Genomic DNA, 52,968 nt, shown 5'->3' with positions numbered 1-52,968 from the left:
GGCACCCTGTCGCGCGCAATTGCACGCATGGACGGAAACATTTGTGTTACCATTGGTCCAATGAGCTACCAAGTCAAAGAGCTTTTGCTATCTGATGGCAGCAGTCCGTACGCGCAGTGGTTTGCTACGCTCGACCCGATCGCTGCAGCCAAGGTAAGGGTAGCTGTTGCCCGGATCGAACTGGGCAATCTATCAAACGTCGAGTGGTTCCGGGGCATTGGCGAGTACAAGATCGATTGGGGACCAGGTTACCGCATCTATTTGGCCAAAGACGGTCTGCAGATCATTGTCCTGCTCGGCGGCGGCACCAAGAAAGGCCAACAGAGGGACATCGATAAGGCACTTGCCTTATGGGAAGAATACAAACGCCGCAAAGCCCAAACCAAGAAAGAAGGAGAGTGAGCCATGGCACTGACCCGTGATTTCAAAGAGAGTGTCGCAGCCCGCATTCAGAGCGACCCGGCGTTTGCACAAGCACTACTGGATGAGGCAATCACTCTCTTCATTAACGGTGAACCTAACACGGCTAAACTGATCCTGCGTGACCTCGTAAATGCCACAGTCGGGTTCGAGTCCCTGGCTGAAGAGATCCACAAGCCGGCCAAGAGCGTGCACCGTATGCTCTCGACCACGGGCAATCCAACGATGAGCAACCTTTCGGCGATCTTCGCCGCGATCAAGCGCGCGGTGAACGCGGAGGTCCCCGCCAGCATGATTACGACCGAGTAGCCGCCCGAGTGACCCACTCACCTGCACAACCGGTGATCTGGGTCATCTCTCTCGCACATTTTTGAGCGCACCAGCTTTGAACCGGATCGTGATCATCGGCAGCGGCGCCGCAGGGTTGACCTGCGGGTGGCGGCTCGCCCGCTGGGGGTACGCGGTGCACCTCGTCGAGCGCACGACCCGTCTGGGAGGGGTGGTTGCAACGCTTGCCGAGAAGGAGCTCCGCTTGCTTGCCGCTAGCCCGGTGCTGCAGCGGCTCCTCTCCGCGGGTGCCCTGTCGCGCGCGGCGCTGAGCGCAACCCCCATCGCGTGGGGCGATGACGCCGAGGGACTCCGGCGGCAGCGCGCCGCCCGCTTCTGGCCGCCGTGGCGTGGGCCGACGCTGCTCCGCTCGCCGTGGTGGTTCGTGCGCCTCGCGTGGTGGGGACGACAATCGCCGGGGGCGCCGATCGCGTCGTGGGTCGAGCGCGCTGAGCCCCCTTCGCGGTGGGTGAGCGATTTAGCGACCCTCGCCGAAGCGTGGGCGGGGGAGTCGCTCACTACCCTCACCTGGTCGCGCTTTGCGCCACTTCTGCGCGCGATCCTCTTTGCCGCACGAGACGAGCGCGCCGCGTGGCGGGTCGATGAGCTGCCGAGCGAGTGGTTCGCCGTGGCACTCGCCCGCAGCATCGGGCGGTTGGGGCAAACGGTTGCGGTCGCGACCCCCGTCACCGCCGTGCTTCCTGAGACGAAGGGGTGGCGGGTCGTCACGCCAGGGGAGGCGCTCTGGGCGCGCGCGGTCGTGATCGCCACCCCCCCCGCTGCCGCTGCGACGCTGCTACCCGATGCGCTTGCGGCGCTGCGCGAGCGCCTCGCGCGCTGGCCCGAGATCCCCCGCTGGGGGACGCCTGCTCCCCTTCCGCAGCCGGTCGCGAAACCGGTCGAGGTCGCCCCCAACCTTTGGCTTTCCGGCGAATGGTTGCCGCCCGAGGAGGCGCTCCCGGGCTTAGAGGGGGCGGCGGCGAGCGGTTGGAGCACCGCGCGGGCGGTACGCGAAACTCTTCTCAAAGAATAGCGGCGTCATGGAGACGCAACTGCCTGCTGCAGCGGGTGGCAAGCGCCGGGTCGTGGGTGACGAGAATCAACGTCGCCCCCGACGCGTCACCGAGGGCAAAGAGGAGTTCGATCACCCGCTCGCCGGTCGCTGCGTCGAGGTTGCCGGTCGGCTCATCGGCAAAGAGGTAGCGGGGCGCCGTGGCAAAGGCGCGCGCCAGCGCTACCCGCTGCTGCTCACCCCCCGAGAGCGACTCGGGGCGATGGTCGAGGCGGCGGCCCAAACCGACGCGTTCGAGCCAGCGCGTCGCTCGCTCCTCGGCATCCCGCTCCCCTTTGAGCCAGAGCGGCAGCGCGACATTCTCCCACGCGGTGAGGTGGGGAAGCAGCTGGAAATCCTGAAAGACAAACCCGACGTTCTGTTGCCGCCACCGCGCCCGCCCCTCTTCGTCGAGCGCGGTGAGGTCACACCCGTCGACCACCACCTGTCCGCTCGTCGGACGATCGAGCCCCGCAAGGAGCGCCAGGAGCGTCGTCTTTCCCGACCCCGACGGGCCGACGATCGCGACCGACTCGCCGTCGCCGATGGTAAAGTGGACGTCGTTGAGAAGCGTCAAAGGCTCACCCGTGGGCAAAGTAACCGTTTTGTTGAGGTGGATCGCTGCGATCATGGTTTTTTCTCCTCTTTCGCGCCGCCGTCTTCTGACCCTTGGTCTGGCGGTGGCCCTTTTCGTTCCCGCCGCAAGGCTCCAGGCCGCAGAGACCCCTCAAGCGGCGACGCTGCTCGTTTTGGGGGATAGCCTCTCCGCGGGCTACGGGTTGCGCCCAGGGGAGGGTTGGGTCGATCTCGCGGCCGAGCGGCTGCGCGCCTGCCCGTCCCCCTGGCAGGTGGTCAATGCCAGTATCTCGGGCGAGACGACGAGCGGCGGACGGATGCGGCTGCCGCAGCTCCTCGAGCGGCACCACCCGCAGGTGGTTGTGCTCGCGCTCGGCGCCAACGACGGACTGCGGGGGTTGTCGCTCCGCGCGATGCGGGCAAACCTCGAAGCGATGATCGACGCCGCCCACCGGGCGGGTGCCGCGGTGGTGCTCGTCGGGATGGCGATTCCCCCCAACCTCGGGCCAGACTATAGTAGCGCGTTTGCCACAACCTTCGCTGAGGTGGCGAAGGAGAAGCGTGTCGCGGGCTTCGTCCCCTTCCTCCTTGCGCCGATTGCGCTCTCGCGCGACGCCTTCCAGGCCGACGGGCTCCACCCCACCGCCGCCGCCCAACCGCTGCTGCTCGACACCGTCTGGCCGGCGATCGCGCCGCTCGTGGGGTGCAACTGAACTGAGCTTCAAGCGTCAATCGGCCATCAGAGCAACCCCTCGCGGCGCAACGCGCTCTTCAACTGCGCGTAGAGCACCGGCGCGCTCACTACCCCGGCAACGCCAAAGGCCGCTTCGAGCACGATCATCATTGTCAAAATCTCCCACGCGTGGGAGTGAATCCGGTTGCCGATGATGTGGGCGTTGAGAAAGTACTCGAGCTTGTGGATGAAGACGAGCCACCCCAACGCGAGCGCCGCGTCGATCACCGAGACGCTGAGCGCAACGAGGGTCGTGACCGTATTGGAGATGAGGTTCCCCACAACCGGCAAGAGTCCGGCGACGAAGGTGACGACGATAAGGACCGGCGTAAGCGGCAAGGTGCGCCCGAGAAGCGGCAGAATGCCCAGAAGAAAGATCGAGGTCAGTGCCGTATTGACAAGCGAAATCTTCACCTGGGCGAAGACCACCTGGGTGAAACTGGCCACCAGCTCGCGCATGAAACTGGTGATTCTCTGCACCAGTGGCGAAACCTTCTGCGCCTCGGTTGCCTCCTCCTCGTGCCACGCGACCTGGACAGCGGCCAACCCCCCGACGATCATCCCGAGGATCACGTAACCGATCCCGCGCGCGGTGTGGAGCCCCCAGCTCTGGACCGCTGCGCCGTTGGCTCTGAGCCAATGGATCGCCTCTTGCCGCAGCGCGTCGATCGAATCGGGAATAAAACCCGCCAACGCCGGGAGTAGTGTGCGCACCTGCTCGAGTGTCGTCGCAAGCTGGCGAAAGAGTTTCGGCAACGCCTGCGGCGTCCAGAGGGCGAATTCGACGAGCCCGGCAATGAACAGGAGCGTCACCACCGCGACGACCGCAGCCGAGTAGAGGCGGGCGTGGCGGGCAAAGGTGGCGTGGCGGGCAAAGCGCTGGGTCATCGCGTGCGACGCGCCAAAGGTGAGCACCCCGGCAAAAAAGGCGGGGGTGAGCTTCAGCACCAACACCAACCCCCAGAGTGCGAGAATCGGGACGATGACAAGCAGCGCCCGCCGCCCCCACCCCGCATCCAAGCGATCGGCGCGCATCACGGAACCACCGCGACGTGGGGGGAGCCCGCGACCACCTCGCCCACCACCGCCCCTTCCGTTCCCTGGCTCGAACGGATCAGGGCAAGGACCCGGTCGACCGCCTCAGGCGCACACGCGATGAGAAGCCCCCCGCTCGTCTGCGGGTCGGTCACCACTTGGCGCCACCGCTCGCGCTCCGCATCACTCATCGCCGAGAGGTCGACCGCCTCGCCGTAACTCTGCCAGTTGCGCGTAGCTGCCCCCGTGGAGATCCCCTCCTGGAGATAATGGAGCGCTGCCGGAAGCACCGGGATCTTCGCCGCATGGAGGCGCACGGCAACGCCGCTTGCCCGCGCCATCTCCCACCCGTGTCCGGCCAGGCCGAAACCGGTGACGTCGGTGACCGCATGAACGGCAGGATCCTCGGCAAGGAGCGCCCCAACGCGGTTCAAGAGCGTCGTCCATCGGCGCATTTCGGCGTAGGCGTCGCTGCTCAGTACCCCTTTTTTCAGCGCAGCGGAGAGGATGCCGATCCCGAGCGGTTTCGTGAGGATCAAACGGTCGCCCGGCTGTGCGCCGGCGTTGGTGGTGATCCGTTGCGGGTGGGCAAGCCCCAGCGCCACGAGCCCATAGAAGGGCTCGACGCAGTCGATCGAGTGGCCGCCGGCAAGCGCCACCTCGGCGTTGCGGCAGACCGTCGCCCCCCCTTCGAGGATCTTCGCGATCACCGCCTCGGGCAGTTTCCCAACCGGCATCCCCACCACCGCGAGCGCCAAAATCGGCCGCGCCCCCATCGCGTAGACGTCGGAGAGGGCATTCGTTGCGGCGATTGCACCAAAATCGAACGGATCATCGACCACTGGCAGAAAGAAATCGGTCGTCGCAACCAGCGCCTGGTCGTCATTGAGCCGCCACACCGCGGCGTCGTCGGTGGTGTCATACCCGACGAGCAACTCCGGGGGGGCAAAGGTCGGCGGAATCGTGCGCAACAGGCGCTCAAGGACCGCCGGCGCAATTTTGCACCCGCAACCCCCACCATGTGCCCACTCGGTGAGACGAATCGTTTCTGTTTCAGACATCTGAGCCCTCACAAAACTCATCTTACACCCTCATCGACTGGCTCCAGTCGCGATCCTACTGCTTCGCGATCGCGGGGAGAACCCATCGCTGAGGGTACGCCAACGCTGCAATAGCGGGAAGCATCGCAACCAGCGCCGCAACCATCACCAATAGGGAAGGAAGCGCCCGCGCGGGCAGGTCATTGATCCCCCATTGTCCCCCGATCGTTGCGGTGACGCGCTCCAGCGTCATCCCGTAAGCCCCAAGCCACCCCTGCACCAGGGAATCGATCACCGCCAGTGAAACCCCCACCGTCACCGCAGCGACCACCGCTGCGATCACAGCCGCGACCGCCACCTGACGCCACAAGGGAGCGAGGACAAAGGCGCGCCCGCCGCCGTGGAGAAAACGGAGCGCACACTCGTCGGCCACCTGCGCCCGGCAGCAGCCGATCAGCGCCCCCGAAGCGCCCGCGAAGAGGAGCCCCAGGAGCAGAAGCGCCCCGACGCCGATCCCCCTCCCCCACCGCGCCCATGCCTCCCACCGTTCGAGCCACTGCACGTCGAAGATCACCCGGCGAACCCCCGGTTGCCCCTGCAGCAGGCGCACCGCTTCGACGATCCTCTCGCGCTCCCACCCTTGGGGAACCAACCGCACCACCGGGGGGAGCTGCGGGGACGACCCCTCTTCCCCGGAGCTGCTGAGGAGAAGACGGAGCGACTCGGGCGCAACACGGGTGACCTCCCGCCATTGGGCGCGATCGGCGTTGGCAACCAGCGCCTCGGCTTCGCGGTCGGCGTTCAGCCCCAAGATCACCACCACCGCAAAATCGTCGCGTTGCCCGATCAACCACGCAGCAATGATCGCCAAAACGCTACTGGTGAGCACGAAGAGCGCCGCAGCAACCCCCATGGCCCACGCGGGCCCAATTGGGGGGAGGCTTGCGAGAAACCGCCGCACGCTCATCGTGAGGGATCCTCGACCACTTGGCCACGCAACAAGGTCACCCGGCGGACCGGCTGCTCATGGAGAAGGGGAAGATCGGAACCGGTGGCGACGATCACCGTCGTCCCCGCTCGATGGGCCGCGGCAATCCACCGCCACAGGCGGATCGCCGTCTCGGTACACGCCCCACCGGTCGGCTCATCGAGGAGGAGCAGCATCGGAGCATGGATCACCGCCCGCGCCCACAGCGCCACTTGCCGTTCCGAACCCGAGAGCTGCGCCGGAAGAAGCTCCGCCTCCTCCCGTAACCCCAGTTCTTCCAGCAGGCGACGCGCCCGCGCCAACGCCTCTTTCCGGGAGTAACCGACCGCGAGGAGCGGGAGTGCGACCGAGTCGACGACCGGTCGCTGGGGAAGGAGCGGCCACTCGGCAAAGAGGGTGCCGACCCGCCGCCGCCAGAAGGAGAGCGCACGGGCGGGGAGTTGCAAGAGCGGCACCTCATCCCACCACACCTCGCCGGAAGTCGGCCGGGTGAGTGCCGCGAGAATCCGCAAGAGCGTGCTCTTTCCGGCGTGCCGCGCGCCGCGAAGCCAGACCCATTCGCCGCGCGCGATCGTAAGCGACACCCCGTTGAGAATCGCCACCCCTGGCGCAGGTTCATAGGTGAGCGCAACCAGACGGATCATCGCGCCCGCTTACGCTTCGCGCTCAAGGCCAACGAGCGCGGCGACAAAGTCGCGGGCGACGAAGGGGCGCAGGTCATCAACCCCTTCGCCGACGCCGACGAACCGGACAGGTTTGGGAAGCCGTTGCGCGAGCGCCGCGATCACCCCCCCTTTGGCGGTGCCGTCGAGCTTCGTCAGAATGTAACCGGTCACCCCGATCGCCTTGTCAAACGCCTCGGCCTGGGTGATCGCATTCTGGCCGATGTTGGCGTCGAGCACCAAGAGGACCTCGTGCGGCGCCGACGGCTCCGCTTTCTGGATCACCCGCCGAACTTTGGCGATCTCCTCCATGAGGTGGAGCTGGGTGGGAAGCCGCCCGGCGGTATCGACGATCAGCACGTCGATCCCGCGCGCTTTCGCCGCCTGAACCGCGTCGAACGCCACGGCTGCCGGGTCCCCCTTCTCTTGCGCGATCACCGGCACCCCGTTGCGCTCGCCCCAAATCTCCAGCTGCTCACGCGCTGCAGCACGAAAGGTGTCGCCCGCAGCCAGCATCACCCGCTTGCCTTGACGTTGAAACCAGCGGGCGAGTTTCCCGATCGACGTCGTCTTCCCCGCGCCATTCACCCCCGCGACCATGATCACGAAGGGCTTCGCGGCGTCAACCGCAAGCGGCGCTTCGAGCGGTTTGAGAAGCGTTTCGAGCTCCTCGGCGAGCACCTCGCGCAACGCTTCACCATCGTCCAAGCGGTCGCGTTTGATGCGGTGGCGAATCTGCGCCATCAGCGTCTCGGTCACCGCGACACCGCAGTCGGCAGTGAGCAGCGTCGTCTCCAGCTCCTCGAGAAGCGCTTCGTCGATTTTCCGCTTGGTAAAGAGCGACGCCAACTGCGACCGGGTGCGGGAGAGCCCCTCCTTCAACCGTTGGAACCACGAGCGCCGCTCCGAGGATGTGTTGCCCATTGCGAACCTTTTGTCCTTTTCCCCGTCGAACGGTAAGATTCTAAACGATCGCGCCAGGAATCGGCACGGAAAACCACCATTGAGAAGGAATGAGGCATGAAAAGCGGGTTGGCACTTCTTGCGTTGGTTGGCGCATTCACGGGAAGCAGTTGGGCAGAGCGTGCAGCACCCCCGAGCGCTCCTGCGACAACGGACCCGCCGGTGGTCACAGCGCATCTCGAGAATGGCATGGAGGTTCTGGTGCTCCCCGACCACCGTGCCCCGTCGGTCGTCCACATGGTCTGGTACGATGTCGGCGCCGTCGACGAACCGGCTGGCAAAAGCGGCGTCGCCCACCTCTTTGAACACATGATGTTCAAAGGGACCCCCACGGTGCCCGGGGGCGAATTCAACCGGCGCATTGCGGCGCTCGGCGGGCGCGACAACGCCTTCACCAGCCGCGACTACACCGCCTACTTTCAGCAGATTCCGCCGCAGGGGCTTACGACGGTGATGGCGCTCGAGGCCGACCGGATGGCGAACCTCGCCTTCGACCCCGAGGAGTTCCGCAAAGAGCGCGACGTGGTGATTGAGGAGCGGAAACTGCGCACCGACGACGTCCCTGAGGCGCTTGGCCAAGAGACGTTGATGGCGACCCTCTTTTTCGCCCACCCCTACCGTAACCCGGTAATCGGCTGGCCGACCGACCTCGCGCGGCTGACCCTTGATGACGTCAAAGCGTGGTACGCCAACTGGTACGCGCCCAACAACGCCCATCTGGTGGTGGTGGGCGATGTCGCCCCCCAAGCGGTGATCGCCGAGGCAAAGCGGATCTACGGCGCGCTGCCCTCCCGACCGGTTCCGCCGGTCACCAGCCGCACCCGCACCGATGAACCGCCGCAAGCCGGCCCCCGCCACGCGGTGGTGTTCGGTAAAACGGAACTCCCCACAGTGACCCTCGCGTGGAAAATCCCCGCGCTGCAGGACCCCGACCGCGACCGCGACGTCGCGGCGCTCGTGGCCCTTGCCGCAGTGCTCGACGGCTTTGACGGCGCGCGGCTCCCGCGCACGCTCGTCAAACAAGAGAAACTCGCCGTCTCCGTCTCGGCAAGCGCCGACGTGATGGGGCGTGGCCCCGGCGTCTTCGTGCTCGACGCCCAAGCGGCACCGGGTGTCTCCCCCGACCTCCTCGCCGAAAAGCTCACCGCAGCGATCACTCAAATCGCAGAGCAGGGGGTCTCCCCTCAAGAGCTCGCGCGCGTCCTGCGCCAGTATGAGGCGCACCAGATCTACCAGCGCGACTCCCTGATGGGACAGGCGATGCAGCTTGGCATGGCGCGCGCAATCGGGCTACCTTTCGACGCGGAGAGCCGCTTCGTTCGCCTCGTGCAGACCGTCACCCCAGAAGAGGTGCAGCAGGCGGCGCGGCGGTGGTTCGCCCCTGAGCAGCGCACCCGCGTCGACGTCCTTCCCCGGAGAGAAGCGGCTGAGGCGAGCGCCGACCGCGATTCGCCCGCCGTACAATCCCCCCAGCACCGCGAGGAGAAGAGAGGATGAGAATGTTCGCTCGATTCGCCCGGAACCTCATGAAGCTCATCAACCCAACCGCCCGCGTCGCAGGGTGGCTGCAGAGCGCACTCCTTGCGCTCTTCGTCGCGCTCAGCGCCAGCAGTGTCGGCCACGCCGCGCCGGTGAGTGACCGCCTAACCATTGCCGGTGTCCCGGTCGATTTCATCGCGAGCCCCGGGGTCCCGATCGTCGACGTCGTCGTCTCGTTCGACGCTGGAAGCCGCCGCGACCCGGCAGGGAAAGCGGGGTTGGCGGGACTCACGCGCTCGCTCCTCACCGCGGGGACGTCGCGCCGCGACGAGCAGGCGATCGCCGAAGCCTTTGCCGATCTCGCCGCGGACCTCGGCGGCGGGGTCGAGGAGGATCGCGCGACCCTCTCGTGGCGGACGCTCGCGCAACCCGAGATCCGCACCGCCGCTGCGCGCCTTGTTGCGGAACTCCTCAGCGACGCCGCTTTCCCTGATGCGGTCTTCGCCCGCGAACAGGCGCGGGCGATCGCCGGGCTCAAAGAGGCGCTCACCCGTCCCGAGGTGCTCGCCGAACGGGCTCTCGCCGCAGCGATCTACCCCAACCACCCCTACGGGCAACTCGCCACCGTCGAATCGCTCGCGTCGCTCTCCCGTCACGATGTCATCGACTTTTTTCGCCGCCACTACACCCGCGCCTCGGCCACCGTCACCATCGTCGGGGCACTGACCCGCGAAGAAGCCAAAGCGCTCGCCGAAACGGTCGTCGCCGCGCTTCCGGCTGGTGAGCCGCTCCCCCCCCTTCCTGCGGTGACCGCGCGCTTGGATCAGGCGGGACGCACGATCGCGATCGACCACCCGTCGGAGCAGACCCACTGGGCGATCGGGATGCCGCTGATCACGCGCGACGATCCCGACTACTTTCCGCTGCTCGTAGGCAACTGGATCTTGGGAGGCGGGAGCTTCAGCTCACGCCTGATGCATGAGGTGCGGGAGTCGCGCGGCTACGCCTACAGCGTCTATAGTGCGCTTGAACCGCAGGCGCAACCGGGACCGTTCGTGATCCGCTTGCAGACCCGCGGCCGTCACGCCGATGCGGCGCGTGAGGTGGTCGCGGCGACGCTCGAGCGCTTTCTCAGCGAGGGGCCGAAGCCTGAGGAGGTGACGCTCGCGATCCAGGCGCTCGCCGACGGTTTTGGCCTGCGGCTCGACTCGAACCGCAAGCTCGCCTCGTTCCTCTCCGTCGTCAATTTCTACCGCCTTCCCCCCGATTGGCTCGCGCGCTACCCGGAGGCCATTCGCGCAGTGACCGCTGACGCGGTGCGCGCCGCCTTTCGCCGCCGGGTGAACCTGGGAGCGCTCGTCTGGGTGCGCGTGGGGGGAAGCGGCGACGCGGCGAACCAATCCCCCGCGCCTGCTGCGGCGTCGCAACCCGCGGCGCATCGCGCCGCCCCCCAACGGTAACCGCGATGGGGCAGATCCGGATCATCGGCGGCGAGTGGCGCAGCCGCCGCATCACCTTCCCCGAGCGGCTGGGGCTACGCCCGACGCCGGACCGCGTTCGCGAGATCCTCTTCAACTGGCTTGGGCAGCGGTTAGAGGGGCTCTCCTGCCTCGACCTCTTCGCGGGAAGCGGCGCGCTCGGGTTCGAAGCCGCTTCGCGCGGCGCAAGCCGCGTCACCCTGGTGGAAAAGAATCGCCACGTCGCTGCCGCGCTTGCGGAGTGGGCGAAAAAGCTTGCTCCCGAAAGGGTGGTCGTTCTCCCCCGCGATGCGTTACAATGCGCAACTTCATGGTCGGAACCGGTCGATCTCCTCTTCCTTGACCCTCCCTACCACGCGGGCTGGCTCGAGCGGCTCACGCCCCATCTCGACCGTCTGGTGAAAGCCGACGGCGCGATCTATGCCGAGGCCGAACGGCCGATCGTGCAGCTCGGGGCGTGGCAGGTGGTCAAAGCGGGGAGCGCCGGGCAGGTGCATTACCATCTCCTCAAGCGTTCATCGCAAGGAACGGACAACGACGATGGGCTGTGACGTCAAAGTGGTCTATCCGGGTACCTTTGACCCGCTCACCAAAGGGCACGAAGACTTGGTCCGGCGCGCCGCCCGACTCTTTCCTGAGCTCATCGTCGCGGTTGCGCGCAGCCACGGAAAGAACCCGCTCTTCACACTCGAGGAGCGGGTTGCGATCGCCCGCGAGTCGCTTGCCGACCTCGCCAACGTCACGGTCGTGGGATTCGACGGGCTTCTGGTCGATTTCCTGCGCGCGAACGGCGCGCGGATCCTCCTCCGTGGCCTTCGCGCCGTTTCCGACTTCGAATATGAGTTTCAGATGGCCGGGATGAACCGCAAACTCTACCCAGAGATTGAAACGGTCTTCTTGACGCCCGCCGACGAATTTATGTTCATCTCCGGCACGATGGTGCGCGAAATCGCCCGACTGGGTGGCGATGTCTCGCGTTTTGTCACCCCGGCGGCGCTCAAATACCTGCAACAAAGAGTGGCTTCTTTCTCCCCCAATCCCTAGGAGTAATCACATGGCTTTGAAAATCACCGAAGAGTGCATCAACTGCGACGTCTGCGAGCCCGAGTGCCCTAACAACGCGATCTACCAAGGGGATGAGATCTACGAGATCGACCCGAACAAATGCACCGAATGTGTCGGCCACTATGACGAGCCGCAATGTCAGCAGGTCTGCCCCGTCGACTGCATCATCGTCGACCCCGAACACCGTGAGACCAAAGAGCAGCTGATGGAGAAGTTCTTGAAGCTCACGGGTGGCAAAAAACCGGCTTGAGTCACTCCTTGAGGGGGATCGGCTGATCCCCCACAGGAACCGCAGTGACGCTGTTCTTCGGACTCCCCTCGATCAGGCGGTCGGAGTAGGTCAAATAGACAAGGACGTTGCGGGCGCGGTCGACCATCCGCACCACCTGCACCTTCTTGAAGATCAGCGACGCGCGCTCGGAAAAGATCGAATCCTGCTTCGGCAACGGGCGTTTGAAGCGGATCGGCCCCACCTGCCGGCAGGCGATCGACGCATCCGACGGATCCTCGGCAATCCCGACCGCCCCTTTGATCCCGCCGCTTTTCGCGCGCGAAACGTAACAGACCACCCCGTCGACGTCGGGGTCCGCAAAGGCCTCGACGACGATCTTGTGGTTCGGACCGATCAGTTTCCAGACCGTCGACACCTCGCCGATCTCCTCGCCATAGGCCCCTTGCGCGACACTCCAAAACAGAGCAAAACCCCACAGCGCCGGCACCACCCTTTTCATGGCACAATCCCCTTTGCATGACCTCAGCCCAAAGGCTGATCGTACCATGATCCCGTGGCTTGACCCCAACGCCCCGCCCCATTTTCCGCCGACCGCGTCGGCGCTCACCGAACCGAACGGCCTCATCGCCGCAGGGGGGGCACTCACCCCCGCGTGGCTCATCACCGCTTACCGGCGCGGGATCTTCCCCTGGTACCAAGAGGGCGAGCCGATTCTCTGGTGGAGCCCTTCGCCGCGGATGGTCCTTTTGCCTGAAGCGTTTCGCCTCCACCGTTCGCTCAAAAAGCGCCTCAAACACGGGGGATTCCTCACACGGGTCGATACCGCTTTTACCGCTGTGGTGCGCCATTGCGCGACCGTCCGCAGCGAAGGGACCTGGATCACCCCCGAGATGATCCGAGCGTATGAGGCGCTCCACCACCGCGGTTTTGCCCACAGCGTCGAGGTGTGGATTGATGAGCGGCTCGTCGGCGGGCTCTACGGCGTCTGTCTCGACCGGATCTTTTTCGGTGAGTCGATGTTCCACTTGACGCGCGACGCGTCGAAAGTGGCGCTCGCGCGGCTCGTGCTCGAGAGCTTCGAGCGGGGGATCGTGCTGATCGATTGCCAGATGAGCACCCCGCACCTTGAGTTTATGGGTGGCAAGACGATCGCCCGCGAAGGGTTCGAAACGGTGCTCGCGGCCGCGATCGGCAGCCACCCGCAACCGCAGGATTGGTCACGCCGGGCACTCCCGGATGGGGGGCAGCGCGACGCCACTCTCTCGGGCGAGGCGCTCGTCACCGAACTCGAAAAGTGGCTCCACCCCTCAACCGCCGTTCCCCGCCGCGACGAGGTGAGCGCATGAAGCACGGTCGCTTGGTCACCCCCCAAGAGCGGTGGGGGTGGTACGCCTCCGCCCCCTACCCCTGCCCCTACCTCCCGGACCGGACCGCCCGCTCGCGCGTCATCCTCCCCTTTACCGAGCTCACCCTCTTCGACTACCAGGAGCTGATTCAGCGCGGCTTTCGGCGCAGCGGCGACCACCTCTACGCCCCCCAGTGCGACAACTGCCGCGCCTGCCTCTCGCTGCGCATTCCCGTTACCCGTTTTCAGCCCAACCGCGCGCAACGCCGGACAATGAGCCGGTTGGGGAGAACGCTCATTGCAGAGGAGCGGCCGCTCGCTTTCTCCCCTGAGCACTACGACCTCTATCGCCGCTATGTGACGATCCGCCACGAGCTCGCCGAAGCGGAGGCGAGCGAACAGGGCTACCGCGAGTTCCTTCTCTCAAGCCCCTTCGATACGCGTCTTGTCGAGTTTCGCACCCGCGACGGCACCCTCAAGATGGTCTCGCTCATCGATGTGCTCCCCGACGCCCTCTCTGCGGTCTACACCTGGTACGAACCCGAAGAGCCCCACGCCTCCTACGGTACCTATGCGATTCTCTGGCAGATCGCCCAAGCCAAGCGCGCCGGGATGCGCTACCTCTACCTCGGTTATTGGATTGCCGCGAGCGCCAAGATGGCCTACAAGTCCCGTTTTCGCCCCGCCGAACTCTTCTGCCCGGGGCACGACAGCGAGTGGCTGGCGATCGACCACCACCCATTGGGGATCGCGACCGCTTCGCGATAAAATGGCCGCAACGCTTCTGCTGACCCACCCCCATGTCGTTACCGATCCCTTACGCATTCCTTCGCCCCCTGCTTTTCTCCCTCGACCCGGAACGCGCGCACGAACTCTCCCTCCACCTCCTGAGTCGGCTCGGGCAGCTCATCCCTCCTCCTCCTCCGCCTGAAGCGGCGCCGGTCACGGTGATGGGGCTGCGCTTTCCCAACCGCGTGGGACTTGCGGCTGGACTCGACAAAAACGGCATCGCGGTCGATGGGCTTGCCCACTTCGGCTTTGGCGCGATCGAGGTGGGGACGGTCACGCCGCGGCCCCAGCCAGGCAACCCCAAACCACGCCTCTTTCGCCTGCCCAAAGCCCACGCCCTCATCAACCGCATGGGATTCAACAACGACGGGGTCGCTGCGCTCGTCGCGCGCGTCAAAGACCGCCGCTTCCGGGGAATCCTGGGCATCAATCTCGGCAAGAACGCGACGACGCCACTCGAGGAGGCGCTCAACGATTACCGTCTGGGGATGCAAGCAGTCTGGGAGGTTGCCGACTACATCACGATCAACATCTCTTCGCCCAACACCCAGCAGTTGCGGTCGCTCCAAGAGGGGGAGGCGCTCACCGCGCTTTTGGGGGGGTTGCGCGAAGAGAGCGTGCGGCTGGAGGCGGTGAACGGTAAACGGACCCCGTTGGTCGTCAAAATCGCCCCCGATCTCGACGACGACGCGATCGCGGCGATCGCCGAGACGCTGCGGGCGTTTGAGATCGACGGGGTCATTGCGACCAACACCACCACCTCGCGCGCGGGGGTCGAGCAGCTGCCCCATGGGAACGAGAGTGGGGGGCTCTCGGGCGCACCGCTCTTTGCCCGCAGCACCGAGGTGGTACGGATCCTCGCCCGTGCTTTGGCCGGCAAGATCCCGATCATCGCCGCCGGCGGGATCCTCTCGGGGGACGACGCGCGCGCGAAGTTGGCCGCAGGCGCGACCCTCGTGCAGCTCTACACCGGGCTTATCTATCGTGGCCCGAAGCTCATTCCCGAGGCAATCCGAGCGACGGCGGCAGAATGCTCGAACCGGTAAGCGGCACAGAGGCGCTCGCCGGTGCTGTTGCCGGCGGGGTGGCCCGCTCTTCTAACCCCGCCATCGTCTCGAGGCGAATCGTCACGCGGCGATTACGGGCGCGCCCCTGCGGCGTCAGGTTATCGGCAATCGGCCGCTGATCGGCGTACCCCACCGCGGCCAGGCGATGGGCTGCCACCCCCTCTTGGACGAAGAGACGAACGACTGCGGCCGCGCGGGCTGCCGAAAGCTCCCAGTTCGAAGGGAACGCCCCCCCTGGGCGAAGCGGTACGTTATCGGTGTGCCCCTCGACGGTGATGGGAAAGTCACCGCTATCGGCCAACACTCGGGCAATGGGCCGCAACGCCGAAAGGGCCACGGGCGAGAGGGTGGCCGAGCCGCTCGGGAAGAGAATCTCGGCACCGACGTCGATCGTCACCCCAAACGCCCCTTCGCTCACCTGGACGTCACCGCTCGCGATCATCGGGGCGAGCGCCTCCCGCACGCTCTTTGCCGTCGTCGCGGTGGTTTCGAGCGCCGACCTCATCCGCGCCTCTTCGGCCGTTTCACTCCTCCCCTCATCGCCACCTCGCCGTTTCACCGCGAGCGGCAACCCGCTCACCACCGCCGGAACCGTCGAACTGTCCCGTGACCCCTCGTGTTTGGGCAAAAGAACCCCCGGGCGAAACGCCTCGTAGATCGATTCGGAGAGCACCCGGTACTTTCCTTCATTGACCGAGGAGATCGAATACATCACGACGAAAAAGGCAAAGAGGAGCGTGATGAAGTCGGCGTAGCTCACCAACCACCGTTCGAGATTTTCGTGCTCTTCCGCTTTACGCCGCAATCGCGCCATCGCCACCCCCCTAAGTGGCCTCTTCGCTGCTCTCGCTCCCCGGGAGGAAGCTGCGCATCATCCCCTCGACAAGTCTGGGGTTTTCACCTGCGCAAATACCAACAAACCCTTCGACCAACATCTGGCGGGTGAGGATCAGTTCAGAGGCGTAGGTGAGGAGCTTCTTGGAGATCGGAATGTAGAGCAGATTCGCCGAATAGACCCCGTAGATCGTCGCGACGAAGGCCACCGCAATCCCGCTTCCCAACTGAGCGGGATCGGCCAAATTCTCCATCACGTGGATGAGCCCGAGCACCGCGCCGATGATCCCGATCGTCGGCGCGTAACCGCCCGCCGACTCCCACACTTTCGCCCGTACCTTGTACTGCTCGTCCAGCACCTCGATCTCGGTCGTCAGCACCTCGCGGATCCGTTCCGGTTCGATGCCATCCACGAGGAGCTGCAGCCCCTTGCGGACAAAGGGATCGGTCTCGCTCGCGATCTTGATCTCGAGCGCCAAAAGTCCCTCGCGCCGGGCGGTGCGCCCCCATTCGACCGCTTTGCCGATCCACTCTTCGGGGTTGTCGACCGGTGGGGCGAAGAGCCAGCGCAACATCTTCATCGCATCGACCAGGATCGGCCAGGGGGTCTGGACAAAGAGCGCGGCAAAGGTGCCGCCAAAGACGATGAGAAACGCCCCCACCTGAATGAGCGACAGCGGGTGCCCCCCTTCGGTGACGAAGCCGCCGACAATCGCGACCACCCCAAGGATGAGTCCGACGACGGTGGTGAAATCGCCCCTCATGCCCACTCCTTAGTCGCTCTGGGTCGGCACGGAGGATGGCCGCGGTCGCCCCCGCGGCTGCTTCTGCCGCAACGTGCCGAGAAGCTCGGCACGGATGCGCGCAATTGCCGATGAGAGGAGTTGAGAGGCGCGCGATTCGCTCACCCCCAATACCGCCCCGATCTCTTTGAGGTTGAGGTCGTGTTCGTAGTAGAGGGCCAAAACGGTCTGTTCCCGCTCGGGAAGGCGGGTAATTGCCGCGCTGATCCGCTGCTGCAGCTCGTGCCGTTCGGTAAGCTGCTCCGGGTTTGCCGACTCGTCGCCAAGATGGCGTTCCAAAAAACTCCCCGCGCCACTTTGGGGGCCCTCGTCATCGACCAGGTCGTCGAAATAGAGCACCGCGTGCCCTTGCGCCGCCGAAAGCGTCGCGAAGTAGGCGTCGAGCGACCAGCCGAGCGCTTCGGCCACCTCATTGTCGTGCGGTGGGCGCCCCAACTGGTGCGAGAGCTTCTCGATCGCCTCTTCGATCTCGCGCATCGCCTGACGAACCGAGCGCGGCAGCCAGTCGTTGCTGCGCAGCGCGTCGAGCATCGCCCCCCGCACCCGCGCCACCGCATAGGTTTCGAACTGTGCCTCCTCGTGCACCTCGTACCGCTCGATCGCTTCGATGAGCCCCATCATGCCGCACTGGATGAGGTCGTCGAGCATAATGTTCGCGGGCAGCCGGGCCGCCATCTGCAGCGCCAGGCGCTTGACCATCGGAGCGTAGTGTTCGACCAGCCGGGCAACGTCGCGCGTTTCGTTTCCCTCCATACCCCACCATCCCGGATTGGGCGGCCCATACCGTCCGCCGAACAGGGCGCGCCCGCCACCGCTGAGGTTCGACAAACCTCTACGGGCGCTTTTTGCCTTTTTACCACAAGGAGGGGGGGAGACGGCAACGGTCACGCCGCCACTCCTTCGCCAAGCCACAACGTGGGCAACTGCGCAAGGGGCACGGCCCGCCAGACGGGGAGCGACGTTTTGCGAACGATCTGCTCCTTGAGGGAACGGAGGAAGCGCAGGGTCTCCTCGGGAGCGTCGCCATCGGCGATGAGCGCGATGCGGTCGACCCCAAGGTGGACGAGCTCCTGCGCGCGAGCGAGGGCGTCGCGCCAACCGTTGCCGTTCACCTCGGCGACGAGCCAATGGCGAGGCGCCGAGGTGAGCCACCAGGAGGCGTCGGCGACACTCCCGCCACCGCCGAAAAAGACCACCGCATCGTAGTCGCGCACATGGCGCTCGAAGGCGGCAACGAGCCGGGTGCGCTGCGTCTCGTCGAGGAGCGGCAACGCCACCGCCGCCGCTTTGATGTTGAGGTACCCCCACCCCTGCGGCAACCGCAGGTCGAAGCGGCGCCGTGCGGCGGTCGGTTGCAGACTCAAGAGGAGGTCAGCCGGACGGTGCGCGCCGCGTGCCTCGGGGAGCGTCACGGAGGCGGTCGCCTCGTCGCACAGGAGCACCCGCCCGTAATAGGCGGCAAAGCGCGCGATCACCCGCTCCACAAGGCGCGGCCAACGGTTGCCCGCAGCGTAGAGGCTGTGGAAAAGCGGCGGTTCGCGGCGAAAAAGGCGGCGCAGTGTTGCCGCTTGGTCATCGTGGCGCCACATCACGGTTCTCCTTTCACGCACTCGCTGCCTGCGCAAGCCAAAGTGCCGCTTCATCCTCCCCCACCTGCCACGGAGAGGCGTCGCTGCGGGAGAGGCGAAACGCCCGATCGAGGAGGTAGGCGCGGTTCGGCAGATGGAGATCCTCGGGCACCCGCTGGCCGTTGGCGAGATAATGGACGAGCAGCCGGTGGCGGACGACGACGTCGACGACGGGCGCGAGCGACACCGCCTCATCCGCTTTGGTGATGATCGCTCCGGCCAGACCATCGCCGCCAAAGGCGCGCACCACCTCGTCGAGGGTGTCGCCACGGCTTGCGGCGTTGAGGCAAAGGAGCCGCTTGACGATCCCGCCGCCTGAGAGCATCGCGATCTGTTCGGCAACCGCTTTGTCCCTTTGGCTGAGCCCGACGGTGTCGATCAGCACGATGTGTTTGGTCGCCAGTTCCTGCAACGTCAGCCGTAGGTCGTTCGCGTCGCGCACCGCAAAGACCGGCACCCCGAGAATTCGGCCGTAGATCCGCAGCTGCTCCTGCGCACCGATCCGAAAGCCGTCGGTGGTGATCATCGCGACCCGCGACGGCCCGAGCTGCACAACGCACCGTGCGGCGATCTTCGCCGTCGTCGTCGTCTTACCAACACCGGTCGGCCCGACGATCGCATAGACCCCCCCTTGCGCAATCAGCTCATCGTCGTCGCCCACGAGCGCAAGCCGCGCCCCCAAGCGCGCTTTCGCTGCTTCGCGCGCCGCGGCGACGTCGGCGTGCGCCTCGATCCGGTCGCAAATCGCCCGGGCAAGCGCCGGGGAAAATCCGGCGTCGAGCATCTCGCCCAACACCCGCGCCCGGCCCGGTGCTTTGCGAATCGCCTCATTCCACGCAAATCCCGCGAGCTGCTGTTCGATGAGCGCACGCATCTCCTTGAGTTCGCGCGCCAGGATTGCATTCTGTTCGTGGAGCGTTTCGATCTGGTGCGCCACAGTCGCAGAGATCCCCCCTCCGTCGCCTTTCGCCGTGCGGGGTTCGTCCGCTTTGGGGGGAGCACTCCCCACCCGCTTCTGGAGCGCTGCGAGCCCCGCCTTGATCCGCGCCTCCTCTTCCCCGGCCGCCTCTTGCCGGGCAGCGTAATCGGCGGTGATGATCCGCGGCGGAACAAAGGGGCGGATCGTCTTTTGGGGGAGCTCCTTTTTCGGGATCGTATAGGGAATAAAGGACTCCTCTTCGCTTTGGGGGGGCGGCGGGGACGGCGCCTTTTCTCCCCGCGCTTCACCGTGGCCGAATTTACCCACCCACTCGGCAGGCATCGCGACGATCTCTACCCCGCCAGGAACGGCGCGGTTGGCGAGCACGATCGCGTCGTCCCCCAGTTCTGCTTTGAGCATTTTGAGCGCTTCGCGTGCCGTTGCCGCCCGATACTTTTTCACGTTCATCTCTTCGCACTCCTTGCGTTGCGTGCGGTCTTGGCGCCATTATCTTTGAGACGCGGGCTTTTTGCCCCGGAGGAAAGAGGGGGAAAAACCCGCTATTTTCCCGCTACGCGGTGCCGATCATCTCGACGATCTCGATCCCGCGGCTGTCGGGCATCTCGGCGTGCGACAAGACCCGCAGCATCGGCACCGCGCGCTTCAAGAACCGGGCCAGCAACCAGCGAATCTGGGGCGCGACGAGGAGAATCGGGGCTTTCCCGGAACGTTCCATCCGCTCGGCTGCCTCAGCCACCCGGCGCAGCAGCGCGTCCGCTAAGCCCGGCTCGATCACCCCTTGCGCCGCCCCGCTCACCGCCTGCGACAGCACCCGCTCCAACCCCGGGTCGAGCACCAACACCGGAACCTTCCCTTGACCGGGGACGAGCGACTGGACGATCGCCCGCCCCAGCGCCTCCCGCACCCGTGCGGTGAGCTCGAACGGATCTTGGGTCTTCCCGGCGTGCTCGGCAAGGGTCTCGAGGATCGTGCGCAGGTCACGGATCACCACCCCCTCCTCGAGGAGGAGTTGCAGGACTTTATGGAGCAGCGTCACCGTCACCAGCGTCGGCACCACATCCTCGACCAGTTTTGGCGCCTCCTGCTTGAAGCGGTCGAGCAACGCCTGGACCTCCTCGCGGCCCAAGAGTTCGGCGGCGTGGTCGATCAGCACCTGGTTGAGGTGGGTCGCAATCACGGTGGCGGCGTCGACCACGGTGTAACCGAGCGCGTGCGCCCGCTCCCGCTGGTTGGCGTCGATCCAGACGGCCGGCAGGCCAAACGCCGGATCGGTCGTCGCCCGCCCCGTCAGTGGCCCCGTCACCTGGCCGGGATTGATCGCGAGGTATTGCCCGGGGAAGACCTCGGCGGTGGCGATCTCCACCCCTTTGACGATGATGCGGTAGAGGTTGGGTTTCAGTTCAAGGTTGTCGCGAATATGGACGGTCGGCGGCAAGAACCCGACCTCTTGAGCAAAGCGCTTACGCAACCCCCGGATCCGCTTGATCAGCTCGCCCCCCTGCTGCGGGTCGACGAGCGGAATCAGACGGTAGCCTACCTCCAGCCCCAGCACATCGACCGGCTGGACGTCGTTCCAGGTCGCCTCGACCGCCTCCTCGGTCGGCGGTGGCGGTGGCGCTTTCGCCGCCTCTGCGGCCCCCGCCGCGGCACGCTGCCAGCTTCGCCACGCCAGATAGGCGAGTCCCCCGGCAATCGCCAGAAAGACGAAATTGGGCATTCCGGGAATCGCGCCCAGCAACCCGACGATCGCGGCGGCGATCATCAACACCGGCGGTTTGCTGAAAAGCTGGGCGAGCACCTGCCCGCCGACATCTTCACCTTTCTCCTCTTCCGCGACCCGAGAGACGACCATGCCCGCCGCGATTGAGATCATCAACGACGGAATCTGCGCGACCAGCCCGTCGCCAATCGTCAACAACACGTAGGTATCGATCGCGCGCGCAAAATCCATGTTGTGACCGATGACACCGACCGCGAGTCCCCCCAGCACGTTGATGAGCGTAATCAGAATCCCCGCGACGGCGTCGCCGCGCACGAACTTCGACGCCCCATCCATCGCCCCGTAGAATTCCGCCTCGCGCTGGATCTCCCGCCGCCGGCGCCGCGCCTCGGCTTCGTCGATGAGTCCAGCGTTGAGGTCGGCGTCGATCGCCATCTGTTTCCCGGGCATCGCATCCAGCGTAAACCGGGCGCTCACCTCGGCAATCCGCCCCGCCCCCTTGGTGACCACGGCAAAGTTGATGATCACGAGAATCACAAAGACGACGACACCGATCGCTGTATTCCCCCCGACCAAAAACTGACCGAACGACTCGATCACCTTCCCCGCCGCGTCGGGGCCGGTGTGCCCCTCGAGGAGCACGACGCGGGTGGAGGCGACGTTGAGCGAGAGCCTGAGGAGCGTCGTCACCAAAAGGACTGCCGGAAACGCGGCAAATTCGAGCGGCCGTTGCACGTACATCCCGACGAGGAGCACGACGATGCTCATCGCGATGTTGAAGGTAAACATCACGTCGAGGAAAAAGGCGGGCAGCGGCAGCACCATCATGGTGAGCACGAGGAGAATAAAGAGCGGTGCGGCCAACAGCTTGAGCTTGGCGGGCGAAGTGAAACGGCGCCAATCGAGCGCGGCAAGATTCATCGGACTCGCCACTTAGCCTCTCCTCAACGGTTCGTGATTGACTTCAGACGGTTCGTCCACCTCAGGCGGTGGGACGTAGAGCGATTCGGGAATCGCCAGTTCTGGCGTCAACTGCGGTTTCGCCCCACCGAGCGCCATCCAGCGGTCGAGCTGATAGACGTAGGCGAGCACCTCAGCGACCGCCAGGTAGAGCCCGGCAGGAATCGCCTCGCCCACCTCGGTATGGACATAGAGCGAACGGGCAAGCGCCGGCGCCTCGACCCGCGGCACCCGGGACTCTTCGGCCAGCTCACGGATTCTCAATGCCAACGCCCCGCGACCCTTGGCCACCACCACGGGGGCGGCCATCCGCTCCGGCTCATACCGCAGGGCCACAGCAAAGTGGGTCGGGTTGGTGACGACGACGGTTGCTTTCGGCACTTCGGCCATCATCCGCCGCCGCGCCATCTCCCGCTGCATGCTCCGAATCCGCCCCTTGAGCTGCGGATCACCCTCGGTCTCCTTGTACTCCTGCTTCACCTCCTCTTTGGTCATGCGCAGGTTTTTGGTGTAGTTCCAGAGTTGATAGGGAACATCGACCGCGGCGATGAGCGCAAGCGCAGCGACGAGCCAGAGCGTACTCCACCCGAGGTCATCGACAAAGCGCTTTGCTGCAACCTCAAGCGGCATGCTGAGCAGTGCCATCACCGTATCGACTTCTGAAGTGAGCACCCACCAGGCGACCCCACCGACAAGTAGCGTCTTCGCCACCGCTTTGGCGAGCTCGACCAAGCCATTTACTGAGAAGACCCGTTTGATCCCCGAAACCGGATCGAGCCGGCTCCACTTCGGGAGGAGCAACGTGGGGACGAAAAGCAACCCGCCGATGGCGATGTGGCCGGCAATCGCCGCAACGATGAGCAAAAGAAAGAGGGGCGAGAGGGCAATGAGCGTCTCTTTAACGACGAGCGGAAGGAGCGCGAGGAGCGTCGTCACCTCAAACGCCTGCGCCTCCTCAAACGACAAGAGGGTACGGATGAGGCGCGCGATCCGCTCCCCCATCCATCCCCCCATCGTCATCAGCACCGCGACCCCCACCAAGAGGACGAGAAAGGAGGCAAGCTCCCGCGACTGCGGAATCTGCCCCTCTTCCCGCGCCTGCTCGATCCTTCGCGCAGACGGCTGTTCAGTCTTCTCCAGATCGCTCTCTTCGGCCATCGCGCCGCTCGCTCATCGGCTTCCTCTCCCCATTATCGCGGAACGACGCCGTGCGTGGCGGGCAAAAGAGCAAGGTAAAAGCGCCCCTTTTTCCCTTTCACCGCCCCAATGGGCGCGGCGGCGGTAACCCCTCGAGACGCATCCCGACACCGACACCATGGTCGCGAAACCACCCCCCCGTCATCTCGAGCGCCCACCGGACCGGTTTTGCGGCACAATGGCTGGTAAGGGTCAAGGGTTCCATCTCTTCGATATTGACGATCCGGCCATCCTCGTCGACAAACGCCACGGCAAGGGGGATTGGGGTGTTTTTCATCCACATGCAGTGGCGCTCCGCGACGGGGAAGTAGAAGAGCATTCCGCGGTGCGGCGGCAGATGGGCGCGGTACATCAGCCCCCGCTCCCGCGTCTTTTCGGTCGCGGCAACCTCGGCCGTGATCTGGTAGATCCCAACCCGCAGCGTCACCTCGGCAAGCGCCTCACCCGCAACCGGCTCAGAGGCCGCCGCGGAGCGGGCAAGGAGCGTCACCGCAAAGAGCGCGGCAAAGAGTTTATTGACGGCGATCAAAATAGGCCCAACTTTTCTGGCAAACGAGTGTCCAACGCAGTAGAATAACAGAAAACGGCGATGGATCGGCACGATGACCTCTCCCCCCACCTCTCCCTGGTTGCGCCGCCTCCCCGGTAGTCAAAAGGCCCCTGCAGGATGGGAGTGGAAAATTTTCAAAAAACTCCCCCGTTGGTTGGCGGGCGGGCTCTTGGCCTGCGCGATCCCGCCGCTCGTTGCCCGTTGGTGGTACGCCGATCTCGGCGCTCAAGCCGAGAAGTATCTCAATACCGTCGATATCCTCACCCTCGCAGCGCTGGGGCTTCACCTCACCGTCATCTTCACCCTCGCGTTTGGCTGCATCGTCGTGATCGTGATGAAGGGGCACGCCTACGTCGCCGACGGCTTCAATGTCCCCTCGAGCAAAGAGGACGATCTCGCCGACCTGCGGGCGCGCGAAGCACTCAAACACCCCGATGACCCGAAGTCTTAGGGCGGCCTCTTCGCCAATCTGTACGTCACGCCGATGATCCCCGCGCCGTTCGTCACCACCCTCTTTTCCGCGGCCGCGATCGAGCGGTGGAACGACCACCCCCGCCCGATGAGCCTCACCGAGCTCGACAAACAGGCGCACAAAGCGATCATCGCCTGGACGCTTGCGCAAGCGGAGCGCGACGCGGGGCGTGCGATCGACTGGGAGACGCTCATCATCGGCACCGTCGCCGAGCTCCTCCACCGCATTGTCCTCACCGACCTCAAAGCGCCGATCTTCCATCGCCTGATGGCGCAAAAGGGGCGCGAATTGACCGCCTGGGCGTTGGAGCGCCTCACCCCCGTCGTCGCGCCGATCGCTGAGGGCAAGCTCCTTGCCGCGATCACCCACTACCTCACTGCCGATCCGCAGCCGACGCTCGAGCGCCGCATCCTCAAAGCGGCCCACTACCTCGCCACGCAATGGGAGTTTCGCCTCATCTACCACACCGCCCCGTTCCTCTACGGGATCGAAGCGACCCGCGCGGCGATCGAAGGGGAAATCGAGGCCCACTACGACCTCATCGGGGTGCAGAAGATTGCGCTTGGGAAGCGCCTCTTCGGCTTCGTCGATCTGGTGGGGCAGCTCCGCTTCCAGCAGCGCTGGGCGCAAACGCCGCGCCTGCCGAAGACCTCGGTATTGGGGCACCTCCTCTTCGTCGCGGTCCTCAGCTACTGCGGCGCGTTGGAGCTCCCGGCGCGAAGCGCCCGCCGGCGCATCAACGCCTTCTACGCCGCGCTCTTTCACGACCTCCCCGAGGTGCTCACCCGCGACGTAATCTCGCCGATCAAACGGGAAGCCCCAGGCGTGGAAGCCCTGTTGCGCACCGAGGAGGCTCGGCTGATGAGCGAAACCCTCCTCCCGCTCGTTCCCGAATCGTGGCACGGGGTGCTTCGCGACTACACCAGCGACGAATTTGCCTGCCGCATCCGCCGCGACGGCGCGCGCACCCTGCTTCCGAGCGAAACGGTGCCTGAGGAGTACGACGACGATGCCTTCGATCCGATCGACGGACCGCTCATCAAGGCGATGGATGAACTCGCGGCGCTCACCGAAGCGGCGCAATCGCTCGCACTCGGCGTCCGCGCCCCCGCGTTGATCGACGCGAACAGTCGCCTTCCCCGTAAGTACTCCGGCAAAAAATTGGGCGCGCTCGACCTCGGCGCGCTTTTTGACGCGCTGAGCGCTAAAGGGGCCGCGGCGACTCCTTGACCTGAAGCGGTATCGCCATCGTGAAGCGGGTGGAATGGTCCGCCGATGTCACGGTGATCTCGCCGCCGTGGGCACGGAGAATCGAGCGGGTAATCGCAAGGCCAAGACCTACCCCCTCCGTTGTCCTGTTGCGGGCACTATCCACCCGATAGAAGCGGTCGAAGAGGCGTTCGAGGTGCTCGGGAGGAATGGCTGGACCGGAATTTTCGATGGTCACACTCACCTGCCGCGGATCGCTGTCGTCGATCTGGATGGCGATACGCCCCTCCTCCGGCGTATGGCGAATCGCATTGGAGAGGAGATTGCTGATCGCCCGCCGCAGCATCAAGCGGTCGCCTGTGACCCTGCCGCGCCCAGAGACAGAGACGTTCAAGCGCTTCTCTTCGGCAAGGATCTCGTAATACTCGAGGAGGCTGCGAACCTCGGCAGCAAGATCGACAAGCTCCAGATGGGGAATGACCTGGTTGTTGTCGGCCTTGGCCAGAAAAAGCATGTCGGCAATCATACGCGACAGGCGTTCGAACTCCTCGGCGTTGGACGCAAGGACCTCGCGGTAGTCGTCAGCCGAACGCGGTTTTGAAAGGGTCACCTGGGTCTCAGTGAGCAGATTGCTGATGGGTGTGCGCAACTCATGGGCGAGATCCGAGGAAAAGTCCGAGAGTCGCTGAAACGACTCTTCCAGCCTGGAGAGCATGCCGTTCAGCGTGTCGGTCAACTCGGCCAGTTCTCTTGGGACGGCCTCCACAGGCAGGCGTGCATGGAGGTTTCCGGCGGTGATGACCGCTGCTCTCTGCTTGATTGACTGCAGGGGGGCCAGTCCCCGGCGGGCGACAAACCACCCGAGCATGCCCATGACGAGGGCAGCAATCACCATAAACGACCACAGGGTGTGCCGGAACGACGCCATGAAGTGGTCGTGATGGCTGATCTCGGTGGCAATCCCAACGGTCAAGCTGGTGCCGGCCTCGGCGGTCGCAGCAAGCGCTACGATGCCGCGCATCGGCACGCCGTTCCCAGCCACCCAGGTGACGAGTTGCCCGCTACCGGTTTCTGACGGCGCCAGCTGATCGGGAGGAAAGGGATTCGCACCATAGCTGAAGAGGGTTTGACCCTCTGGGGCCAGAATCGTGACGGCGAGCCCGTGATGCCCGGTCAAAGCGAGCGCCAACGCCTCGGTGAGCGCCGGATTGGGCCACGGTGGACTCAAACGGGCAACGATGTTGCGGACCAGCTCCATCTTGCCCGTGAGCAGCTCCCTGTCCTGTTCCTCGAAATGCTTCTCCACGGCGTCGCCGATGAGTAACCCGAGAAGAAACAATACCGACGCCGATGCCAGGGCAAAGAGCAACGTCAGCCGCAGCGTGAGGGAGGGACTGTGTCGGAGCGTCACTCCGTCACCTCCAGCACGTAGCCCATACCGCGAACCGTGTGGATCAGTTTGGGCTCATACCCGTCATCGACTTTCGCACGCAGGCGCCGGATGGCCACTTCGATCACGTTGGTGTCGCTATCGAAGTTCATGTCCCAGACCTGAGAAGCGATCAGCGAGCGGGGCAGCACCTCCCCCTGCCGGCGCATCAGCAATTCGAGCAGGGCGAACTCCTTTGCGGTTAAATTGATCCGCCGTCCCCCCCGCGTGACGCGACGGCGCAAGAGGTCGAGTTCCAGATCGGCGACACGCAACACTGTGCTTTCGTTGCCGCTGCGCCCCCGACGCAGGATCGTGCGCACCCGGGCCAGCAGTTCGGCAAAGGAGAATGGTTTGACCAGGTAGTCGTCTGCCCCAAGTTCAAGGCCCTTGACCCGGTCTTCCACCTGATCGCGCGCCGTCAGGAACAACACCGGCATCTCCTTGCCGGCGCGGCGGATCCCCTGCAGCACCGCCCACCCATCGATGCCGGGCAGCATGACATCCAGGATTGCCAAGTCATAGTCATCGCTCTGTGCCAGATGCAATCCATCCCGGCCGTCACGCGCCAGGTCGACAACGAACCCCGCTTCCGTCAGCCCTCGGCAGAGGTAATCCCCGGTTTTGATCTCGTCTTCGACAATCAGGATCTTCATCTCCGGCTCCCCACGTCCGTTTGCGCGATTGTGCATCGGCTCGAGCGGCCACGATGCAAGATGACAAAAATGTAATCTCCCTGTCAGGATGGCGTCAATGGCAGTTGGGTAGAGTTACCCCTGCCATGAATCACCTAATCACCCGAACGATGAGACGAGCAGCACTCTGCGCCGCCGTCGCTCTGCTCGCGAGCATTGCGGGGCAAGCGGCAGAAGCGGCGAAATCGGCACTGGCCACCGCCGTGGAGCAAGCCTGGAGGCTGAACCCTCAAACCGCCGGTTTGGATGCCCTCGAGGCCGAAGCGCGTGCGGCACAGCGTGTTGCGGGGGGGCTGACGCCCGAACCTCCTTCGGTCACGATCGGCAACCTCAATGATCGGTTGAACCGCAACCAAGGCAGGGAGGAATACGAGGTCGAACTGGCGGTGCCGCTGTGGCTTCCCGGTCAGAAAGCGGCGCGTGAAGCCGAAGCCGCGAGCCGCGTCGACGAAACCCTTGCCCGCCGTGCCGCCCTGCGTCTGGAGATCGCCGGCGAGGTGCGGGACGCCTGGTGGGCGTTGGCCGAAGCCCGCGCTGCCCAGGTGCTGGCAGCACGGCGTCTGGAGACCGCCCGCGCATTGGAAAGTGACGTCTTGCGGCGTTTCAGGGCTGGCGAATTGTCGCGCATCGATGCCAATCTGGCGCAAGGCGAGACGCTTGCCGCCCACGCCGCGTGGGTTGAGGCGCAGGCGACGCTGCTCCAGGCCGAGCAGACCTTCCAGAGCCTCACCGGTGCGCCTGCCCCGAAGCATCTCGACGAAGAACCGCCACCTCCCCAGCAGCTCAGCGATGAAACCGACGCGTGGCTCGCTACCCACCCCGTGCTGGCTGCTGCTGTCGCGACGGCACAGAACGCACGCGCCCGACTCCGTGTCGCCGCCGAGTCGCGCCGCGCCCCGCCGGAACTGGCGCTGCGGGTCGTGCGGGATCGGGGGAACTTTGCCGAACCCTACGCCAACAGTGTTGGCATCAAGCTCAAAATCCCCCTCTCGTCGCCACCCCAGGTCCAGCGCGAGGTCTCAGCGGCACAAGCCGAAGCGAATCAGGCCGACGCCGAGCTGCGCCGTCTTCTCACCCGGATTCGACTCGACGTCGAGCGCGCCCAGCACAACCTGCGTGTGGCTGAACGCCAGCTCGTCATGGCACAGGAGCGCCACCAGCTTGCCGCTGACAACCTGCGTCTGGCCGAAAAAGCCTTCGCGTTGGGTGAATTCGATCTGGCAACCTTGCTGCGCATCCGCGCCGCCGCCTTCGAGGCTGAAGCCTTCCTCGACCGCCAGCGCGTCGCCCGGGCAGCGGCCATTTCGCGTTTGAACCAAGCCCTGGGAGTGTTGCCGTGAAACAGGCTATTGCCGCTGCCCTCCTTTGCGTGGCCTCGTTGATCACACCTTCGGCCTTCGGCCACGGCGGGGAAGACCATGGCGCACCGCCTCCCTCCGTCGTGCAGACCGTCGCACCCCGCACCACCGCTGCCACCGAAGCATTCGAGGTGGTTGCGTTGCTCGCGGACCAGAAACTGGTGATCTATGTCGATCGTTTCGCCAGCAACGAACCCGTGGCACAGGCGAAAGTGGAAGTCGAGGGGGCCGGGTTGCAAGGCGTGGCCAGAGAAACCGACCCGGGAACCTACCTCCTCGATCTGGCCAAACCGCTGCCACCGGGCCGGCATCCGCTGACCATCAGCGTCGAGGCCGGCGATAGCGTCGATCTGCTGCCCGCGACGCTCGATACCTCCGTCGCCGTGACCCATGAGGTGCCGGCGCACCCCTCAAGCAAATGGCTGGTCTGGGTTCTGTCAGGAGTGCTGCTGCTCGCGAGCGGAATCGTGTTTGCCGTCCGGCGTCACCAACGCGCCAGGAAGGAGAGTTGATGATGCGCAAGATCGATGGGCATGTATGGCTCGTGGCCCTCGCGCTCGGCGTCGCCTCGGGAGCCGCTCTGGCTCATGGCGATGAAGACCACAGCCAGGATGGCCAGAAGACGCCCGTTGCCGTTCCGGCCATCGGAACGGCGGGCGCGGTCGCTTCACCACAACGACTGGCCGACGGCAGCCTCTTCGTCCCCAAACCGGTGCAACGCCAGCTGGGCCTGCGCACCCAGCCGGTGCGTATCACTGACGTGGCGGCGACGATCGAATTGCATGGCACGGTCATTCCCGATCCGGAAACCAGCGGCCGGGTGCAGGCGATGTTCGCCGGCATCCTCCTTCCCGGGCCCAAAGGGATGCCGACGGCCGGCAGGCGGGTGGTCAAGGGCGAAATTCTCGCCTGGCTGCGCCCGATCAGCGGCGCCATCGAGCGCGGCAACCAGAAGGCTGCGCTTGCCGAAATCGAAGCGCAACTGGCCATCGCCGCACGCAAGGTGAAGCGCCTCGAGCAGCTCGAAGGCGCCGTGCCGCAGAAGGAGATCGACGCGGCACGCATCGAATACACCGCACTGCAACAGCGCCGCGACCATGTGGGGGCGAGCATCGACTCGGCCGAGCCGCTGGTGGCACAGTCCACCGGCATCATCAGTACCTCGCCCCGCCTGCTCCCTGGGCAGGTCGTCGACGCCAAGGAGGTGTTGTTCGAGATCATCGATCCCTCCCGGCTTGCCGTGGAAGCGCTCGCTTACGATCTCGGCATTGCCAGGTCGCTGGTCTCCGCGAGCGCGCTCGCGGAGCAAACCGCGCTCGAACTCGAGTTCGTCGGTGCAGGCCTGCAGCTGCGCGAGCAGGCCTTGCCGCTCATCTTTCGCATCACCAGCCGCGACGCGGCCGTGGCCGTGGGGCAACCGGTCAAGGTGATCGCCCGCACCGACCAGCGCATCAGGGGCGCGATCGTGCCGCGGACAGCGCTGACAAAAGTCGGCGCTGGCGAGACGGCGGTCTGGGTGCATACCGAGGCCGAGCGCTTTGTCGCCCGCAGGATTCGCTACCAATCGCTCGATACCGCCAACGTCGCCGTCCTCGACGGCCTGCACGAGGGGGACCGCGTGGTGACCGTCGGCGCCGGGCTGCTCGCGCAGGTGAGATAAGCCCATGTTCGATTTCATCATCCGCACCGCGCTCAAACAACGCCTGATCGTTCTCGCCATTGCGCTCTTGCTGGTCATCTATGGCGCGCTCACACTGCGCCAGATGCCAGTCGACGTCTTCCCCGACCTCAACAAGCCGACCGTGACGCTGATGACCGAAGCCGGCGGCATGGCCCCGGAAGAGGTCGAGCAGCTGGTGACCTTCCCGATCGAGTCGAGCATGAACGGCATGCCGGGCGTAACCCGTGTGCGCTCGGTGTCGGGCATCGGTCTGTCGATCGTCTATGTCGAGTTCGAATGGGGTTCGGATATCTACCGCAACCGCCAGCAGATCGCCGAACGCCTCAACCTGGTGCGCGAAGCCCTGCCGCCCGGCATCGTGCCGCAGCTCGGGCCGATCTCGTCGATCATGGGCGAGATCCTCCTCATCGCCCTGCCGGCCGATCCGGCCAAGGTCAGCCCGATGCAGGTGCGCGAGTATGCCGACTGGGTGATGCGGCCGAGGCTCTTGACGATTCCCGGCGTCGCCCAGGTCATCCCCATCGGTGGCGAAGTGCGGCAATACCGCGTCGAGATCAAGCCGGCGCAGCTGCAGGTGCTGGGCATCGAACGGGAGAAGGTGGTGGCAGCGCTGAAAGACTTTGGCGCGAACACCAGCGGGGGTTTTCTCGAAGCCCATGGCCGCGAATACCTGATCCGCCAGATCGGTCGCAGTTCGCGCATCGAGGATCTGCAGAATCTCGTGGTTGCCGTCAAGAACGGTCAGCCGATCCTGCTGCGTCAGGTCGCCGACGTCCAACTGGCCCCGGCCATCAAGCGCGGCGACGGCAGCTACAACGGGAAGCCAGCAGTCATCCTGTCGGTGCAGAAGCAGCCGGCCGCCGACAGCGTCAAGCTGACCCGTGAGGTGGAAAAGGCGCTGGCCGAGCTGGGCAAGAACCTGCCTAAGGGGTTCGAAGCGCCCGCCTTCCTCTTCAAGCAGGCTGACTTCATCGAGCATTCGGTGACCAACGTCGAGGAGGCGTTGCGCGATGGTGCCATCTTGGTCGCCGTCATCCTTTTCCTCTTCCTGCTCAACGTCCGCACCACGCTCATTTCGCTGACGGCGATCCCCGTGTCCCTGCTGGTCACGGCGCTGATCTTCCATTACTTCGGCCTGTCGATCAACACCATGACGCTGGGCGGCCTGGCCATCGCCATCGGCGAACTGGTGGACGATGCCGTCGTCGGCGTCGAGAACGTCCTGCGCCGCCTGAAACTGAACCGTGCCGCCGATTCGCCTCGCCCGGTGATCGATGTCATCACCGCCGCCACGCTGGAAGTGCGCTCGGCCATCGTCTATGCGACCGTGATCATCGTCCTGGTCTTCGTGCCGCTGTTCGCCCTCCCCGGCATCGAGGGCCGGTTGTTCACGCCCCTCGGTGTCGCCTACATCGTCTCGATCCTTGCCAGCATGATCGTCTCGGTGACGCTGACGCCGGTGATGGCCTATTACCTGCTGCCGCGGATGAAACAGCTCCACGCCGGAGAGAGCCCACTCGTGACCTGGCTCAAGCGCCAGGATGCCCGGCTCCTCTCCTGGTCGTTCGGGCATGCGCGCAGCCTGCTGGCCGGCGCGCTCGCTCTGGTGGTCATCGTCGCCGCCAGCGTGCCGCTTTTTCCGCGCTCCTTCCTGCCGCCGTTCAACGAAGGGACGCTCACGGTCAACGTTCTCCTCAATCCCGGTACCTCGCTCGCTGAGTCCAACCGCATCGGCACCCTGGCCGAACAACTGCTGCTGCAGGTGCCCGAAGTAACGCAGGTCGGGCGGCGCACCGGCCGCGCCGAACTGGACGAACATGCGGAAGGGGTGCACTCCAGCGAAATCGACGTCGACCTGAAGCCCTCAGCGCGCAGCCGCGATGAAATCATCGCCGACATCCGCAGCCGTCTGGCCAGCCTCCCTGCTGTCGTCAACGTCGGCCAGCCGATCTCGCATCGGCTCGACCACCTCCTCTCTGGCGTGCGCGCCCAGATCGCACTGAAGATCTACGGCGACGATCTCGATACCCTGCGCAGCCTAGCGACCGAGATGCGCGACCGGCTGGCACGGATTCCCGGCGTGGTCGACCTGCAGATCGAGAAGCAGGTCTTGATCCCGCAGGTCAAGATCCGCCTCGATTACGACCAGGCAGCCCGTTATGGCGTCGCGCCAGGCAACCTGTTGCGCGGGCTGGAGCAGATGATCGGCGGTGAAAAAATCACCCAGATCGTCGAAGGCAACCGCCGCTTCGACCTCGTAGTACGGCTGCCCGAGTCTGCGCGTAGTCCGCAGGCGCTCACTGGGCTGTTGATCGAAACGCCGACCGGCACCGTGCCCCTGTCGAAAATCGCCAGCGTCGAGGAGAGCGACGGGCCGAACCAGATCAGCCGCGAAAATGGACGCCGGCGCATCGTGATTTCGGCCAACACGGAGGGACGGGACATGGCGCAGGTGATCGCCGACATTCGCGCCGAGCTCGCCGCCAAGCCCATGCCCGAGGGCTATTTCACCGCGCTAGAGGGGCAGTTCCAGGCGCAGGAGCAGGCCGCCAAACTGATCACCTTGCTTGCCTTGGTGTCGCTGACAATGATCTTCATGGTACTCTACAGCCGCTACCGCTCCGTGACGCTCACGCTCATCATCATGGGCAACATCCCGCTGGCGCTGGTCGGCAGCGTGATCGCGTTGTGGATTTCCGGGCAGCCGCTCTCGGTAGCGGCGCTGGTCGGCTTCATCACGCTGACCGGCATTGCGACGCGCAATGGCATCCTGAAAATCAGCCACTACATCAACCTGTGCGCCTTCGAGGGCGAAACCTTCGGCCAGCAGATGATCGTGCGCGGTTCGCTCGAACGCCTGACGCCGGTGTTGATGACCGCGCTGGTCGCCGCCTTCGCAATGGTGCCGCTGCTGCTCTCCGCCGATGCGCCGGGCAAGGAGGTGCTGCATCCAGTCGCAGTGGTAATCTTCGGAGGGTTAGTGAGTTCCACGCTGCTCGACACGCTGCTCACCCCACTGATGTTCTGGCTGTGGGGACGACCTCCTCTGGAACGCCTGCTTGCCGACCAGCAAAAAGAGAGTTTCTGACCCAATCGATTGCCAACGACCTAAGGAGAAAACCATGATGTTGCGCAAAACCCTGATCGCTGCCGTCGCAGGCCTCTTGGCCCTCTCTGCCGGGAGCACCCTGGCACATACCGACGAATACCTCGATACCCAACAGGCGCCCCACAGCGGCCAACTGCGCATGGCAGGCGCCTATCATTTCGAACTGGTGGTGGCCAAGGAGAGCACGGAGGCGAAGGAGAACCCGGTGGTGGTCTACGTGACCGACCACGCCGGAAACCCGGTGCCCACGGCAGGCGCCAAAGGCACGGCAACCATTCTCTCCGGCAAAACCAAAGTCACCATCGACCTCGCCCCCGATGGCGACAACCGGCTGAAAGGTTCGGGAAGCTACGCCTCGACGCCCGACATGAAAGTGGTGGTGTCGATCACCCTACCCGGCAAACCGGCCGAGCAGGCGCGATTCACGCCGTTGGCGAAATCTGGAACCAATGGGCAAGAAGGACACGCCGAACATATGAAACACTGAGGAGCGCGCACCGGCTGCGTCCCAGCGGGTGCGTTAGCGGCGCGGTCGCGCCAACGCCCACGCCTCGTCGGCCATCATCGCCTCCTCGTTGGTGGCGACCACCGCCACCGCCACCCGGCTCTCGGGCGCGTCGATACGGCAAAAGCCGTTGGGGAGATTCCCCACCGCCCGCTCATTTGCGTCGCGATCGATCACCACCCCCAGCCACGCCGCGTGATCGGCGATTCGCGCCCGCACCGCTGCCGCGTGCTCGCCGATCCCACCGGTGAAGACGAGTGCGTCCAAACCCCCGACGGCGGCCGCGAGCGACCCGAGCTCACGCCCGGCGCGGTAGCAGAAGAGCTCGACCGCCTCGTGCGCTTTGGGGTCGCTGCTCACAAGGAGCGTCCGCATGTCGGAGCTCAGCTCCGAAACCCCCAGCAGGCCCGATTCACGGTAGAGGATCCGTTCGATCTCCCCGGCACCGAGCCCCTCGTGTTGCAGCATGTAGAGGATCGTTCCAACGTCGATCGAGCCGCAACGCGTCCCCATCATGAGGCCGTCGAGCGCGGTAAAGCCCATCGTCGACGCGACGCTTTTACCATCACGCAGCGCGCACATCGACGCGCCGTTCCCGAGGTGCGCCACCACCACCCGCCCTCGCGCCAACTCGGGGCCGAGGATTGCCGGCAAACGCGACGCGACAAAGGCGTAGGAGAGCCCATGAAAGCCGTAGCGGCGCACCCCCGCCGCCCAGTAGCGGCGCGGCAGCGGCATCATCTGCGCCTGCCACGGCTGGGTGCGGTGAAATGCCGTGTCGAAACAGGCCACCTGGAGCCACTCGGGATGGCGCACGCGCAAGAGGCGGATCGGGCGCAGGTTGTGGGGTTGATGGAGCGGCGCAAGAGGCACATAGGCGGCAAGGCGTTCAAGCACCGCCTCATCGACGACGACCGCCGAAGCGTAGTCGTTCCCGCCATGGACAACGCGGTGGGCCACCGCGGCAAGCGCGACCCCGCCCGTATGGGTTTCGATCCCGGCGAGGAGCGCCGCGAGCGCCTCCTCATGCTGCGCGTCGAGCTCCCCCGAGAGGGGCAACCGCTCGGCGCGGTGCGCCTCCCCCTCATGCCAGTGAAACACGCCCTCACCCAGGCCAATCCCTTCGATCTTGCCCCACCAGCGCGGGCGCTGCCCCACCCTCCCCTCGATCACCGGGAAGAGGGCAAATTTGACGCTCGACGAACCCGCGTTGAGGCAAAGAATCGCCGTCTGCCCTGAGTCCTGCCCCATGACCATCATCTCCTCCTCTTCGACGTTGGGCGCATTACGACGGCAGGGGTACGCCGCGCGCTTTCGCTGCAACGAGAATCTGCGCAAGCGCGCAGCTTGCCACCCGCGTCTCCGGTGTGTCGGCGCGGCTGGTGAGGACGATCGGCACCTTCGCCCCGAGAACGATCCCGGCCATCAGGGCGTTCGCAAGGTACTCCAACTGCTTCGCGAGCATGTTGCCCGCCTCGAGGTCAGGGACCAGCAAGATATCGGCATTGCCGGCAACCGCCGAGCGAATCCCCTTCACCTTTGCGGCGACGAGCGACACCGCGTTGTCGAACGCCAATGGCCCATCCAACAGCCCGCCGGTAATCTGCCCGCGGTCGGCCATCTTGCAGAGCGCCGCCGCCTCGATCGTCGAGCGGATCTTCGGGTTCACCGTCTCGACCGCCGAGAGGATCGCCACCTTCGGCTCGGTCACCCCAATCGCGTGCGCAAGGTCGATCGCGTTCTGGACGATGTCGCGCTTCTCCTCAAGCGTCGGCTCGATGTTGATCGCCGCGTCGGTGATCATCAGCGGGTGGGGGTAGGTGGGCACATCGGCGAGAAAGACGTGGGAGATCCGGCGGTCAGTCCGCAACCCCCGCTCTTTGCTCACCACCTCCGCCATCAGCTCGTCGGTATGGAGCGACCCCTTCATCAACGCCGCGCACTGCCCCTCGCGACAGAGACGCACCGCAACTTCCGCAGAGGCGTGCGAATGGGGGGTGTCGATGAGCTCGATGCCGTCGAGCGAACAGGATAACTGAGCGGCGAGCGCTTCGATTTTTGCGCGCGGCCCCACCAACACCGGCTCGATCACCCCCGCCTCTTTCGCTTCGATCGCCCCGGCCAACGCATATTCGCTGCACGGGTGGGCCACCGCCATGCGCACCGGCGGCAGGTCGCGCACGAGCGACATCAGGTGCTGATAGCGGAGTTCCTTGTCGGAGAAGGTCACCTCGGGCAGTTCAACCCGCGGACGGCGAATCTTTTCGGTCGGGGCGATCACCTCGGCCGTGCCGTCGATCACGAGCAACCCGTCCTGGTTGGTCGCGACACAATCGAAGAGAACGTGGTGGTTGTGCGCGTATTTTTCCCGCACCGTGACCTGCGCGGTGAGCGTATCGCCGATCGTGATCGAGCGGTGAAAGCGGAGATCCTGCCGCACATAGACCGTCCCCGGCCCAGGGTACTGGGTGCCGAGAATCGCCGAAAAGAGGGCGCCCCCCCACATCGAGTGGCCGACGATTTCGCGGAACTGCCCCGAGCGGGCATACTCGGGGTCGATGTGGGTCGGGTTGAGGTCGCCCGAAAGCACCGCAAAGAGGTGGATATCCTCCGGGCGGAGCGTGCGCGCCAATTCGGCCCGCTCGCCCACGGTGATCTCGTCGAAGGTCTTGTTTTCGATCCAAACCGGGGATGTCCAGGATGGCATGCGCTGACTCCAATGTTGCGTTGCAGCAAATGTACCTTGCCGCGACGATTTTCGCAACTCCAGAGGCACAATGGCATGATAAACTCGACCACTTCGAGTTGCCCAGAGAGACGATCGAGCCATGAAAGCAAGTCGCTTCTTCATCGCGACACTCAAAGAGGATCCTGCGGATGCCGAAATCGTCAGCCAGCGGTTGATGATCCGCGCCGGCTTCATCAAAAAGGTCGCGGCGGGAATCTACACCTGGACCCCGCTCGGGTTGCGGTCGCTGCGCAAAGTCGAAGCGATCGTCCGCGAGGAGATGAACCGGGCCGGGGCGATCGAACTCCTCATGCCCGCGGTCCAACCGGCAGAACTGTGGCAGGAGTCGGGGCGGTGGGAGTTCTACGGGCCGGAGCTTCTGCGCTTCAAGGATCGCCACGAGCGCGACTTCGTCATCGGCCCCACCCACGAAGAGGTGATCACCGACTTTGCCCGGCGCGAGATCAAAAGCTACAAACAGCTCCCCAAACACTTCTACCAGATCCAGACCAAATTCCGCGACGAGATCCGCCCCCGCTTCGGCGTGATGCGGGCGCGCGAATTCATCATGAAGGACGGCTACTCCTTCCACGCCTCCTTTGCCGATCTCGAGCGGGAGTACCGCAACATGTACGCCACCTACACGCGGATCTTCACCCGCCTGGGGCTTGAGTTTCGCGCCGTTGCCGCTGACACCGGCTCGATCGGCGGAACGGGCTCGCACGAATTCCACGTGATCGCCGCAACGGGCGAAGACACGATCGCCTACTGCCCCACCTCCGACTACGCCGCCAACGTGGAACTTGCCGAAGCGCTGCCCCCCGCGGGCGAGCGCCCAGCCCCTTCGCAACCGCTTACCGAAGTCGCCACCCCTGGGGTGAAGACGATCGCCGAACTGGTTGCGTTTCTCGGTATTCCGGTGGAACAGAGCGTCAAAGCGGTGGTGGTCGAGGGCGAAAACGGGGAACCGGTGCTGCTCCTCTTGCGCGGCGACCACGAACTCAACGAGATCAAGGCGCAGAAGATCCCCGGGATCAAAAATCCCCTCACCTTTGCGTCAGAAGCGCAGATTCGCGCCGCGTTTGGCGCAGGTCCAGGCTCCCTCGGGCCGGTGGGCTTCACCGGCCGGATCATCGCCGACCGGACCGTGGCGAAGATGGCCAACTTCGTCACCGGCGCGAATCGCGACGGCTACCACTACACCGGGGTGAATATCGGCCGCGACTTTCCTGAACCGGAGGTCGCCGACCTCAGGAACGTCGTCGCCGGCGACCCTTCCCCCGACGGCAAAGGGGTTTTGGCGCTCTGCAAAGGGATCGAAGTGGGCCACATCTTTCAGCTCCGCACCAAGTACTCCGAGGCGATGCGCTGCACCTTCCTCGACGAGGGCGGCACCGAACGGGCGATGGAGATGGGGTGCTACGGGATTGGGGTGAGCCGCATCCTGGGCGCCGCGATCGAACAGAACCACGACGAGCGCGGCATCATCTGGCCGGAGGCGATCGCGCCGTTTGAGGCGGTCGTCTGTCCAATCGGCGCCGCGAAGTCCCCTGCGGTGGCGGAGGAAGCGGAACGGATCTATGAGGCACTGCGAGAGGCTCGCGTCGACGTGATCCTCGACGACCGCAACGAACGCCCCGGCGCAATGTTTGCCGATTGGGAACTGATCGGCATTCCGTGGCGCATTGTCGTGAGCGACCGCGGACTCGCTGCCGGGACGCTGGAGATCCGCCACCGCCGCGCCACTGAAAACACCGTTCTTCCTGCTTCCGAAGCGCTTACCCAGGTGGTTGCGGCGATCGGTGCCGCCAAAGGGGGGAACTGAGCGCCCGATGCGCGGTTCAGCGGCTCTGGTGGTCACTTCGCGCGATGAATCGGCCGCATGCGTAGCGGACGGCTTTTTACCGTTGCGCTGGGCTTAGCGGTCGCCTGCCACGCGGCGCCGCTCTGGGCGGGCGCGCAGCAGTATGAGCCGCTTGCCGACGCGGTACGTGAAGCGCTCGCCGCCGCCACCCGCGCCGACGATCCGCCAGCCATCAGCGTTCTCCGCGAGCGCTTCCCCGCAAGCGCCCAATGGGTCGCAAAGCAAGCGCCGCGCGTTGCCCCTTATCTCCCCGACGACGAAGAGCGCTCGGCGCTCCTTTTTACCGTCTGGTATGAAGCGGCACGCGCCGGACTTGACCCGGAGCTCGTGCTCGCGGTGATCCACGTCGAGAGCCACTTTCGCAAATACGCCGTCTCGGAAGCGGGCGCGCGCGGCTTCATGCAGGTGATGCCCTTCTGGGTCGAGCTCATCGGCGCCCCCGGCCACAACCTCTTTCATCTGCGGACGAACCTCCGCTACGGCACGGTGATCCTGCGCCACTACCTCGAGATCGAACGGGGCGACCTCTTTCGCGCCCTGGGCCGCTACAACGGAAGCTTGGGCGACCCCACCTACCCTAACCTCGTCTTCGCGGCGTGGGGGAGGTACCGGTAGCGTCAGTGCGCAACCACCTCGCGCAACACCGCCCGCTTGAACGGCGTGAGCCACTCGGCGGCGACGAGCGCCGCCCGACGCGCGACCTTCGCGGGAAGCGCGTCGCGGGTGTAGAGGGTCGCGACGAGATTGGTCGCCTGATAGAGGGGCCACGTCGCACGGCGGTGGCTCCGCTCGTAGCGGGCGAGGTAATGGGGTGAATGGATCGGTACCCCGTCGGCGCGCGCCGCTTTGAGCGTTTCAGCAAGCCGCACCGCGCCGGCGAGCCCGAAATTGAAGCCGTGCGCCGTCACGGGGTGCATCCCCACCGCAGCGTCGCCGACGAGCGCCGCCCGCCGCGCGACGAAATCGTGGGCATAGACCGCAACAAGCGGATAGGCGTAGCGTCGGCTCACCACCTCCATCCGCCCGAGCCGCCCGTCAAACCGCCGCGTGAGCTCAGCGGCGAGCTCCTTGTCACTCAACCCCATGAGGCGCGCGATCTCCTCGGGCGCCATCGTGACGACGATGCCGCTCACGTTGTGGTTGAGCGGCAGGAGCGCCAGCGTCTGGCCGCGATAACCGAACCACTCCCACGCGACGTGACCGTGCGGGGCGTCGTGGGTCATGCGCACCAACATCATCGTGCGGTGAAAGTCGAGCGAACTTGCCCCAATCCCAAGCTGCGAACGGATGCGGGAGAAACGGGTATCGGCGGCGACGACAAGCTCGGCGGCAACGACGCGGCCATCCGCCAACGTGAGGTAGGCCGCTTCATGGGTCCGGGTTACCCCCACGACGCGGGTCGCGGGAAAGAGGCGCGCCGCCTGCTGGTCCACTACTTCTGCAAAGAGGGCGCGACGGATCCAGTGGTTCGGCACCAGCTGCCCGATTGCGTCACAGCCGGCGTCGCGGGCGCGAAACCGGAGCGCCAAGAGCGACGGTCCGTCAAAGACCTGCGCATCCTTGAGCGGCGAAACTTCGTCCGCGGGGATATGGTGCCACGCCCCGAGCCGCTCGAGCGTCTGGCGCGAAGCGTGGGTGAGAGCGATCTCCCGCCCGTCGGGCTGCGGGTCGGCGAGCTCCTCTTCCCGTTGCTGATCGAACAGGGCGACCGCGAGCCCCGACCCCGCGAGCGCCAACGCCAACGCCAAACCGGCTGGGCCCGCCCCCACCACCGCGACATCGAACCGTTCCATCACACCCCCTTGCAAGCGCCAAGGCGTGACAGAATTGTAGCGCACGCGGAGAGATCTCAATCCATCCGGCGCTTGATCGAGACCGCCCCGCGCACCTCCCCTTCGTGGTAACCGCGGGCGCGGTCGTGAGGATAGCGCGCGGCGAGCGCTTGCGCGGTCTCCGAGCCGACACTCTTCTCGTCACCGTGACAATTGAGGCAGAGGGTGCCGACCGGCAGCGCCTTCACATAGCGGAAGTAGCGCCCCGCCGGTTCGGTCACGATCTCGGCGTGCTCAAGCGCCTCAGCCTTCTCACCGGCAGCGACGCGGCGGTCGAACTCCTGCAGGACCTTCTGCTCCCACGCGTCGGGCGTTCCGATCATCGGGTTGCGGGTTTTGAGCGACACCCGACGCACCTGCCAGCCGTACTGTACTGAAATGTCCGACGCAATCTTGGGCGCGAGATCGCGACAGATTGCGACCGCGTTCGTCGGCCCCCCTGCCTCGAGCGCCTTCTTGAGTTCGCCGCCAAGCTGGGTGACGAGCGCTTTCGTCGCCGCCCGACTCTCATCGAGATAAGGCGTGAGGTCATCCGCCGCGTGAGCGGAGAGCGTCAATACCCCACCGACACAGAGTGCTGCAATCGACCGAATCGACATCATAGACTCCTCTGCACAACCCGATCAGAAGCGGTGCGCCCAGTTCATCCGCAGAGTGAATTGCGAGTGGGTGATCCGCACATCGGGGAGTCCCAACGCGGGTACGCCAGGAATCGTTTGAGTCACCTGCGGCGCGATCGCCACCGCTGCCCCGACGTTGTCCTGCTTGGTCACCTGCACCCCGACCCCGAGCGTGAAGTGCTTTTCGACCGTCGCAGGGAAGAGCGGGTTGAGGTATTGCGCCTTGATCGGGTTCTTACCGTAATTGAACCCGGCCCTGAACGCGAGCCCCGGCGTCGGGCGGTACTCGGCGCCGACCATATAAACGGTCTGGTCACGCCACTTCTGATCCATCTGGACGGTGAGATCCCCCATCGCCGACGCGAACTGGACCGTGAAGACATCCATCGTATCGGACCAGCGCAACCGTTTCACGTCAGCAACCAACTGCCACTGCTCGGTCGGTTGGTAAGCGACCCCCACCGCCCAGGTCGTCGGCCACTCGAAATTGCGGATGGTGTAGCGGCCGGGAATCGTCATCGTCGGCGCAGAAAGGACCGTCCCCATCCCCAGAAGGCCGTTGCCGGTAAAATCGGAAACTCGGGTCTTGCTGTGGAACGTCGCCCCCACCGACCACTGCGGCGAAAACTGGTAGAGGACCCCGAGCTTGTAGGCCCAGCCGTGACCCCGAGTCTGCTGCTTCCAGTCGCTCTTGTCACTCATATCGAAGCGGGCGTAGCCGTTCGCCGGCATCATCCCCAGCATCGGGGTCATTGAGCCGCTGGCGCGCAGCGTCCCCGCGCTCATCCCCGCCCCCATCTGTGCCGCGCTCATATCCATCTGCATATCGAGCCCCGCCCAGACGAAATCGACCTGCGCGGCAATAGAGAGCTGGTCATTGATCCGCTTGGCGAGCGGGAACATCGCGCGCGCAAAGCCCACTTCACTGCGCACTGGGAGCCCACTCAACGAGAGGAACGAAGCGGCGTCGTACTCGGTCCCCATCCCCCCTTGGGCAATCACGGCAAAACCGTAGCTCCAGCCGCGATCGGTGCGGATGAGGGAGAGCGACGGCATCCAGTAGGAATCCCCGCCCGATTGCGCCGTCATCCCCATCGCGTCGATATGGGACGCCACATCCGGCCCCAAGCGGGTAATGCCCATCCCGAAGACGGTGCCATCTTTGCGCAGGCCGAACGCTGCCGGGTTGTTCATCACATTCGAGTTACCCGAATCGTACGCCATCGACGCGCCACCCAAGCCGCCCGCCCGGGCACCGAACGCCTCCATGTTCATCCCGTTGGTCGCTGCCGCTGTAAGCGGCGTCAGCGCTGCGAAGACGACCCCCCACTTCTGCCACGATCGGTTTTTCATCAACTGCTCCTCCACCGGATATTATGAGCCTTTATTCTATTTCCCCACTGCGCGGATCGTCAAGCGCAACGGCTACCGCTTTGGTAAGAGGTCACGATAACCCAAATAGGAGATAACGAGCGCAAGAGCAGCGAGCAGTGCCCCCAGCTCGAAAGGAGCCGCCGGCCCGAAAGCGCTCCACAGCGCCCCGGCGGCGACACTGGCAAGCAGCTGCGCCACCCCCGTGACCAGGTAGAAGAGGCCAAACGCACTGCCGCGGAGCGACGAAGGTGCCCCATCGGCCACCATCGCGGCAAAGAGCCCCTGGGTTGCCGCCATATGCACCCCCCACAACACCACCCCAAAGAGCGCCACCCCCCAACTGGAAGCGAAGGCCAACACCAGATCGGCCGCAATCAGAGCGGCGCACCCGATGAGGAGGAGCGTCTGGCGTCGGCCATTGTCGGACCAGCGACCGAGCGGATAGGCCGCCAGTGCATAGACCGCGTTCATCACCAGCAACACCGCAGGCATCCAAGTCACCGCCAAACCGAGCGATTCAGCACGCAACACCAGAAACGCCTCAGAAAAACGGGCCAATGTGACGAGCGTCGCCACCCCGACCACCCACCAAAAGGGGCGGCCAAGCACCGCCAACGCAGAGACGGAGAGGAGCGGTTGCTGGGCCACAGGAGAATGGCGCTTCGCTTCACCCTCCTTCACACCCACCGCAATCACCACGACGCAGAGGAGCGCCGGCAACGCAGCCACCCAGAAGACCAAGCGGATGTCGTCGCCACTGGCCGCCATCAACCCGATCGCGACGAGCGGTGCCAAGAACGCTCCGACCGTATCGAGCGCCTGGCGCAGGCCGTAAGCGGCACCACGCTGCTCCGATTCGGTGAGATCGGCAATGAGGGCATCGCGCGGCGCGCCTCGAATCCCCTTGCCGATGCGATCGAGGAAACGGGCGAGCAACACCATCGTGGGCGTTGTCGCGAGCGGAAAAAGAGGTTTGGTGAGAGCGGCAAGGCCATAGCCCAACAAGATCAGCGGTTTGCGCCGCTTGATCCGGTCCGAGATCACCCCGGAGAAGAGCTTGGCAAACGACGCCGTCGCCTCCGCCACCCCTTCGATCACTCCCACGGCGAGGGTCGACGCCCCCAAGACCGCAACGAGAAAGACTGGCAAGAGCGCATGGATCATCTCGGAGGAGAGATCCATGAGGAGCGACACCATCCCCAACGCCCAGACGCCGGTCGGGAGGGCGTTGCGGGAAACCCCGGGTAGTGGCGCTCGGCCCATTCTCTGCTCCTCAAGTGTCGTGCCGCCACCGCTGCACGTGCAAAGACAACGCTAACCCTGCCCCCCGACGGTGATTGCGTCGATCCTCAGCGTCGATTGCCCGACCCCGACCGGTACACTCTGCCCCTCTTTGCCGCAGGTGCCGATGCCGGGGTCGAGCGCCCAGTCGTTCGCAACCATCGTCACCTGGCGCATCACCTCAGGGCCGTCGCCGATCAGCGTCGCCCCCTTCACCGGGTACTGGATCTTGCCCTTCTCGACCCAGTAGGCCTCGCTCATCTCAAAGACAAATTTCCCCGAGGTGATGTCGACCTGGCCACCGCCGAACTGCACCGCGTAGATCCCGCGCTCGAGGCTGGCGATCACCTCGTCACGCGTGTACGGCCCGGGGCGCAGGTAGGTGTTGGTCATGCGCGGCAGCGTCAAGTGGGCGTAAGACTCGCGCCGCCCGTTGCCGGTGGGTCTCATCCCCATCAGGCGGGCATTCAGCCGATCGTGGAGGTACCCCACGAGCACCCCGTCTTCGATCAACACCGTCTCGCCGGTCGGCGTCCCCTCGTCGTCGATCGTGAGCGACCCGCGGCACTCGGGGAGCGCTCCGTGGTCGACGACCGTCACCCCCTTCGCCGCCACTTGCTCGCCGAGCCGGCCGCTGTAGGCCGAGACCCCCTTGCGGTTGAAATCGCCCTCCAAGCCGTGCCCCACCGCCTCATGTAAGAGCACGCCGGGCCAGCCGCAGCCGAGCACCACTGGCATCACCCCCGCTGGAGCCGGACGCGCTTCGAGGTTCACCGCGGACTGATGGACCGCCTGCTCGGCCAAGCGATCAAGTACCGCATCATCGAACCGCTCCAGACCATACCGCCCGCCGATCCCCGCGGAACCGACCTCGCGGCGGCCGTTCTCGTGGGCAATCACCGTGAGCGACAGGCGGACGAGCGGGCGGATGTCCCAAGCGAGCGTCCCGTCGAGCCGGGCGATGATCACCGCCTCCCACACCGCAACGAGCTGCGCGATCACCTGGTCGAGCCGCCGATCCCGCGCGCGCGCTTTCGCCTCCAACTGCTGCAGGAGCGCCACCTTCTGCGTCGCGTCGAGCCCCCCGATCGGATCTTCGGACGAATAGAGCGCGCGCGGCGGCGGCTGGCGCGTCAGCGTCACCGGATAGACCCCCGCTTGCCCCGCGGCGGCGATCACCCGGACGCTCTTCGCCGCCTCGAAGACCGCAGCGGGATCGAGCACGTCGGTGTAGGCGAGCGCCTGCTTTTCGCCGTGGATCGCCCGTACCCCCACCCCGGCGTCGATCGAGAAACTCCCCGCTTTGACGATTCCTTCCTCAAGCGACCACGATTCGGCGTGGCGGTATTGAAAATAGAGGTCGGCGTCATCGATCGCGTGGGTCGCCATTTCGGCGAAAATGCGCGCCACCTCCGCTTCCCCCCAGCCGAGCGGCAACCAGAGGTGGCGGTAGGCCTCTTCCCACCGCGTGTCCGTCAGACTTCTGCTTGTTTGCCTATCGTTCGCCTCGCTCATCCCATTCCCCGTCGGCTGTACGACTTGAGTGCTATCATTACCCGATGGTCACCGATTCTAACAACTTCCCGCCAAAGAACTCCTACTTGCCGCTTCCCCTGCCGCCTTGGCTCGAAGAGGAGGCGGGCGACCGGCTGAGTGCCAAAGTGGAGTTTCTCCGCCACACCCCACAGCGGATCGTCTGGTTGGGCGACGCGCCCGAGTGGCTCAGCGCGCTTGCCCAACGCTACCCCGACGCCGCGCGCTGCGCCTATACGTTCGCGGGACCCTCGCAGTCACAGCACGGCCAGCTTGAGGAGCGCCCGCGCGACGGGGTGTTTGCCCGGTGGTGGCGAAGGCTCCGTCGCGCCCCCAAGAGCGCCGCGACGCCCGTTGCCGACCCGGCTCTACTACCCGAGTCCCCCGGAAGTGTCGACCTTCTGCTCGCAAACCTGCTCCTCTTTCGCGCCGCAAGGCCGGAAGCGCTCCTCACCGCGTGGCAGCAGCTCCTCGCTGCGAACGCGCCCCTCTTTTTCGCGACGCTTGGGCCCGACACCCTCAAAGAGCTCCGCGCGGCGCTGCACCGTGAAGGGTTGCGCGCGATTCCCGACACCTGGCCCCCTTTTCCCGACATGCACGACCTGGGCGACCTGCTCCTGCGGTTGCGCTTTGCCGAACCGGTGATGGACATGCAGATGCTCACCGTGCATTACGCGTCGGCCGAAGCGCTTGCTGCCGATTGGGGCGCGTGGCTCGGGGAAGCGCAAGCGGTGCTCACCACCCTCTCCTACCCCTTTACCCTTTCGGTGGAACTGGTCTTTGGCCACGCGTGGCGTCCCGCGCAGCAACCCGCCGCGTCAGCGCGCGCAAGCGCCACTCCGCAACCGATCCACTGGCACCCGCAACGGCGATGACGACCCCGATCTGGATATTCGACCTCGACAACACGCTCCACCACGCGAGCGCGTCGATCTTCCCCCACCTCAACCGGCAGATGACCGAATACCTGATGCGATACCTGGCGCTTTCGGAAGCGGAAGCCAACGCCCTGCGCGTCCGCTACTGGCGCGCCTACGGGGCGACGCTCGTGGGGCTGATCCGCCACCACCGGATCGACCCCCACCACTTCCTGCGCGAAACCCACCGCTTCGACAACCTCGCTGCCCACATCCGCGCGCCGGAGCGGCTCAAAGCGACGCTCGCGAAACTCCCCGGACGCAAGGTGCTCTTCACCAACGGCCCGCGCGCGTACGCCGAGGCGGTCGTCACGCTGCTTGGCATCCGCCCCTATTTCGACCGGCTTTTTGCGATCGAAGATCTCGCCTACCACCCGAAACCGCGGCGGCGCGCCTACGCGACGATCCTCAGAAGCCTGCGCGCCAATCCTTCCCGCTGCCTGCTGGTCGAAGATAGCGCCGAAAACTTGGCGCCCGCAAAGCAACTCGGGATGACCACCGTCTGGGTGAGCCAAAGCCGCGGCAAGCCCCCCTATGTCGACTGGAAGATCGCCACCGTCACTGAGCTGCCGCGCGTCCTCACCCACCGCTTGCGCGAGGAGCGCGCCGAGCTCACGCTCCGCTACTCAACCAACGCGCAACCTCGAGGGCAAAGTAGGTGAGCACTGCGTCGGCCCCGGCGCGTTTGAACGCGACGAGCGACTCGAGCACACAGGCACGGCGATCGAGCCAGCCGTTTTGGGCGGCAGCGGTGAGCATCGCGTATTCGCCGCTCACCTGGTAGGCAAACGTCGGGACGCCAAAGGTCTCCTTGACGCGCCGCACGATGTCGAGGTAGGGCATCCCTGGTTTGACCATCACCATATCGGCCCCCTCGTGGAGGTCGAGCGCCACCTCGCGGAGCGCCTCGTCGGAGTTCGCCGGATCCATCTGGTAGGTGAACTTGTTCCCCTTGCCCAGATTCGCCGCCGAACCGACCGCGTCGCGAAACGGCCCGTAGAAGCTCGACGCATATTTCGCCGCGTAGGAGAGGATCCGCACCTGGGTCTGCCCCGCCGCGTCGAGCGCCTGGCGAATCGCCCCGATCCGGCCATCCATCATGTCGGAAGGAGCAACCACGTCGGCCCCCGCTTGCGCGTGGCACACCGCCTGCTTGACGAGCGCCGCGACCGTCTCGTCGTTCAAGACATAGCCGCGCGGGTCGTCCCGGGCGATCAGCCCATCCTGACCGTGCGCCGTGTAGGGATCGAGCGCGACGTCGGTGATCACACCCAGCTCCGGCACCGCGCGTTTGAGCGCCGAGACCACCCGCGGCACGAGCCCCTCAGGGTTCCACGCCTCCTCGGCCTCCCAACTCTTCTTCTCGGGCGGCACCACCGGAAAGAGAGCGATCGCGGGAATACCGAGCTTCGCCGCCTCCTCGGCAAGGGGCAACAGGCGGTCGAGGGTCACGCGCTCCACCCCTGGCATCGACGCCACCGGTTCGCTCCGTCTCTCCCCTTCAAGGACAAAAACGGGCCAGATGAGGTCGTCGACGGTCACCTGGTGCTCGCGCATCAGTCGCCGGGAGAAGTCGTCGCGCCGCATCCGCCGCATCCGAACCGCCGGAAAGGTTCCTACTGGAAAGACCATCGCTGCTCCTCGTCGTCGTTTCGCTGGATCAATTATAAATGGGCGGCGAACTTTCCCAACGCGACCGAACCCCTCGCGCGCTATCATTGCGCCACCGTCGCTCAGCAAGGAGCCTCCCATGACCACACCCCTTCCTCCGGCGCTCGTTGCCGAACTCACCGCCCGCTTGGGCGAGCGCTTTACGCAAAATCCCGCGATTTGCGCCCAACACGGGCACGACGAGTCCCACTTCCCCGACGCCCCGCCGCAGGCGGTCGCCTTCGTCACCACCACCGACGAGGTTCAGGCGGTGGCGCGCGCCGCTTCCGCCCACCGCATCCCGTTGATCCCCTTTGCCGCAGGGAGTTCGCTCGAGGGGCACGTCCTTGCCCCCTACGGCGGCATCGCGGTCGACTTCACCCAGATGAACCGGATTGTCGCGATTGAGCCGGAGAACATGCTCGCGACCGTTGAACCGGGCGTCACCCGCACCCAGCTCAACGCCGCGCTCAAAGGGAGCGGCCTCTTCTTTCCGATCGACCCCGGAGCAGACGCGACGATCGGCGGCATGACCGCCACGCGCGCTTCAGGCACCAACGCCGTGCGTTACGGCACGATGCGCGAAAATGTCCTTGCGATCGACGCGGTGCTCGCCGACGGCACCCTGATGCACACCGGCACGAAAGCGCGCAAATCGAGCGCCGGTTACGACCTCACCCGGCTCCTCGTCGGCTCCGAAGGGACGCTCGCGCTCTTCACCGCGATCACGGTGCGGCTCCATCCCCTTCCCGAGGCGATCGCCGCCGCGGTCTGCCCCTTTCCGACGATCACCGCGGCAGTCGAGACGGTGATCGGCGCGAGCCAAATGGGGATTCCACTTGCCCGCGTCGAATTTCTCGACGAACGCGCCGTCGCGGCGATCAACCGCTACAGCCACACCGACTACCCCGAAACCCCCACGCTCTTTTTCGAGTTCCACGGCTCGGAGCGCGGCGTGGCCGAACAGATCGAAGCGGTCAAAGCGCTCGCCGACGACCACGGCGGCGGCCCCTTCATCTGGGCGAACCGCCCTGAGGAGCGGACCCGCCTGTGGGACGCGCGCCACAAAGCCTACTTCGCCTGTCTCGCGCTTCGCCCAGGGTGCCGCGGGATCACCACCGACGTCTGCGTTCCCATCGCGCGGCTGGCGGAGGCGGTGACCGAGGCGCGCCAGCTGATCGACGCCTCTGGCCTCACCGCCCCGATCCTGGGACACGTCGGCGACGGGAACTTCCACAGCCTCATCCTGGTCGATCCGACCGATCCCGCGGAAGTGTCCCGCGCCGAGCAGCTCAACGAAGCGATCGTCGCAGCGGCGCTCGCGCTCGAAGGGACTTCGACGGGAGAGCACGGCATCGGGATGGGGAAAAAGGGGTTCCTCCGCCAAGAAGCTGGTGACGCCGCAGTCGCGATGATGCGGGCGGTCAAAAGCGCGTTCGACCCGCTCGGCATCCTCAATCCGGGAAAAATTTTTGAGTAACGAAGTCGGGAACTTTTCGCACGCGTCTTACTCCAATCGCTCGGCAGCATGCAACGGCAGCCATGATTTTCATCCTCCCTCCTCCTCCCGCCCTCCTCCCTGAGCGGGATTGAACGCCCGGGACACCCGTCCTGGGCGTCTTTTTTTACCCTGCATCTGGCGGACGACTCGCCGCGTCGAACCACGTTCCCACCACCGTCTCGACCTCTTCGATCCCCTGCCCTTTGAGCGCCGAAAAGAGCTGCACGCTCACCCGCCACCCGCGCTGGGCCACCTCCCGCGCGACCGCAGCGCGGGTCGCTGCGGCGCTCCCGCGCGAGAGCTTATCGGCTTTGTTGAGCAGAATATGGACAGGCAACCCGCGCGGTGCAAACCACTCCAGGAGCTGCCAATCGAGCGCAGTCAACGGGTGGCGGAGATCCATCACGTGGATCAAGCCGATCAACGCTTCGCGCGTCATCAGATAGTGCTCGATCAGCCCGGCCCACTCGCGGCGAATCGCCTCGGGTGCTTTGGCAAACCCAAACCCTGGCAGATCGACCAGATAACAGCCCGCAGGGGTGCGAAAGAGGTTCAAGAGCTGCGTCCGCCCGGGGGTGCGCGAGACATAAGCCAAACGGCGGTGGCCGGTGAGCGTATTGATCGCGCTCGACTTCCCAGCGTTGGAGCGTCCGACGAACGCCACCTCTGGCCCCGCTGCCGCCGGCAACCCTCCAGGCTTCGCGATCGAGGTGACAAACGCCGTGCCGCGGAAAAAACCGCTATACTTTTTGCTCTCCATCAAACTCTTGGCTTCCTTGTTGCTCATCACTTCCGTTAGAATATCAGCTTTGCGTTGCTTCGTCTTGGGGAACCGCCATGAAACCTCTCGTCATCGCTAGCTCCTTACTCCTTGCTGGCGCGGCCCACGCTGTGGAACCGGCCCGCGTGCAGGAGATTGTCACCACGATCTGCGCCGCCTGCCACGGAACCGACGGCAACAGCGCCGTGGCCGAATACCCGAAACTGGCCGGGCAACATGCCGAATACCTCTACAAGCAACTGGTCGAATTCAAAAGCTGGGAAGGGGAACCGCCGAAGCGCGAAAACGCGATCATGAACGGCATGGTCGCGACCCTCACCAAAGAGGAGATGAAGGCGCTCGCCGAATACTACAGCCAGCAGAAGCCAGCTGAAAACGCGGCGACCAACGCCGCAACGCTCGCGCTGGGGCAGAAGATCTGGCGCGCGGGGATCGCAAGCAAAGGTGTTCCCGCCTGTGCAGCGTGCCACGGCCCGTCGGGAAGCGGCATCCCGGTGCAATTCCCGATGCTCAAAGGGCAACACCCGCAGTACACCGCAAGCCAGCTCAAGGCATTTCGGGAACAGCAGCGGGCGAACGACCCCGAAGGGATGATGCGCACCACCGCGAATGCGATGACCGACGCCGAGATGGCGGCGGTTGCCGACTATATCGCCGGGCTGCGCTGACCGCGACGAGCGGCGCGGCGCGCAAGGAGCGCCGCAACCTCTGCGCGCGCAAAACCGGCCCGCTCCCGATCCCTCCAGTTGACAGGGGGATGGGGAAGCGGCGCGTCAAATGCCTCAACCAGAGCCAGATAGGTGGCTTCTGGCGCTAGCCCCCGTTCGCGACACAACCAGCGAAACCAGCGGTCGCCTGTTGCGACGTGCCCCACCTCATCGCGAAGAATCGTCTCCAGCACCGCGATCGACGCATGATCGCCAATCTGGCGGAGCTTCTCCTGAATCACCGGCGTGGCGTCCAACCCCCGCGCCTCCAAGACCCGCGGCACCAGCGCCATCCGCGCCAAAGGGTCGGACATCGTTTTCACCGCCATCTCCCACAGCCCATTGTGGGCGGGAAAATCGCCGTAGGCGTACCCCAAGGCACGGAGGCGCTCGCAGACCAGGAGGAAATGGGCCGCCTCCTCAGCAGCAATGCGCAGCCAATCGGCGTAAAAAGCCTCAGGCATCGCCGGAAAACGCCAAACACAATCGAGCGCGAGGTTGATCGCGTTGAATTCGATGTGCGCCACCGCATGAAGGAGCGCGGCGTGCCCCTCGCGCGTCCCCACCTTCCGTTTCGGCATCTGCGCCGGCGGCAACAACACGGGGCGCTGCGGCTGCCGCGGGGCAGTGAGCGGGGGCGCGAGTGGCCGCGTCGGTTCGCACCGATACCGCCCTGCCTGCCACCCCTCCCAAAGCGACTGAGCGCCGGCGCACTTCGTCTCCGGTGAGGGGGTCAGGAGTACCGCATAGGCTGCTTCATGTACCGATTCGCGTGGGGGAGCGCCATTCTCTGCCGTCAAGTTACCTACCCTCCTCGCTGCACACTCCAGGGGGGTTGCTGAAGACCGAAACAGGTCGGTATAATGTTTTACCGGAGTATAACCTACGAGGGCCCTATGTATACCACCCACCTTCGCAAAGTCGGCGGCTCCGTGATGATGGTCGTCCCCCCGGTTCTCCTTGAGATGCTTAACCTGAAAGCGGGCCATAAGGTGGAACTCACCGTCGATCAAGGGCGCCTGGTCGTGGTACCGCAGCCCCAGCCCCGCTACACCCTCGACGAACTTCTCGCACAATGCGACCGCTTGACTGACCAATCGCCAGAGGAGAGGGAGTGGCTCGCCTCTCCACCTGTTGGCAGTGAGCTTCTTTGATGGAACGGGGTGACATCTATCTTGTCTCGCTCGATCCCACGGTTGGAAACGAGCAAAAGGGATTCCGCCCGGTCCTGATCGTCTCGCCTGGGGCATTCAACCGTGTAACCCAAACACCCATCGTCGTGCCAATCACCACGGGGGGAAACTTCGCGCGTACAGCAGGTTTCGCTGTTTCACTCATGGGGGCTGGGACCCAAACAACGGGAATTATTCGCTGCGATCAACCGCGGGCACTCGATATCGCCGCCCGTCACGGACGGAAAGTGGAAAGTGTGCCGCCAGCGATCATCGAAGAGGTGTTGGCCAAATTGGCGACGATCTTGGCGTAACGGATAGCTTGGGTCCTGGAGACAGGACCTCGGAAAAAAAGGAGCGTGCCCCATCACTCGCCACCGATGTCGCGCCAACTGACGACCTGGACGCCTTGACGCACATAGCTATCGTCCCCACCATAATCGATTGTCGCCGGTAGTAGAGATCCATCGGCTGCCCGCGATGGAAGCGCTCTTTGATCAAAGTTGGGGGCAGCGCTGCACCTCGTCGATGATCGCACCATCCTTGAAGCGCGCGAGAAACCCCCGCGGATCGCGCAACGCGAACTCCCGCTCGGACAAATCCTCGAGACTCACGTAGTCGCGGTCGGCAAAAAGCGCCCGTGCCAGGGTCGTTTTGCCCGATTGGCG

Annotated in this window: 54 protein-coding genes and 1 pseudogene; 27 read left to right on the top strand and 28 right to left on the bottom strand. The window is 65.2% G+C overall.

The window, feature by feature from the left end; genetic code table 11:
• Positions 1–60: 60 nt before the first annotated feature.
• The 3 genes from ACYQ6T_RS05315 (at position 61) to ACYQ6T_RS05305 (ending at position 1,780) form a co-directional block, all read left to right on the top strand.
• Complete coding sequence (locus tag ACYQ6T_RS05315; protein WP_459828559.1) at positions 61–402, top strand: type II toxin-antitoxin system RelE/ParE family toxin; 342 nt, start codon at positions 61–63, stop codon at positions 400–402.
• 3 nt (positions 403–405) lie between these two features.
• Positions 406–729, top strand: a complete 324-nt coding sequence (locus tag ACYQ6T_RS05310; protein WP_459828552.1) for a helix-turn-helix domain-containing transcriptional regulator — start codon at positions 406–408, stop codon at positions 727–729.
• 61 nt (positions 730–790) lie between these two features.
• A complete protein-coding gene (locus ACYQ6T_RS05305; protein WP_459828550.1) occupies positions 791–1,780 on the top strand; it encodes an NAD(P)/FAD-dependent oxidoreductase in 990 nt (329 codons plus the stop codon).
• Here the strand turns inward: ACYQ6T_RS05305 and ACYQ6T_RS05300 are convergent.
• The gene (locus ACYQ6T_RS05300; RefSeq protein WP_459828548.1) at positions 1,770–2,429 is read right to left on the bottom strand and encodes an ABC transporter ATP-binding protein; all 660 of its coding nucleotides are present in this window, start codon (positions 2,427–2,429) and stop codon (positions 1,770–1,772) included. The two genes, ACYQ6T_RS05305 and ACYQ6T_RS05300, sit on opposite strands and share 11 nt — an antisense overlap.
• Here ACYQ6T_RS05300 and ACYQ6T_RS05295 point away from each other — a divergent pair.
• Positions 2,428–3,087 carry an arylesterase gene (locus ACYQ6T_RS05295; protein ID WP_459828546.1) on the top strand — a complete coding sequence of 220 codons (660 nt, stop codon included), beginning with the start codon at positions 2,428–2,430 and terminating at the stop codon, positions 3,085–3,087. The two genes, ACYQ6T_RS05300 and ACYQ6T_RS05295, sit on opposite strands and share 2 nt — an antisense overlap.
• Before the next feature lie 26 nt (positions 3,088–3,113).
• Here the strand turns inward: ACYQ6T_RS05295 and ACYQ6T_RS05290 are convergent, their stop codons facing one another.
• The 5 genes from ACYQ6T_RS05290 to ftsY are packed head-to-tail and all read right to left on the bottom strand — an operon-like array spanning position 3,114 to position 7,795.
• Positions 3,114–4,142: an AI-2E family transporter gene (locus tag ACYQ6T_RS05290; protein ID WP_459828544.1), complete on the bottom strand. Its 1,029-nt coding sequence runs from the start codon at positions 4,140–4,142 to the stop codon at positions 3,114–3,116.
• On the bottom strand, positions 4,142–5,203 hold the full coding sequence (gene selD / locus ACYQ6T_RS05285; RefSeq protein ID WP_459828542.1) for a selenide, water dikinase SelD: 1,062 nt from the start codon (positions 5,201–5,203) through the stop codon (positions 4,142–4,144). The genes ACYQ6T_RS05290 and selD overlap by 1 nt, the downstream gene beginning before the upstream one ends.
• 55 nt (positions 5,204–5,258) lie before the next feature.
• Positions 5,259–6,149 carry a hypothetical protein gene (locus ACYQ6T_RS05280; protein WP_459828540.1) on the bottom strand — a complete coding sequence of 297 codons (891 nt, stop codon included), beginning with the start codon at positions 6,147–6,149 and terminating at the stop codon, positions 5,259–5,261.
• Positions 6,146–6,814, bottom strand: a complete 669-nt coding sequence (locus tag ACYQ6T_RS05275; RefSeq protein ID WP_459828538.1) for a cell division ATP-binding protein FtsE — start codon at positions 6,812–6,814, stop codon at positions 6,146–6,148. The genes ACYQ6T_RS05280 and ACYQ6T_RS05275 overlap by 4 nt, the downstream gene beginning before the upstream one ends.
• A gap of 9 nt (positions 6,815–6,823) precedes the next feature.
• Positions 6,824–7,795 (bottom strand): signal recognition particle-docking protein FtsY, encoded by a 972-nt coding sequence (gene ftsY / locus ACYQ6T_RS05270; RefSeq protein ID WP_459828558.1) that lies wholly within the window; start codon positions 7,793–7,795, stop codon positions 6,824–6,826.
• Between the two features lie 57 nt (positions 7,796–7,852).
• Here ftsY and ACYQ6T_RS05265 point away from each other — a divergent pair, with 57 nt between their 5' ends.
• From ACYQ6T_RS05265 to ACYQ6T_RS05245, 5 genes are read left to right on the top strand one after another with little or no spacing between them, the layout of a single operon-like run.
• Positions 7,853–9,292, top strand: coding sequence for a M16 family metallopeptidase (locus ACYQ6T_RS05265; protein WP_459828536.1), 1,440 nt, complete (start codon positions 7,853–7,855; stop codon positions 9,290–9,292).
• Entirely contained in the window at positions 9,289–10,734 is a 1,446-nt protein-coding gene (locus ACYQ6T_RS05260) for a M16 family metallopeptidase (RefSeq protein ID WP_459828534.1), read from the top strand. Before ACYQ6T_RS05265 ends, ACYQ6T_RS05260 begins: the two co-directional genes overlap by 4 nt.
• A gap of 5 nt (positions 10,735–10,739) precedes the next feature.
• On the top strand, positions 10,740–11,303 hold the full coding sequence (gene rsmD / locus ACYQ6T_RS05255; RefSeq protein ID WP_459828532.1) for a 16S rRNA (guanine(966)-N(2))-methyltransferase RsmD: 564 nt from the start codon (positions 10,740–10,742) through the stop codon (positions 11,301–11,303).
• A complete protein-coding gene (gene coaD / locus ACYQ6T_RS05250) occupies positions 11,293–11,796 on the top strand; it encodes a pantetheine-phosphate adenylyltransferase (RefSeq protein ID WP_459828530.1) in 504 nt (167 codons plus the stop codon). Before rsmD ends, coaD begins: the two co-directional genes overlap by 11 nt.
• Positions 11,797–11,806: 10 nt before the next feature.
• Positions 11,807–12,067 (top strand): YfhL family 4Fe-4S dicluster ferredoxin, encoded by a 261-nt coding sequence (locus ACYQ6T_RS05245; protein WP_459828529.1) that lies wholly within the window; start codon positions 11,807–11,809, stop codon positions 12,065–12,067.
• A gap of 1 nt (position 12,068) precedes the next feature.
• Here ACYQ6T_RS05245 and ACYQ6T_RS05240 read toward each other — a convergent pair whose 3' ends face one another.
• Positions 12,069–12,548, bottom strand: coding sequence for a CreA family protein (locus ACYQ6T_RS05240; RefSeq protein WP_459828527.1), 480 nt, complete (start codon positions 12,546–12,548; stop codon positions 12,069–12,071).
• Positions 12,549–12,594: 46 nt separating this feature from the next.
• Between ACYQ6T_RS05240 and aat the strand changes: the two genes are divergently transcribed.
• Genes aat through ACYQ6T_RS05225 form a run of 3 tightly spaced genes read left to right on the top strand, consistent with a single transcriptional unit; the run spans position 12,595 to position 15,229 of the window.
• Positions 12,595–13,395 carry a leucyl/phenylalanyl-tRNA--protein transferase gene (gene aat / locus ACYQ6T_RS05235; protein WP_459828526.1) on the top strand — a complete coding sequence of 267 codons (801 nt, stop codon included), beginning with the start codon at positions 12,595–12,597 and terminating at the stop codon, positions 13,393–13,395.
• Positions 13,392–14,162 carry an arginyltransferase gene (locus ACYQ6T_RS05230; protein WP_459828524.1) on the top strand — a complete coding sequence of 257 codons (771 nt, stop codon included), beginning with the start codon at positions 13,392–13,394 and terminating at the stop codon, positions 14,160–14,162. The genes aat and ACYQ6T_RS05230 overlap by 4 nt, the downstream gene beginning before the upstream one ends.
• A 44-nt stretch (positions 14,163–14,206) precedes the next feature.
• Positions 14,207–15,229 carry a quinone-dependent dihydroorotate dehydrogenase gene (locus tag ACYQ6T_RS05225; RefSeq protein WP_459828556.1) on the top strand — a complete coding sequence of 341 codons (1,023 nt, stop codon included), beginning with the start codon at positions 14,207–14,209 and terminating at the stop codon, positions 15,227–15,229.
• Here the strand turns inward: ACYQ6T_RS05225 and motD are convergent.
• The 8 genes from motD to ACYQ6T_RS05185 form a co-directional block, all read right to left on the bottom strand.
• Complete coding sequence (gene motD / locus ACYQ6T_RS05220) at positions 15,180–16,064, bottom strand: flagellar motor protein MotD (protein WP_459828522.1); 885 nt, start codon at positions 16,062–16,064, stop codon at positions 15,180–15,182. The genes ACYQ6T_RS05225 and motD overlap by 50 nt on opposite strands.
• Before the next feature lie 10 nt (positions 16,065–16,074).
• Positions 16,075–16,848: a flagellar motor protein gene (locus ACYQ6T_RS05215; protein ID WP_459828520.1), complete on the bottom strand. Its 774-nt coding sequence runs from the start codon at positions 16,846–16,848 to the stop codon at positions 16,075–16,077.
• Positions 16,849–16,857: 9 nt separating this feature from the next.
• Positions 16,858–17,640, bottom strand: coding sequence for an RNA polymerase sigma factor FliA (locus ACYQ6T_RS05210; protein ID WP_459828518.1), 783 nt, complete (start codon positions 17,638–17,640; stop codon positions 16,858–16,860).
• A 131-nt stretch (positions 17,641–17,771) separates the two neighbouring features.
• Positions 17,772–18,476 carry a hypothetical protein gene (locus ACYQ6T_RS05205; RefSeq protein ID WP_459828516.1) on the bottom strand — a complete coding sequence of 235 codons (705 nt, stop codon included), beginning with the start codon at positions 18,474–18,476 and terminating at the stop codon, positions 17,772–17,774.
• Positions 18,477–18,489: 13 nt separating this feature from the next.
• Positions 18,490–19,902, bottom strand: coding sequence for a flagellar biosynthesis GTPase FlhF (gene flhF / locus ACYQ6T_RS05200; protein WP_459828514.1), 1,413 nt, complete (start codon positions 19,900–19,902; stop codon positions 18,490–18,492).
• A 103-nt stretch (positions 19,903–20,005) separates the two neighbouring features.
• Positions 20,006–22,096, bottom strand: a complete 2,091-nt coding sequence (flhA, locus tag ACYQ6T_RS05195; RefSeq protein WP_459828554.1) for a flagellar biosynthesis protein FlhA — start codon at positions 22,094–22,096, stop codon at positions 20,006–20,008.
• A 12-nt stretch (positions 22,097–22,108) separates the two neighbouring features.
• Positions 22,109–23,293: a flagellar biosynthesis protein FlhB gene (gene flhB / locus ACYQ6T_RS05190; RefSeq protein ID WP_459828512.1), complete on the bottom strand. Its 1,185-nt coding sequence runs from the start codon at positions 23,291–23,293 to the stop codon at positions 22,109–22,111.
• 97 nt (positions 23,294–23,390) lie between these two features.
• The gene (locus ACYQ6T_RS05185) at positions 23,391–23,933 is read right to left on the bottom strand and encodes a DUF192 domain-containing protein (protein ID WP_459828510.1); all 543 of its coding nucleotides are present in this window, start codon (positions 23,931–23,933) and stop codon (positions 23,391–23,393) included.
• A 1-nt stretch (position 23,934) separates the two neighbouring features.
• On the opposite strand from ACYQ6T_RS05185, the gene ACYQ6T_RS05180 reads away from it, so the two are divergent.
• Together ACYQ6T_RS05180 and ACYQ6T_RS05175 are read left to right on the top strand one after the other, a co-directional pair.
• Complete coding sequence (locus tag ACYQ6T_RS05180) at positions 23,935–24,333, top strand: hypothetical protein (protein ID WP_459828509.1); 399 nt, start codon at positions 23,935–23,937, stop codon at positions 24,331–24,333.
• 33 nt (positions 24,334–24,366) lie between these two features.
• Positions 24,367–25,584: an HD domain-containing protein gene (locus ACYQ6T_RS05175; protein WP_459828507.1), complete on the top strand. Its 1,218-nt coding sequence runs from the start codon at positions 24,367–24,369 to the stop codon at positions 25,582–25,584.
• Here ACYQ6T_RS05175 and ACYQ6T_RS05170 read toward each other — a convergent pair.
• Both ACYQ6T_RS05170 and ACYQ6T_RS05165 read right to left on the bottom strand, forming a co-directional pair.
• On the bottom strand, positions 25,559–26,974 hold the full coding sequence (locus ACYQ6T_RS05170; RefSeq protein WP_459828505.1) for a heavy metal sensor histidine kinase: 1,416 nt from the start codon (positions 26,972–26,974) through the stop codon (positions 25,559–25,561). The genes ACYQ6T_RS05175 and ACYQ6T_RS05170 overlap by 26 nt on opposite strands.
• On the bottom strand, positions 26,971–27,648 hold the full coding sequence (locus ACYQ6T_RS05165) for a heavy metal response regulator transcription factor (protein WP_459828503.1): 678 nt from the start codon (positions 27,646–27,648) through the stop codon (positions 26,971–26,973). Before ACYQ6T_RS05165 ends, ACYQ6T_RS05170 begins: the two co-directional genes overlap by 4 nt.
• 149 nt (positions 27,649–27,797) lie before the next feature.
• Between ACYQ6T_RS05165 and ACYQ6T_RS05160 the strand changes: the two genes are divergently transcribed.
• The 5 genes from ACYQ6T_RS05160 to ACYQ6T_RS05140 are packed head-to-tail and all read left to right on the top strand — an operon-like array spanning position 27,798 to position 34,322.
• Positions 27,798–29,027 (top strand): TolC family protein, encoded by a 1,230-nt coding sequence (locus ACYQ6T_RS05160; protein ID WP_459828501.1) that lies wholly within the window; start codon positions 27,798–27,800, stop codon positions 29,025–29,027.
• On the top strand, positions 29,024–29,557 hold the full coding sequence (locus tag ACYQ6T_RS05155; RefSeq protein ID WP_459828499.1) for a hypothetical protein: 534 nt from the start codon (positions 29,024–29,026) through the stop codon (positions 29,555–29,557). Before ACYQ6T_RS05160 ends, ACYQ6T_RS05155 begins: the two co-directional genes overlap by 4 nt.
• Positions 29,557–30,705: an efflux RND transporter periplasmic adaptor subunit gene (locus ACYQ6T_RS05150; protein ID WP_459828497.1), complete on the top strand. Its 1,149-nt coding sequence runs from the start codon at positions 29,557–29,559 to the stop codon at positions 30,703–30,705. Before ACYQ6T_RS05155 ends, ACYQ6T_RS05150 begins: the two co-directional genes overlap by 1 nt.
• Before the next feature lie 4 nt (positions 30,706–30,709).
• Positions 30,710–33,814 carry an efflux RND transporter permease subunit gene (locus ACYQ6T_RS05145; protein ID WP_459828495.1) on the top strand — a complete coding sequence of 1,035 codons (3,105 nt, stop codon included), beginning with the start codon at positions 30,710–30,712 and terminating at the stop codon, positions 33,812–33,814.
• 34 nt (positions 33,815–33,848) lie between these two features.
• Positions 33,849–34,322, top strand: coding sequence for a hypothetical protein (locus tag ACYQ6T_RS05140; protein WP_459828493.1), 474 nt, complete (start codon positions 33,849–33,851; stop codon positions 34,320–34,322).
• Between the two features lie 33 nt (positions 34,323–34,355).
• On the opposite strand, the gene ACYQ6T_RS05135 is transcribed toward ACYQ6T_RS05140, so the two are convergent.
• Together ACYQ6T_RS05135 and ACYQ6T_RS05130 are read right to left on the bottom strand one after the other, a co-directional pair.
• Entirely contained in the window at positions 34,356–35,597 is a 1,242-nt protein-coding gene (locus ACYQ6T_RS05135; RefSeq protein WP_459828491.1) for an acetate/propionate family kinase, read from the bottom strand.
• A gap of 28 nt (positions 35,598–35,625) precedes the next feature.
• Positions 35,626–37,047, bottom strand: coding sequence for a bifunctional enoyl-CoA hydratase/phosphate acetyltransferase (locus tag ACYQ6T_RS05130; protein WP_459828486.1), 1,422 nt, complete (start codon positions 37,045–37,047; stop codon positions 35,626–35,628).
• 121 nt (positions 37,048–37,168) lie between these two features.
• Here ACYQ6T_RS05130 and ACYQ6T_RS05125 point away from each other — a divergent pair, with 121 nt between their 5' ends.
• Positions 37,169–38,893 (top strand): proline--tRNA ligase, encoded by a 1,725-nt coding sequence (locus ACYQ6T_RS05125; protein ID WP_459828484.1) that lies wholly within the window; start codon positions 37,169–37,171, stop codon positions 38,891–38,893.
• Positions 38,894–38,950: 57 nt separating this feature from the next.
• Entirely contained in the window at positions 38,951–39,547 is a 597-nt protein-coding gene (locus ACYQ6T_RS05120) for a transglycosylase SLT domain-containing protein (protein WP_459828482.1), read from the top strand.
• Between the two features lie 2 nt (positions 39,548–39,549).
• On the opposite strand, the gene ubiM is transcribed toward ACYQ6T_RS05120, so the two are convergent.
• The 5 genes from ubiM to tldD all read right to left on the bottom strand — a co-directional run bounded on the left by ubiM (position 39,550) and on the right by tldD (position 45,554).
• Complete coding sequence (gene ubiM / locus ACYQ6T_RS05115) at positions 39,550–40,725, bottom strand: 5-demethoxyubiquinol-8 5-hydroxylase UbiM (protein ID WP_459828480.1); 1,176 nt, start codon at positions 40,723–40,725, stop codon at positions 39,550–39,552.
• 56 nt (positions 40,726–40,781) lie between these two features.
• Positions 40,782–41,363, bottom strand: coding sequence for a Tll0287-like domain-containing protein (locus ACYQ6T_RS05110; protein ID WP_459828478.1), 582 nt, complete (start codon positions 41,361–41,363; stop codon positions 40,782–40,784).
• A 24-nt stretch (positions 41,364–41,387) separates the two neighbouring features.
• Positions 41,388–42,737, bottom strand: a complete 1,350-nt coding sequence (locus tag ACYQ6T_RS05105) for an OmpP1/FadL family transporter (protein ID WP_459828476.1) — start codon at positions 42,735–42,737, stop codon at positions 41,388–41,390.
• A 72-nt stretch (positions 42,738–42,809) separates the two neighbouring features.
• The gene (locus tag ACYQ6T_RS05100; protein WP_459828474.1) at positions 42,810–44,021 is read right to left on the bottom strand and encodes an MFS transporter; all 1,212 of its coding nucleotides are present in this window, start codon (positions 44,019–44,021) and stop codon (positions 42,810–42,812) included.
• A gap of 51 nt (positions 44,022–44,072) precedes the next feature.
• Positions 44,073–45,554 (bottom strand): metalloprotease TldD, encoded by a 1,482-nt coding sequence (gene tldD / locus ACYQ6T_RS05095; protein WP_459828472.1) that lies wholly within the window; start codon positions 45,552–45,554, stop codon positions 44,073–44,075.
• Positions 45,555–45,598: 44 nt separating this feature from the next.
• Between tldD and ACYQ6T_RS05090 the strand changes: the two genes are divergently transcribed.
• On the top strand, positions 45,599–46,447 hold the full coding sequence (locus ACYQ6T_RS05090) for a hypothetical protein (protein ID WP_459828470.1): 849 nt from the start codon (positions 45,599–45,601) through the stop codon (positions 46,445–46,447).
• Positions 46,444–47,151, top strand: a complete 708-nt coding sequence (locus tag ACYQ6T_RS05085) for a pyrimidine 5'-nucleotidase (RefSeq protein WP_459828468.1) — start codon at positions 46,444–46,446, stop codon at positions 47,149–47,151. Before ACYQ6T_RS05090 ends, ACYQ6T_RS05085 begins: the two co-directional genes overlap by 4 nt.
• Here the strand turns inward: ACYQ6T_RS05085 and hemB are convergent.
• The gene (hemB, locus tag ACYQ6T_RS05080; protein ID WP_459828466.1) at positions 47,102–48,121 is read right to left on the bottom strand and encodes a porphobilinogen synthase; all 1,020 of its coding nucleotides are present in this window, start codon (positions 48,119–48,121) and stop codon (positions 47,102–47,104) included. The two genes, ACYQ6T_RS05085 and hemB, sit on opposite strands and share 50 nt — an antisense overlap.
• Positions 48,122–48,239: 118 nt before the next feature.
• Between hemB and ACYQ6T_RS05075 the strand changes: the two genes are divergently transcribed.
• Positions 48,240–49,619, top strand: a complete 1,380-nt coding sequence (locus ACYQ6T_RS05075; protein ID WP_459828464.1) for an FAD-binding oxidoreductase — start codon at positions 48,240–48,242, stop codon at positions 49,617–49,619.
• 145 nt (positions 49,620–49,764) lie between these two features.
• On the opposite strand, the gene yihA is transcribed toward ACYQ6T_RS05075, so the two are convergent.
• Positions 49,765–50,427 carry a ribosome biogenesis GTP-binding protein YihA/YsxC gene (gene yihA, locus ACYQ6T_RS05070; protein WP_459828462.1) on the bottom strand — a complete coding sequence of 221 codons (663 nt, stop codon included), beginning with the start codon at positions 50,425–50,427 and terminating at the stop codon, positions 49,765–49,767.
• Positions 50,428–50,477: 50 nt separating this feature from the next.
• Here yihA and ACYQ6T_RS05065 point away from each other — a divergent pair, with 50 nt between their 5' ends.
• The gene (locus ACYQ6T_RS05065; protein ID WP_459828460.1) at positions 50,478–51,089 is read left to right on the top strand and encodes a c-type cytochrome; all 612 of its coding nucleotides are present in this window, start codon (positions 50,478–50,480) and stop codon (positions 51,087–51,089) included.
• Here ACYQ6T_RS05065 and ACYQ6T_RS05060 read toward each other — a convergent pair.
• The gene (locus ACYQ6T_RS05060) at positions 51,068–51,928 is read right to left on the bottom strand and encodes a ferritin-like domain-containing protein (RefSeq protein WP_459828458.1); all 861 of its coding nucleotides are present in this window, start codon (positions 51,926–51,928) and stop codon (positions 51,068–51,070) included. The genes ACYQ6T_RS05065 and ACYQ6T_RS05060 overlap by 22 nt on opposite strands.
• A gap of 96 nt (positions 51,929–52,024) precedes the next feature.
• Between ACYQ6T_RS05060 and ACYQ6T_RS05055 the strand changes: the two genes are divergently transcribed.
• The gene (locus ACYQ6T_RS05055; protein ID WP_459828456.1) at positions 52,025–52,282 is read left to right on the top strand and encodes an AbrB/MazE/SpoVT family DNA-binding domain-containing protein; all 258 of its coding nucleotides are present in this window, start codon (positions 52,025–52,027) and stop codon (positions 52,280–52,282) included.
• Positions 52,282–52,614: a type II toxin-antitoxin system PemK/MazF family toxin gene (locus ACYQ6T_RS05050; protein ID WP_459828454.1), complete on the top strand. Its 333-nt coding sequence runs from the start codon at positions 52,282–52,284 to the stop codon at positions 52,612–52,614. Before ACYQ6T_RS05055 ends, ACYQ6T_RS05050 begins: the two co-directional genes overlap by 1 nt.
• 186 nt (positions 52,615–52,800) lie before the next feature.
• Here ACYQ6T_RS05050 and ACYQ6T_RS05045 read toward each other — a convergent pair.
• Positions 52,801–52,968, bottom strand: a pseudogene (locus tag ACYQ6T_RS05045) (AAA family ATPase); the annotation flags it as partial.

Source organism: Hydrogenophilus islandicus (assembly GCF_054657095.1).
Note: the sequence above shows the minus strand (reverse complement) of the source record. Positions and strands in the feature narration are given on the sequence as shown.

Coding starts and splice junctions, on each gene's coding strand:
- ACYQ6T_RS05315 (WP_459828559.1), top strand. CDS start 61: ATGAGCTACCAAGTCAAAGAGCTTTTGCTATCTGATGGCAGCAGTCCG.
- ACYQ6T_RS05310 (WP_459828552.1), top strand. CDS start 406: ATGGCACTGACCCGTGATTTCAAAGAGAGTGTCGCAGCCCGCATTCAG.
- ACYQ6T_RS05295 (WP_459828546.1), top strand. CDS start 2,428: ATGGTTTTTTCTCCTCTTTCGCGCCGCCGTCTTCTGACCCTTGGTCTG.
- ACYQ6T_RS05300 (WP_459828548.1), bottom strand. CDS start 2,429: ATGATCGCAGCGATCCACCTCAACAAAACGGTTACTTTGCCCACGGGT.
- ACYQ6T_RS05290 (WP_459828544.1), bottom strand. CDS start 4,142: ATGCGCGCCGATCGCTTGGATGCGGGGTGGGGGCGGCGGGCGCTGCTT.
- selD (WP_459828542.1), bottom strand. CDS start 5,203: ATGTCTGAAACAGAAACGATTCGTCTCACCGAGTGGGCACATGGTGGG.
- ACYQ6T_RS05280 (WP_459828540.1), bottom strand. CDS start 6,149: ATGAGCGTGCGGCGGTTTCTCGCAAGCCTCCCCCCAATTGGGCCCGCG.
- ACYQ6T_RS05275 (WP_459828538.1), bottom strand. CDS start 6,814: ATGATCCGTCTGGTTGCGCTCACCTATGAACCTGCGCCAGGGGTGGCG.
- ACYQ6T_RS05265 (WP_459828536.1), top strand. CDS start 7,853: ATGAAAAGCGGGTTGGCACTTCTTGCGTTGGTTGGCGCATTCACGGGA.
- ACYQ6T_RS05260 (WP_459828534.1), top strand. CDS start 9,289: ATGAGAATGTTCGCTCGATTCGCCCGGAACCTCATGAAGCTCATCAAC.
- rsmD (WP_459828532.1), top strand. CDS start 10,740: ATGGGGCAGATCCGGATCATCGGCGGCGAGTGGCGCAGCCGCCGCATC.
- coaD (WP_459828530.1), top strand. CDS start 11,293: ATGGGCTGTGACGTCAAAGTGGTCTATCCGGGTACCTTTGACCCGCTC.
- ACYQ6T_RS05245 (WP_459828529.1), top strand. CDS start 11,807: ATGGCTTTGAAAATCACCGAAGAGTGCATCAACTGCGACGTCTGCGAG.
- ACYQ6T_RS05240 (WP_459828527.1), bottom strand. CDS start 12,548: ATGAAAAGGGTGGTGCCGGCGCTGTGGGGTTTTGCTCTGTTTTGGAGT.
- aat (WP_459828526.1), top strand. CDS start 12,595: ATGATCCCGTGGCTTGACCCCAACGCCCCGCCCCATTTTCCGCCGACC.
- ACYQ6T_RS05230 (WP_459828524.1), top strand. CDS start 13,392: ATGAAGCACGGTCGCTTGGTCACCCCCCAAGAGCGGTGGGGGTGGTAC.
- motD (WP_459828522.1), bottom strand. CDS start 16,064: ATGGCGCGATTGCGGCGTAAAGCGGAAGAGCACGAAAATCTCGAACGG.
- ACYQ6T_RS05215 (WP_459828520.1), bottom strand. CDS start 16,848: ATGAGGGGCGATTTCACCACCGTCGTCGGACTCATCCTTGGGGTGGTC.
- ACYQ6T_RS05210 (WP_459828518.1), bottom strand. CDS start 17,640: ATGGAGGGAAACGAAACGCGCGACGTTGCCCGGCTGGTCGAACACTAC.
- ACYQ6T_RS05205 (WP_459828516.1), bottom strand. CDS start 18,476: ATGTGGCGCCACGATGACCAAGCGGCAACACTGCGCCGCCTTTTTCGC.
- flhF (WP_459828514.1), bottom strand. CDS start 19,902: ATGAACGTGAAAAAGTATCGGGCGGCAACGGCACGCGAAGCGCTCAAA.
- flhA (WP_459828554.1), bottom strand. CDS start 22,096: ATGAATCTTGCCGCGCTCGATTGGCGCCGTTTCACTTCGCCCGCCAAG.
- flhB (WP_459828512.1), bottom strand. CDS start 23,293: ATGGCCGAAGAGAGCGATCTGGAGAAGACTGAACAGCCGTCTGCGCGA.
- ACYQ6T_RS05180 (WP_459828509.1), top strand. CDS start 23,935: ATGACCTCTCCCCCCACCTCTCCCTGGTTGCGCCGCCTCCCCGGTAGT.
- ACYQ6T_RS05175 (WP_459828507.1), top strand. CDS start 24,367: ATGATCCCCGCGCCGTTCGTCACCACCCTCTTTTCCGCGGCCGCGATC.
- ACYQ6T_RS05165 (WP_459828503.1), bottom strand. CDS start 27,648: ATGAAGATCCTGATTGTCGAAGACGAGATCAAAACCGGGGATTACCTC.
- ACYQ6T_RS05160 (WP_459828501.1), top strand. CDS start 27,798: ATGAGACGAGCAGCACTCTGCGCCGCCGTCGCTCTGCTCGCGAGCATT.
- ACYQ6T_RS05150 (WP_459828497.1), top strand. CDS start 29,557: ATGATGCGCAAGATCGATGGGCATGTATGGCTCGTGGCCCTCGCGCTC.
- ACYQ6T_RS05145 (WP_459828495.1), top strand. CDS start 30,710: ATGTTCGATTTCATCATCCGCACCGCGCTCAAACAACGCCTGATCGTT.
- ACYQ6T_RS05140 (WP_459828493.1), top strand. CDS start 33,849: ATGATGTTGCGCAAAACCCTGATCGCTGCCGTCGCAGGCCTCTTGGCC.
- ACYQ6T_RS05135 (WP_459828491.1), bottom strand. CDS start 35,597: ATGGTCATGGGGCAGGACTCAGGGCAGACGGCGATTCTTTGCCTCAAC.
- ACYQ6T_RS05130 (WP_459828486.1), bottom strand. CDS start 37,047: ATGCCATCCTGGACATCCCCGGTTTGGATCGAAAACAAGACCTTCGAC.
- ACYQ6T_RS05125 (WP_459828484.1), top strand. CDS start 37,169: ATGAAAGCAAGTCGCTTCTTCATCGCGACACTCAAAGAGGATCCTGCG.
- ACYQ6T_RS05120 (WP_459828482.1), top strand. CDS start 38,951: ATGCGTAGCGGACGGCTTTTTACCGTTGCGCTGGGCTTAGCGGTCGCC.
- ubiM (WP_459828480.1), bottom strand. CDS start 40,725: ATGGAACGGTTCGATGTCGCGGTGGTGGGGGCGGGCCCAGCCGGTTTG.
- ACYQ6T_RS05110 (WP_459828478.1), bottom strand. CDS start 41,363: ATGTCGATTCGGTCGATTGCAGCACTCTGTGTCGGTGGGGTATTGACG.
- ACYQ6T_RS05105 (WP_459828476.1), bottom strand. CDS start 42,737: ATGAAAAACCGATCGTGGCAGAAGTGGGGGGTCGTCTTCGCAGCGCTG.
- ACYQ6T_RS05100 (WP_459828474.1), bottom strand. CDS start 44,021: ATGGGCCGAGCGCCACTACCCGGGGTTTCCCGCAACGCCCTCCCGACC.
- tldD (WP_459828472.1), bottom strand. CDS start 45,554: ATGAGCGAGGCGAACGATAGGCAAACAAGCAGAAGTCTGACGGACACG.
- ACYQ6T_RS05090 (WP_459828470.1), top strand. CDS start 45,599: ATGGTCACCGATTCTAACAACTTCCCGCCAAAGAACTCCTACTTGCCG.
- ACYQ6T_RS05085 (WP_459828468.1), top strand. CDS start 46,444: ATGACGACCCCGATCTGGATATTCGACCTCGACAACACGCTCCACCAC.
- hemB (WP_459828466.1), bottom strand. CDS start 48,121: ATGGTCTTTCCAGTAGGAACCTTTCCGGCGGTTCGGATGCGGCGGATG.
- ACYQ6T_RS05075 (WP_459828464.1), top strand. CDS start 48,240: ATGACCACACCCCTTCCTCCGGCGCTCGTTGCCGAACTCACCGCCCGC.
- yihA (WP_459828462.1), bottom strand. CDS start 50,427: ATGAGCAACAAGGAAGCCAAGAGTTTGATGGAGAGCAAAAAGTATAGC.
- ACYQ6T_RS05065 (WP_459828460.1), top strand. CDS start 50,478: ATGAAACCTCTCGTCATCGCTAGCTCCTTACTCCTTGCTGGCGCGGCC.
- ACYQ6T_RS05055 (WP_459828456.1), top strand. CDS start 52,025: ATGTATACCACCCACCTTCGCAAAGTCGGCGGCTCCGTGATGATGGTC.
- ACYQ6T_RS05050 (WP_459828454.1), top strand. CDS start 52,282: ATGGAACGGGGTGACATCTATCTTGTCTCGCTCGATCCCACGGTTGGA.